Origin of the sequence: Paenibacillus sp. OSY-SE (genome assembly GCF_000283315.1) — a bacterium.
Taxonomy (GTDB): Bacteria; Bacillota; Bacilli; order Paenibacillales; family Paenibacillaceae; genus Paenibacillus_B; species Paenibacillus_B profundus.
Genome location: NZ_ALKF01000170.1, coordinates 1 through 57,671 on the forward strand (window position 1 = coordinate 1; position 57,671 = coordinate 57,671).

General features: G+C 46.0%; 50 protein-coding genes, 1 pseudogene, 1 riboswitch and 1 other annotated feature (1 of these 53 running past the window's edge). Of the genes and pseudogenes, 40 read left to right on the forward strand and 11 right to left on the reverse strand.

Translation table 11 applies throughout. The features are described from left to right. Window positions 1–143: 143 nt before the first annotated feature. Window positions 144–920 carry a Cof-type HAD-IIB family hydrolase gene (locus A372_RS0110175; RefSeq protein WP_019420737.1) on the reverse strand — a complete coding sequence of 259 codons (777 nt, stop codon included), beginning with the start codon at window positions 918–920 and terminating at the stop codon, window positions 144–146. 200 nt (window positions 921–1,120) lie between these two features. Here A372_RS0110175 and A372_RS0110180 point away from each other — a divergent pair, with 200 nt between their 5' ends. The 17 genes from A372_RS0110180 (at window position 1,121) to A372_RS0110270 (ending at window position 20,451) form a co-directional block, all read left to right on the forward strand. Then, window positions 1,121–3,019: a hypothetical protein gene (locus A372_RS0110180; RefSeq protein WP_157259505.1), complete on the forward strand. Its 1,899-nt coding sequence runs from the start codon at window positions 1,121–1,123 to the stop codon at window positions 3,017–3,019. Between the two features lie 29 nt (window positions 3,020–3,048). Further along, on the forward strand, window positions 3,049–3,201 hold the full coding sequence (locus tag A372_RS37305; RefSeq protein ID WP_019420739.1) for a hypothetical protein: 153 nt from the start codon (window positions 3,049–3,051) through the stop codon (window positions 3,199–3,201). A 238-nt stretch (window positions 3,202–3,439) separates the two neighbouring features. Beyond that, entirely contained in the window at window positions 3,440–6,178 is a 2,739-nt protein-coding gene (locus tag A372_RS0110195; RefSeq protein ID WP_019420741.1) for a WD40 repeat domain-containing protein, read from the forward strand. A 467-nt stretch (window positions 6,179–6,645) separates the two neighbouring features. After that, window positions 6,646–7,431, forward strand: a complete 786-nt coding sequence (locus tag A372_RS0110205; RefSeq protein ID WP_019420743.1) for a MerR family transcriptional regulator — start codon at window positions 6,646–6,648, stop codon at window positions 7,429–7,431. Between the two features lie 58 nt (window positions 7,432–7,489). Then, window positions 7,490–8,245, forward strand: a complete 756-nt coding sequence (locus tag A372_RS0110210) for an SDR family NAD(P)-dependent oxidoreductase (RefSeq protein WP_019420744.1) — start codon at window positions 7,490–7,492, stop codon at window positions 8,243–8,245. A gap of 620 nt (window positions 8,246–8,865) precedes the next feature. Next, complete coding sequence (locus A372_RS33715) at window positions 8,866–9,261, forward strand: class I SAM-dependent methyltransferase (RefSeq protein ID WP_019420745.1); 396 nt, start codon at window positions 8,866–8,868, stop codon at window positions 9,259–9,261. 19 nt (window positions 9,262–9,280) lie between these two features. Beyond that, window positions 9,281–9,559 (forward strand): hypothetical protein, encoded by a 279-nt coding sequence (locus A372_RS0110220; protein ID WP_019420746.1) that lies wholly within the window; start codon window positions 9,281–9,283, stop codon window positions 9,557–9,559. Between the two features lie 104 nt (window positions 9,560–9,663). After that, window positions 9,664–10,548 (forward strand): aminoglycoside phosphotransferase family protein, encoded by an 885-nt coding sequence (locus A372_RS0110225; RefSeq protein ID WP_019420747.1) that lies wholly within the window; start codon window positions 9,664–9,666, stop codon window positions 10,546–10,548. 195 nt (window positions 10,549–10,743) lie between these two features. Further along, window positions 10,744–11,439 (forward strand): response regulator transcription factor, encoded by a 696-nt coding sequence (locus A372_RS0110230; RefSeq protein ID WP_019420748.1) that lies wholly within the window; start codon window positions 10,744–10,746, stop codon window positions 11,437–11,439. Further along, window positions 11,432–12,517, forward strand: a complete 1,086-nt coding sequence (locus tag A372_RS0110235) for a sensor histidine kinase (protein WP_019420749.1) — start codon at window positions 11,432–11,434, stop codon at window positions 12,515–12,517. The genes A372_RS0110230 and A372_RS0110235 overlap by 8 nt, the downstream gene beginning before the upstream one ends. 157 nt (window positions 12,518–12,674) lie before the next feature. Further along, on the forward strand, window positions 12,675–13,556 hold the full coding sequence (locus A372_RS0110240) for a carbohydrate ABC transporter permease (RefSeq protein ID WP_026010987.1): 882 nt from the start codon (window positions 12,675–12,677) through the stop codon (window positions 13,554–13,556). Window positions 13,557–13,573: 17 nt separating this feature from the next. Further along, window positions 13,574–14,452, forward strand: coding sequence for a carbohydrate ABC transporter permease (locus A372_RS0110245; RefSeq protein WP_019420751.1), 879 nt, complete (start codon window positions 13,574–13,576; stop codon window positions 14,450–14,452). A 69-nt stretch (window positions 14,453–14,521) separates the two neighbouring features. Beyond that, window positions 14,522–15,682 (forward strand): efflux RND transporter periplasmic adaptor subunit, encoded by a 1,161-nt coding sequence (locus tag A372_RS0110250; RefSeq protein WP_019420752.1) that lies wholly within the window; start codon window positions 14,522–14,524, stop codon window positions 15,680–15,682. 45 nt (window positions 15,683–15,727) lie between these two features. Then, a complete protein-coding gene (locus A372_RS0110255; protein ID WP_026010988.1) occupies window positions 15,728–17,065 on the forward strand; it encodes an ABC transporter substrate-binding protein in 1,338 nt (445 codons plus the stop codon). Between the two features lie 266 nt (window positions 17,066–17,331). Then, window positions 17,332–18,372 (forward strand): ABC transporter substrate-binding protein, encoded by a 1,041-nt coding sequence (locus tag A372_RS0110260; protein WP_019420754.1) that lies wholly within the window; start codon window positions 17,332–17,334, stop codon window positions 18,370–18,372. Window positions 18,373–18,412: 40 nt separating this feature from the next. Further along, a complete protein-coding gene (locus tag A372_RS0110265) occupies window positions 18,413–19,432 on the forward strand; it encodes a FecCD family ABC transporter permease (RefSeq protein WP_019420755.1) in 1,020 nt (339 codons plus the stop codon). After that, the gene (locus tag A372_RS0110270; RefSeq protein WP_019420756.1) at window positions 19,429–20,451 is read left to right on the forward strand and encodes a FecCD family ABC transporter permease; all 1,023 of its coding nucleotides are present in this window, start codon (window positions 19,429–19,431) and stop codon (window positions 20,449–20,451) included. Before A372_RS0110265 ends, A372_RS0110270 begins: the two co-directional genes overlap by 4 nt. Before the next feature lie 18 nt (window positions 20,452–20,469). On the opposite strand, the gene A372_RS0110275 is transcribed toward A372_RS0110270, so the two are convergent. Both A372_RS0110275 and lpdA read right to left on the reverse strand, forming a co-directional pair. Then, a complete protein-coding gene (locus tag A372_RS0110275; protein WP_083858825.1) occupies window positions 20,470–20,871 on the reverse strand; it encodes a substrate-binding domain-containing protein in 402 nt (133 codons plus the stop codon). 42 nt (window positions 20,872–20,913) lie between these two features. Next, window positions 20,914–22,296, reverse strand: a complete 1,383-nt coding sequence (gene lpdA, locus A372_RS0110285; protein ID WP_019420759.1) for a dihydrolipoyl dehydrogenase — start codon at window positions 22,294–22,296, stop codon at window positions 20,914–20,916. Window positions 22,297–23,115: 819 nt separating this feature from the next. On the opposite strand from lpdA, the gene A372_RS0110300 reads away from it, so the two are divergent. From A372_RS0110300 to aspS, 3 genes are all read left to right on the forward strand, one after another. Next, window positions 23,116–23,685, forward strand: a complete 570-nt coding sequence (locus A372_RS0110300; RefSeq protein WP_019420761.1) for a TetR/AcrR family transcriptional regulator — start codon at window positions 23,116–23,118, stop codon at window positions 23,683–23,685. A 370-nt stretch (window positions 23,686–24,055) separates the two neighbouring features. After that, complete coding sequence (locus A372_RS0110310; protein ID WP_019420763.1) at window positions 24,056–26,044, forward strand: AraC family transcriptional regulator; 1,989 nt, start codon at window positions 24,056–24,058, stop codon at window positions 26,042–26,044. A 110-nt stretch (window positions 26,045–26,154) separates the two neighbouring features. After that, window positions 26,155–26,375 (forward strand) — a binding site (T-box leader). Window positions 26,376–26,491: 116 nt separating this feature from the next. Further along, entirely contained in the window at window positions 26,492–27,805 is a 1,314-nt protein-coding gene (gene aspS / locus A372_RS0110315; RefSeq protein ID WP_019420764.1) for an aspartate--tRNA(Asn) ligase, read from the forward strand. A gap of 419 nt (window positions 27,806–28,224) precedes the next feature. Here aspS and A372_RS0110320 read toward each other — a convergent pair whose 3' ends face one another. From A372_RS0110320 to A372_RS36325, 7 genes and pseudogenes are all read right to left on the reverse strand, one after another. After that, entirely contained in the window at window positions 28,225–30,315 is a 2,091-nt protein-coding gene (locus A372_RS0110320) for a serine hydrolase domain-containing protein (RefSeq protein ID WP_026010993.1), read from the reverse strand. Window positions 30,316–30,614: 299 nt separating this feature from the next. Continuing rightward, a complete protein-coding gene (locus A372_RS0110325) occupies window positions 30,615–31,598 on the reverse strand; it encodes an alpha/beta fold hydrolase (RefSeq protein WP_019420766.1) in 984 nt (327 codons plus the stop codon). 321 nt (window positions 31,599–31,919) lie between these two features. After that, window positions 31,920–32,900, reverse strand: a complete 981-nt coding sequence (locus tag A372_RS0110330; RefSeq protein WP_019420767.1) for an alpha/beta fold hydrolase — start codon at window positions 32,898–32,900, stop codon at window positions 31,920–31,922. Between the two features lie 175 nt (window positions 32,901–33,075). Continuing rightward, entirely contained in the window at window positions 33,076–34,098 is a 1,023-nt protein-coding gene (locus A372_RS0110335; protein WP_019420768.1) for an alpha/beta fold hydrolase, read from the reverse strand. A 213-nt stretch (window positions 34,099–34,311) separates the two neighbouring features. Beyond that, window positions 34,312–35,679 carry a sensor histidine kinase gene (locus A372_RS0110340; protein ID WP_019420769.1) on the reverse strand — a complete coding sequence of 456 codons (1,368 nt, stop codon included), beginning with the start codon at window positions 35,677–35,679 and terminating at the stop codon, window positions 34,312–34,314. Beyond that, entirely contained in the window at window positions 35,676–36,350 is a 675-nt protein-coding gene (locus tag A372_RS0110345; RefSeq protein WP_019420770.1) for a response regulator transcription factor, read from the reverse strand. Before A372_RS0110345 ends, A372_RS0110340 begins: the two co-directional genes overlap by 4 nt. 603 nt (window positions 36,351–36,953) lie before the next feature. Beyond that, window positions 36,954–37,183, reverse strand: a pseudogene (locus A372_RS36325) (transposase); the annotation flags it as partial. 353 nt (window positions 37,184–37,536) lie between these two features. Here A372_RS36325 and A372_RS36330 point away from each other — a divergent pair. From A372_RS36330 to A372_RS0110375, 7 genes are all read left to right on the forward strand, one after another. Then, window positions 37,537–37,758: a hypothetical protein gene (locus tag A372_RS36330; protein WP_233698578.1), complete on the forward strand. Its 222-nt coding sequence runs from the start codon at window positions 37,537–37,539 to the stop codon at window positions 37,756–37,758. A 12-nt stretch (window positions 37,759–37,770) separates the two neighbouring features. Next, window positions 37,771–37,950 (forward strand): hypothetical protein, encoded by a 180-nt coding sequence (locus A372_RS37310; protein ID WP_157259506.1) that lies wholly within the window; start codon window positions 37,771–37,773, stop codon window positions 37,948–37,950. Window positions 37,951–38,062: 112 nt separating this feature from the next. Continuing rightward, a complete protein-coding gene (locus tag A372_RS0110355) occupies window positions 38,063–40,420 on the forward strand; it encodes a molybdopterin cofactor-binding domain-containing protein (RefSeq protein ID WP_019420772.1) in 2,358 nt (785 codons plus the stop codon). Then, window positions 40,407–41,240, forward strand: a complete 834-nt coding sequence (locus A372_RS0110360; protein ID WP_019420773.1) for an FAD binding domain-containing protein — start codon at window positions 40,407–40,409, stop codon at window positions 41,238–41,240. Before A372_RS0110355 ends, A372_RS0110360 begins: the two co-directional genes overlap by 14 nt. Before the next feature lie 3 nt (window positions 41,241–41,243). Next, a complete protein-coding gene (locus A372_RS0110365) occupies window positions 41,244–41,744 on the forward strand; it encodes a (2Fe-2S)-binding protein (RefSeq protein WP_019420774.1) in 501 nt (166 codons plus the stop codon). Between the two features lie 12 nt (window positions 41,745–41,756). Further along, window positions 41,757–42,806 carry an XdhC family protein gene (locus A372_RS0110370; RefSeq protein WP_019420775.1) on the forward strand — a complete coding sequence of 350 codons (1,050 nt, stop codon included), beginning with the start codon at window positions 41,757–41,759 and terminating at the stop codon, window positions 42,804–42,806. Further along, a complete protein-coding gene (locus A372_RS0110375; protein ID WP_019420776.1) occupies window positions 42,793–43,431 on the forward strand; it encodes a nucleotidyltransferase family protein in 639 nt (212 codons plus the stop codon). The genes A372_RS0110370 and A372_RS0110375 overlap by 14 nt, the downstream gene beginning before the upstream one ends. Here A372_RS0110375 and A372_RS0110380 read toward each other — a convergent pair. Beyond that, window positions 43,389–44,435 (reverse strand): FUSC family protein, encoded by a 1,047-nt coding sequence (locus A372_RS0110380; RefSeq protein WP_237728511.1) that lies wholly within the window; start codon window positions 44,433–44,435, stop codon window positions 43,389–43,391. The genes A372_RS0110375 and A372_RS0110380 overlap by 43 nt on opposite strands. A 402-nt stretch (window positions 44,436–44,837) precedes the next feature. Then, window positions 44,838–44,989: riboswitch (adenosylcobalamin (AdoCbl) riboswitch) on the forward strand. Between the two features lie 392 nt (window positions 44,990–45,381). Here A372_RS0110380 and A372_RS0110390 point away from each other — a divergent pair. From A372_RS0110390 to A372_RS0110450, 13 genes are all read left to right on the forward strand, one after another. Then, complete coding sequence (locus A372_RS0110390; RefSeq protein ID WP_019420779.1) at window positions 45,382–46,524, forward strand: 1-propanol dehydrogenase PduQ; 1,143 nt, start codon at window positions 45,382–45,384, stop codon at window positions 46,522–46,524. A 193-nt stretch (window positions 46,525–46,717) separates the two neighbouring features. Beyond that, the gene (locus A372_RS0110395) at window positions 46,718–47,074 is read left to right on the forward strand and encodes a BMC domain-containing protein (RefSeq protein WP_026010996.1); all 357 of its coding nucleotides are present in this window, start codon (window positions 46,718–46,720) and stop codon (window positions 47,072–47,074) included. A 10-nt stretch (window positions 47,075–47,084) separates the two neighbouring features. Then, on the forward strand, window positions 47,085–47,516 hold the full coding sequence (locus A372_RS0110400; RefSeq protein WP_019420781.1) for a EutP/PduV family microcompartment system protein: 432 nt from the start codon (window positions 47,085–47,087) through the stop codon (window positions 47,514–47,516). A 71-nt stretch (window positions 47,517–47,587) separates the two neighbouring features. Further along, window positions 47,588–48,160: an ANTAR domain-containing response regulator gene (locus A372_RS0110405; RefSeq protein WP_019420782.1), complete on the forward strand. Its 573-nt coding sequence runs from the start codon at window positions 47,588–47,590 to the stop codon at window positions 48,158–48,160. Further along, window positions 48,153–49,577 carry a sensor histidine kinase gene (locus tag A372_RS0110410; RefSeq protein ID WP_019420783.1) on the forward strand — a complete coding sequence of 475 codons (1,425 nt, stop codon included), beginning with the start codon at window positions 48,153–48,155 and terminating at the stop codon, window positions 49,575–49,577. Before A372_RS0110405 ends, A372_RS0110410 begins: the two co-directional genes overlap by 8 nt. 135 nt (window positions 49,578–49,712) lie before the next feature. Beyond that, window positions 49,713–51,143 carry an ethanolamine ammonia-lyase reactivating factor EutA gene (gene eutA / locus A372_RS0110415; protein ID WP_026010997.1) on the forward strand — a complete coding sequence of 477 codons (1,431 nt, stop codon included), beginning with the start codon at window positions 49,713–49,715 and terminating at the stop codon, window positions 51,141–51,143. A 332-nt stretch (window positions 51,144–51,475) separates the two neighbouring features. After that, window positions 51,476–52,840, forward strand: coding sequence for an ethanolamine ammonia-lyase subunit EutB (locus A372_RS0110420; protein ID WP_019420785.1), 1,365 nt, complete (start codon window positions 51,476–51,478; stop codon window positions 52,838–52,840). Between the two features lie 18 nt (window positions 52,841–52,858). Beyond that, on the forward strand, window positions 52,859–53,818 hold the full coding sequence (eutC, locus tag A372_RS0110425) for an ethanolamine ammonia-lyase subunit EutC (protein ID WP_019420786.1): 960 nt from the start codon (window positions 52,859–52,861) through the stop codon (window positions 53,816–53,818). A 201-nt stretch (window positions 53,819–54,019) separates the two neighbouring features. After that, window positions 54,020–54,673, forward strand: a complete 654-nt coding sequence (eutL, locus tag A372_RS0110430; protein ID WP_019420787.1) for an ethanolamine utilization microcompartment protein EutL — start codon at window positions 54,020–54,022, stop codon at window positions 54,671–54,673. An 11-nt stretch (window positions 54,674–54,684) separates the two neighbouring features. After that, window positions 54,685–55,407 (forward strand): BMC domain-containing protein, encoded by a 723-nt coding sequence (locus tag A372_RS35415; protein ID WP_083858827.1) that lies wholly within the window; start codon window positions 54,685–54,687, stop codon window positions 55,405–55,407. 27 nt (window positions 55,408–55,434) lie between these two features. Then, window positions 55,435–56,907 carry an acetaldehyde dehydrogenase (acetylating) gene (locus A372_RS33725; RefSeq protein WP_019420789.1) on the forward strand — a complete coding sequence of 491 codons (1,473 nt, stop codon included), beginning with the start codon at window positions 55,435–55,437 and terminating at the stop codon, window positions 56,905–56,907. An 85-nt stretch (window positions 56,908–56,992) separates the two neighbouring features. Beyond that, window positions 56,993–57,283, forward strand: coding sequence for a BMC domain-containing protein (locus A372_RS0110445; RefSeq protein WP_005549798.1), 291 nt, complete (start codon window positions 56,993–56,995; stop codon window positions 57,281–57,283). A gap of 164 nt (window positions 57,284–57,447) precedes the next feature. Then, window positions 57,448–57,671 carry the beginning of an ethanolamine corrinoid cobalamin adenosyltransferase gene (locus tag A372_RS0110450; protein WP_019420790.1) on the forward strand. It continues 589 nt past the right edge of the window, so the window shows 224 of its 813 coding nt (coding positions 1–224); its start codon is at window positions 57,448–57,450; the stop codon falls past the right edge of the window.

The window sequence follows — 57,671 nt, forward strand, 5'->3', positions numbered from 1 at the left end:
TGGAAATAAAGGTTGAAGCGGGTATAAAGTTGAGCACGGATAAAGCCGATAAAATCGTAGCATCTCGACGAAGAAGCAAGCATACCGCGCACAAAGGGGGTCAAACGGACAATAGCCCGCTAACCCCCTTTTGCCATATAAACTTATGAAATTAATCCAGCATGCCGAAGCCCTTGGCGGATTCCGCCCTCATCTACAGAAGAGGTGATGTAATCAGCATAAGGCAACAGTTGTGGATGAGAGTTGCCCATCGCGATTCCAAGCCCCACTTGCTGGAGCATCTCCATGTCATTGAGTCCGTCGCCAAATGCGACGGCATTCTCTGGAGTCAGGTTCAATCGTCGCAACATGGCTTCTATTCCGATGGCTTTGGAGCCGCCTTTTATCGTTACGTCCATCGCTTTTGGATGCCAGCGTATCAATCGAAGGTCGTCGAACACATGGTCATACAAATGCTCATCTTGCGCTTCGCAATGGAGGAACGCTTGATAGATATCTGTTTTACTCCAGAACTCAGGATCAAATCCAGGCTGCTCAACTCGAAGGGAATCTATAGATTCCACTACAAATGGATGAGCTTTGGAATTAGCATAAAACTGCTCATTGCCTTCAAACACAAGGGGATGATGGTTGCGACTTGCATATTCAACAAGCTTCTCTACACTGCCGCGCGGAAGAGGGCGTTGATATAGAGGTTCCCCCTTATAAACTACATAGGCTCCATTTAAGCTAACAAAAGATTCAATATGAAGCAGCTCGGCAAGCGGCTTAAAGAAGTAAGGGGCACGTCCCGTTGCGATCACAGGTTCAATCCCGTTTTCTTTAAGCTCAGCGATCGCCTCGATTGTGTCTTGCGGCACTCGTTTCTCATCATTAACCAGTGTGCCGTCGATGTCAAAAAATACAACGTTATAACTCATGTCAGGTCTCTGCTCCAATCTCTGTCTATGTCGATGCTGTATGCTTCCAGTGTAACATTGATTTGGGTCTGCAATAAATAGCTTAGTTTGAACAATGTGTACCAAAGCTCAGCTCAGTTCAGTTCGATGTAAAAACAAGCTGGGATATTTAATAGAAGCAGCAGGGGGAATACAGCGATATGAAGGTAAACCAATTATCCATGCAAGCGAATGAATTCATTCAGCAATGTGATAGAAGAACAACGATCACAGACAAAGAAATAGTAAAAGAATGGCTCAAGCAGAATGGGATTCCTGTCTTCCAGGCTTTACTGGATTTTCAGGAGAAGTATGGAGGGATTAACTATTCCTTTGGAGGAAAGCTGAACCACAGTTGCACATTAGATGTAATGAGGCATCCTGCAACGGGCTGCGGCATGCCCAAGGTCTTCAAATATAAGGACCAATATATGGTGGAATGTCTCCATTTTATCTATGAAGGCGTCCATAAAAGCGGTTATATGGACCGTGCCGGAAAATTGTATTATCTAAACTCAGAGAACCCTTATCCTTTCGTGAACAATATACAGGAATTGTTGGAGAAGCATGCGATTTATTACCGTTTATTGCAGAAGCAAAAACAATGGGTGGTGAGAGAACTTTATGAGTCCGATGTTACTGCATGGCTCTCCAATGCGGAGCAGAAACCTATCCCTCTGTTAGAGGCAAGTCAGGAAGATTCCACGTGGTGGCAAAGTCACGATGGCAAATTATTTGTATCTATTCATCGTGTTACGGGATCACGTTTTGCAGCTAAAGCGTATGCTGCGGATGCTGCTGTTTTGCAGCAGCATGGTCTTTCCAGCAATTTGTCACTCCAGGGATTCCCTTTTTCCTGCTTTTATGACCCGGAGAAAGAAACCGTTGAAATGGAGAATACGAAGGAAATCTATTGCTTCAATCAGCGATTATACAGAACCTGCAATTATTCCAGAGTTACTATTCAACAGGTGAAGGAAATCAAGGAGGTGCCTTTGTATCTATCGGGGCAAAAGGATATTCACGTCAAAAATCACGTGGAAGAGTTTTTGCTGAAGCTTCCAAATCTTGTACTCCCTATAGATGATTATGATCCTTCCCTGATTGAGTTTGCTAGGCAGAGCGGGGATGAAATGATATTAAAGCTAATCTCTTATTTAGCTGATATGAAGCATCCGGACGACAGAAATAGAAGAACACCGGCAGAACATAACCTGGATCGATTGTTATACCAAGAATATTTACGGCGTATGTCTTTAGTGGTGGAAGGGCAACCGGTAAAAGTAAACCCATTATTTTTTTACCCTTATCATGTAGCAAGAGCTCCGGAAGAGTTTGATATAGAAAATGATTATTTCGTAATAAAAAGAATGAGGCATTCCTATGTACGATCCATTAGCAAGTTGGCGTTTTTTTATATGAAGTGTGCGCAGCAAGGAAATGAAGCTGCTTCTCAAGCTTATCGCGTATATGAACCGCTGTTGCTGTTGTATTGTCTAGGAGGTTATATTCTCAAGGAGCATGGTTTTATTGAGGTGGGCGGCGGGGCATTCCATCAGCACAGTTGGCAGCTACTCATTGGCAAAGAGCCCATTGACATCTATCGGAGGGCCACTGAAGCTTGGGAACAGCGGAATTGGGAGCACGCGATAGCTCAAATTCAACGGATCAAATGGGCAGAGAAGAACGTCGCTCAGTCCCGTGTAAGCGATGAGATGTGGAATGTGGCGTTTGCTCGCATAGAACGTAAAATCGGGATCGATCCTTCCGAGTTTGCATTTCGGTCCGTTGATGAACAGCAGCTTGTATTCAAGCTTTTTGCAGCTTGCCCTGAATTACGCAGAGTACAAGGCACCCTTGCTCACTGGATTTGTGACAGCTATCTTCAATGGGCGGTATTGCTGGATCGGAAGCACCCTGTTGCGATGAAGTATCCATGCTTGTATGAACCGTTCATTGAACTGCTGCGTGATGAGAATCAGGCAGAGGCGTGGGAAGAACAGACGATGCTGTTGATTGCATTGCTGGAGCAGGAATCTATATTAAATTATGCTGATGCCTTACGGGGTAACGACCATTAAAATTCTACATAACGATTGGAGTACTGGCGATGGGATTGGACTTTCAGTTTGTTGTGGTGATGAAGGATAAAAATCGTGCTGCGTTATGGAAATACGTAGAGGAGCACGGTGAAAATAAAGATGATTATATTATTGCTCATTTCGGGATTCCGTCTCGATTCACCGCTGGTTTATTGGACTGAGCCAGACTGCGGATGCGGTTATGACCTATCTTGATTTGGAATATGAAGGAGAACGGCTCATTTATTATCGGGGTAACGAGATCAACATTGGACTCAAGGGTGGGGGACACTTGGATGTGGGTAAACAGAGGTTTCTTGAAATCATAGAGGCGTATGCTAATCGAACCGTGCATTTTGAGGGAGTTGAAAAATGAACAAGATATATGGATGAAAGTTTCGAATCATAGGAGGGGAAAGTGTGGGTCAGCGAGCGAATTTGATTCTAGTTAGAAATGGAAGTTATGAGTTGTACTATAGTCATTGGTGTGCCAATACGTTACCAAGGGATTTATTCTGGGGACCGGAAGAAACCCTTTCTTTTATTGAGGGACAGCAGCCTGCAGAGGGATGGCTTGATGACAGATGGGCAGAAGGCGGAGTAATTATGGATATGGACCATCAGGTATTACTCTGGTATGGCGGAGAGGATATCATGTATGATATTCCGCTTAGGCGGCAATTGTTTGCATTAATGCAGCCTTTATGGAGTGGTTGGGAACTAAGATGGGCCAAGGCGGGAATTGTTGATATGGCAATGTATTTACATTATCCGCTGGAGCACGTCAGATCGCTTGAATATACTACGGAATTAATATCATTAATCGAACCAGAGCCCAAAGATGGATTCATTCGAATAATTGCCAGCATCGTATTTCCAAATGGGGAATTGCGGATATTCCCGCTAAGCGGAACATTTGATGAATATTTATTAGCAGGTCCATCCTCATTTATTCAGGCTATAAGCCCGGCATCGGGGCAGCCAGAGCTTCGTGTGGCGGAATGGAGTGAGGACTTCCCGGATCAGGGATTTCATTTGGATACGAGACGTAGAAGCTTGGATATATGGTATGCAGGTGATGATTCTGACATCATTACGCATGTGAAAAAGTGCTGGCCAGACTGGACAGTCACGGATTTGGCTGATCAATATGAGGTACAAAGCGTTCTAACTGGAAACGCTGTTATTTTTTCTCCACAATCTCAAAGTAAGCTTATCAGTCAGTTACAGGAAATGCTGCTCTACTCTGCTTCAAGCAGTCCTGTAGATAGTATCAAGCTTTTTGCGGATTATCATGAAAAAGCGGGCAGGGAGGTTGAGGTAAACCCGCTGGCTTTGATTGATCATCCGCAGGGGGTGGCCTTTAACACACGCGAGGACAAATTTAAATTTGCGCTATCCCAAGCAATGCTTAATCAGGATTGTGATGAAGCTTTAAATTATAATGCAACCGGTTCATTTCATGATACAGTGAGGATATTTGCAAAATATGCTGAAAAGGATTGGCTGTCATCCTCATCACAGCAAAGCTGGCTGATGCATATGCAGGCATTTTTTCTATATATGGAAGCCCTTCTTTACATTGGACAGGTGCAGGATGTAGAAAAAACACAATTGGATTTATACAAAAAAATGCATACTGAGGGAACCAAACGTTTTGGATGTATCTATTCTTCGTCTGTGTTACTTCAGCTGGTAGAGGGAAGTTTGCTGCTATTTCAGCCTCATGGCAATACCGAACAAGTCATGCGAACATTGGGGCCATTGCGGGAACGGGAGCAATTGAAGCCCGAGCATAAGTTTAAAATAACCTATTATATGGCATTGGCTAATATTCAGGATGGTAATTTTGTGGATGCAAAAGCCAAGCTGGCAGAGGGAATGGAGACGAAGGAGCCTTTTTGGATTCGTAAATTGCAAGAACTTAACGACAGTATAGAAGAATACGAAAATCCACAGTCCGTATTATTGGAGGGTAAGAAGGGGAAGCGTCCTTTATTTGTGGAGCTGGCTCGTGGTGAGCAATGGGTCGGAGCTACCTCTTTAAGTCCAGATGGCTCTTTAACTGCTGTAATGTATATGGATGGATGGTTAAAATTGTCCAGAACTGCCGATGGGGATGAAATCGCTGCTTTTTCCGATAGTGTCTCTCTTTTTCAAGAGGAGAAGGCCACCAATATGAGTCTTGTGTTTAGTCCTGATGGTCATTTTTTGTTAGTGGGATTAGGTGTAGGCATTGTGAAAGTATATGATGTACAGAAGCTTAAGTTGCATGCAGAGCATTTGCACCCGGGACTTGATTGGGAGCAATTAGAGCGAAACGCTTATTATCATGAATATACATATGTGCAGTTTAGTGCGTCTGGAAAATATATGGTTATTGTTCCTACTGCTAAGGATTATGACCCGCAAGGGGATGACGGCTATCCAATTCCTTTGTATTACGGTACCTTTTACGTGATCGACTTCAGCACTGGAGAGGTTGTATTGGAGCATAGCTATAAAGAACGAAAAATTGGGGCTATTATGTTTAGTCCGGATGAGCGGTTGATTGCAGTTGGAATGTTTGGTAAAGAAGTCGTTGTGTGGGATATACAATGCCGGAAAACAATATTAGAACGCGATGATTTCGTCTGGCTAGGGCTTGCAGATTGTGTAGGCATGACTCAAACCTTAGCATTTACCGTGCATAGTGACAAACTGGTATATGCCTCTAAAAACGCTAAACTAACGGTGGTCGATCTCCTAGGTGAAGGCTGGAGTCATTCGGTTGCCTTTGAGCATAATTATGTTACTTGTGCTCTTTATGTGGACTCCAAAGATTACATTATTGCCGCTAAATATGCCCATTATAAACCTGTGATCATTACCAGATGGAAAATAGGTGACCCGAAGGAAGAGGTCTTGTTTATTGTCAGTCCCTATGTCGTGAAGGAATTTTCTGTGGATGAAGCTCACGATGAACTATGGGTGAGCAGCACGTCTACTGCAGAGCTTCGAAAATACAGCACTGGAGAGCTGGTTCGTAAATGGACTCCATATTCCTGGTGGTATTCCTATGGTGTGATCTATAATTCAATTTCTGTCAGCAGCCAAGCTGGTATGGTAGCAATAAGCCATCAAGAGGGGATTCGGATAGGGCGTTCGCGTAATTTTTAAGTATAAAGCGCACATCGTGTTCTAAAGTGATTTGTGATAGATCAAAAGACTTGGAGGGAACGAAATGAACGAAATGACCATTGAACAAAAAGTGCAACAGTTTATTACAGAGTTAGAAACTCGGGAGAGTATCGCAATAGAGTCTGTAAACTCTTCTGTGTAAACTCTCCAATCTATCTTCCTATTTTTTAGGACATACAGAGCCTTCCAAAGTGAACAAAAAATTGTGAGAAAATTACCTTTAGGATATCGTTATCTTAAAAGGTGATTTTTTTGTCTATACGGAAACGGCTTAATCAAATAAAGAAGAAAATCAAAGAAGGAAGAGGAACGGGAAGCGTTTCAGAATATATACGGTATCTATTCAGACGTCTCTTCAAGTGGGAGATCCACGTTTTATAAATTGAACTTAAATCCTGTAATGTATATTATAAGTTTAAATAGAATTGATAGTAGGTGATTTATCAGTGAATAATAATTTGCTTCTGATAAAAGAGTTTAGCAAGTTAACTGGCTTATCACGAAAAGCTTTGTATATTTATGATGAACATAATATTTTGAACCCTGTGTTTATTCATCCAGATAATGATTATCGATATTATGATAAGAATCAGTTACTAACTGCTAAACGAATAAATTTGTTGAAACAAGCAGGATTCACCTTAAATGACATCAGTAAAATCATTCATAGAAAGTTATCAGATGATGAAATAAATAACTTGATAGAAGAAAAGCTTCAACTGGAAATGAATAAGATAAAAGAGGCAAATCAAGCAATAAATAAATTGAAAGAGCTGAATCATGCGATTGCGATTTTAAATAATGAAGTCAATGAAGAGTATCTAGAATCATTGATCGTATATGAATATGAATTATTACCAAATGAAAATATATGTGTAGCGCTGAATAATTCAGAGGAATTGATTAATGAACTTAATGTTAAAAAAAATGAAAAAATCATCAAATATAAAATGACTGATAATAAAATTCACCCTGTTAGTATCGCCCTGCCATTAGAAAATCAGGAATTGAATCAATCGGGAGTGACAAGATATTTTGGTTTTCAAACGCAAAAGTTTTTCTGTGAAATTGATCCTTATCAAGAAGAGTCGGTATTAAAGATAAATGAAATAATGAAAAATAACGAATTAGAATTATCCGAACCATATATTTATGAACGTATATTAACCCCGGATGATTATCTGTATTCCTCCAAGCGCCTTTCGGAATTTATTTTTCCTTCTAAGTGTTAAGTAGTTGACCTTACCCTTAGGTTAACCTTTAGACTCTCTTTAAAGGAGGGGTTAACACATGAAGAACAATAATTACGCATTGGTAACAGGAGCTTCTAGAGGGATAGGAAAGGCAATCGCAATCCAACTTGCAAATGATGGGTTCAATTTATTATTACATTATAATCAAAATATTGAAAAAGCCAATCAGCTCAAAGAGGAAATTGAATCAATTGGCAGACAAGCACAGTTAATTCAGGGTGACTTCAATTCCAGTGAAGGAATTAAAGAATTTATTGAGAAAACTAAAAAATTGATAATCCAAGATAATAATGTATCACTGCATACAATCGTTCATAATGCTGGACATGCTACATCAAATGGATTTGGAGAAGTGGACTATGATGAGTTCGATCGGCTATTCAATGCAAATGTTAAAGCACCATATTTTATTACACAATCTCTAATCGGACTTTTAGAATCCAATGGCAGGATAATAAATCTATCATCAGGTGTGACACGTATCGCATTTCCTCATATGATGGTATACAGTATGACAAAAGGCGCAATTAATACAATGACATTTACACTGGCAAAGGAATTGGGTGAAAAAGGAATTACGATCAATTCCGTAATGCCTGGAATCATTGATACGGATTCAACTGCTAACTGGCTGCATACTGAAGAAGGTCAAGAAAATGCAAAGAATATGAGTGCTTTAAAAAGAGAGGGTCAACCAGAAGAAATTGCAAATGTTGTTTCGTTTTTAGCGAGTGACAAAGCGAGTTTTATTACTGGTCATAATATGGACGTAACTGGTGGAAGTCATCTGTAATGAGTTAAATGGTTTAACTAGAGACTTGATTTATTTAGAGCTTAGAATTAGGAATTTTTAGTGTAATGTGAACAGTTAAAAAAGAATACTCTATGCAGTTAGAAGATGGCTCCTGAATTCGAATTCGTCAGGGGTCATCTTTTTCAATGTCCATTGATAACGCTAGGTATTGTAAAGGTGCACATACGCTTCTATTCGTGTGCGCAGCTCCTCAAGAAGACCTGCTTCGCAACTACGTATAACAACGTATTAACGTATCGGTTCGCTAGCGCAAACCTCGGTCGTCAGATGTATTTCAGGAGGCGGTTTCATACGATACATCTGGGAACCTAACCGCGTCGCGGCCGGGCCCTTTGGATCTCTTTAGGTTCTCGGGTTCGTGAATACACGAAACGTTAGGCGACACAGCTTCTCCACAAAGGCGTCCCTCGCCCCCAGCCTCCTGGTGTTGGTTTTGCATTTCATTTTTGACGTTGGGAGTGACCGTGTATATCTTTCTTACAGTGAAGGATCGTGTTTTTTAAGTAGTAGGACGTATATTGTCATAGCGGTACGCTGTGACTAACAAATAAAATGTTGTTGGAAAATAGGGTTATTTATATGATGTGAGGTGAAAAGAAATGGGGACAATATCAGTATCTGAGCATTATGATTTGTTGATTGATGAAAATAATGATCCTGTTAATGACCCTGAGATACTGCAAAACTATATGGACAAGTGGGATGGAGACTTATTTATCGGTCAACTTAACATTAATCATAATAGTAATGCTTTGGAAATTGGAGCTGGTACAGGCAGACTGGCTCTTAAAGTATTAAAGATTGGGTGCAAAATATTCACAGGAATTGACATGTCTTCAAAAACGATCATCAGAGCAAAAGAACATTTGAGTAAATATGAAAATTGTTCGTTAATATGTGGAGATTACAATACGGCTCACACCATGTTAGGATGTTTCCTGATCATAAAGAAAGCTGTAAATATGATAAGATCAATATTGGACAGATCATGTTGATTTAAAGGAGGAAGAAGGGATGAGATGGCAAGAAGTAAGAGAACTGTTCCCCGACCAATTTGTTCTGGTTTCCATCCTTGATTATCAAGAGGAAGGCAATAAAAAGATAATAGATGAAGTAGCACCGATTCGCTCTATTTCAGACCAAGAAGCTAATAGAGAGTTTTTTCAAGCTGGGCCTGGAAATTTGGTATATCATACTTCTAATAAAGATTTTATTGTCTATATACGCAGGGATCCATTAATGAGAATGAGACGTTATTTATTTAATACAGGCTTGAAAATTATAGGACATTAACTAATAGAAGTGAAGTGGACGATTCTTACCGCACTTTTTGTATCAAGGGTTCGGGAGACATTCCAAGAACATTTTGTCATAATTAAAAATGAAAAGGATAAAAAATGATTGATATAAATACAAACTTAGTAGAAAAGCTAATTAAAGAGCAATTTCCCCAGTGGGCGAATTTACCGATAAAGCCTGTTGCCAAAAGCGGACACGACAACAGAACCTTTCATGTGGGCGATGAAATGACTGTTCGACTTCCAAGTGGTGAGGATTATGTGGCACAAGTTGAAAAGGAACTTATGTGGCTGCCCAAATTAAAGCCTTGTCTTTCTCTGCCCATATCATCACCTATTGCAAAGGGAGAGCCAAGTGTCGATTACCCATTTCCGTGGTCCGTAAACCGTTGGATTGATGGCGATACAGCAAGCCACAGCAATATTTCCGATGTAAACAAATTCGCCTGTGATTTAGCGTTGTTTCTAAAAGAGTTGCAAACGATTGATACCACAGATGCGCCGCTTGCAGGAAAACATAACTTTTATCGTGGCGGTGACTTATTTGTTTATCATGACGAAACAGAGAAAGCATTTGAAAAGCTGAAAGACGAGTTGCTCACCGATACATTAAAAGCTGTCTGGGAGCAAGGCATTCAGTCAAAATGGACATCAAAAAATGTTTGGATACACGGCGATGTTGCACCCGGTAATCTGCTTGTTAAAAACGGAGCGCTTTGCGCTGTAATTGATTTTGGAATTATGGGTGTGGGTGACCCGTCCTGTGACTATGCTATGGCGTGGACTTTCTTTGACAAGGACACCAGAAACGTATTCTTTCAAACACTCGGCACAGATAAAGGCACAATTGACAGAGCAAGAGGTTGGGCATTATGGAAAGCACTGATCACTTATCACGATGAAAATGTCGAGGTTGCCGCTAATGCAAAATATACGATTGGTGAAATTTTAGATGAAATGAATACACCTGACATCGCGTCCTGAGTGTCAGATGTAAAAGCAAAAGTTATTCAGACAAACACACGACCCGGCCTAAGATAGGAGCTATCTAAGGCCGGGTCGCGTCGCCGATCCGGGCACGTTAAGTGAAATCATAACCTGACGCTGATACTGTAACGAATCGGGAATAAATCTGATACAATCGTAGGTAATGTTAACTATATACAGGGAGTGGAAAGAATGAAGTCTATCACGATTCTGATCGCTGATGATGAGGCGGAGATTGCCGATCTGATCGAGCTGCATCTAGAAAAAGAGGGTTACCGCTGCATGAAAGTATCGGATGGGCAGGAAGCGATATCTGCGGTTAAGACGCATCCCATTGATTTGGCGATTCTAGATATTATGATGCCGAAGATGGATGGTTATGAGGTAACAAGGCAAATTCGAGAGCAGCATCATATGCCAATCATTTTTTTAAGCGCCAAAGCGACCGACCTCGATAAGATTGCAGGACTGGTCAGAGGAGCAGATGATTATGTGACCAAACCGTTCAACCCGATGGAACTGGTTGCCCGTGTAAATGCTCAGTTGAGGCGTTCCATGCAGTTCAATCAATCGGCGCCAGCGAACACACCTGTATTGGAGGCGGGCGGATTGGTCATCAATCCCGAACAGCGCACCGTATCCATTTATGGCAAGCCTATTGAACTAACTCCGAAAGAGTTTGATATTTTGTATCTGCTGGCCAGCTATCCAAAGAAAGTCTACAGCTCGGAAAATATTTTTCATCAGGTGTGGGGCGAGGCATACTATGAAGGAGGCAATACGGTCATGGTGCATATTCGTACCTTGCGCAAGAAACTTGGCGAAGACATGCATAAAAACAAACTGATCAAAACCGTCTGGGGAGTGGGATATACATTCAATGGCTAACATGATCCGAAGCTTTCGGTCTAAAATGATTCTGCTATTTGGTTTGAGCATGCTTTTTTCCGGCACGATTACGTATCTGCTCTATAAAGCTCTCCAACTCTATTATTATACGACTAGGTTCGAGAATCCATTAACTAGAGTTCGTTATTTTATGAGAGAAATTGGGGATATTAACTTCTTTTTGCTTATTTTTATTCCTCTCTCGATTTTGTTTTTCTTTCTTCTCACCAAACGGTATGCGGCTTATTTTGATCAAATTTCCAACGGAATTAATCAGCTTGCGAATGGCGACTTCAACAGTCGAATCGATATTCCATCCAAAGATGAGTTCGGGGATATTGCGAGAGACATTAATCTGGCAAGTGAAAAATTGCAGCAAGCTTTGGAGAAAGGAGATTTTGCGGAAAACAGCAAGGATCAGTTGGTCATGAATTTGGCTCATGATTTGCGTACGCCGCTGACTTCTGTGTTAGGTTATTTGGATTTTATTCTTCAGGACGATCAATTGACTGCAGAACAGATCCAACATTATACGAGTATTGCTTTTACCAAGTCTAAACGTCTAGAAAGGCTTATTGAAGAGCTGTTCGAGATCACGAGAATGAACTACGGCAGGCTTACCATAGAGAAAAAACCGATCGATCTAAGTGAGCTTCTCAACCAATTATGTGAAGAATTATTACCTATCTTTGAGAAAAACCAGCTAATGGCCAGATTGCAGGTCATTCCGCATTTGAATATATCGGGTGACGGGGAACTGCTGGCACGCGTATTCGAAAATCTGATGACTAACGCCGTTCGTTATGGAAGCGAAGGCGAGTTTATAGATATTCACGGCTATCTAGATGCAGAAGATGCAGTCATTCAAATTGTAAATTATGGGGATTGCATTCCCCCGGAAGAGCTGCCGAATGTATTCGATATGTTTTATACCGGTGATCAAGCGCGAACTCATCAAGAAGGGAGTACTGGCCTTGGCTTGTTCATTGCGAAAAATATTGTGGTGCAGCATCAAGGCACCATTTCGGTCCAAAGCAGTGTAACTCGTACGCTCTTTGAAGTCCGTTTACCGCAATAACTCTCATTCGAAGGCCTCGGTTAACGATTGTCGCCGTTCATTTAAGAAAAATTTTATATTTACCCTACTTCTTTTTTAAACAGTCTGCCCTATTCTAAAATGCATGAAGGGCAGGAGGAACCTGAGAATGAAGAAGTGGGGTTTTTGGCATGGCTTCATGATGAAGACAAAAATAAAAAGATGGTTACGCAAGGATGCAGCGGCGGCATGGATATTTCTCGCGCCGAGCGGTGCAGGATTTGCGCTGTTCTACCTGATTCCGTTTGCCGTGGGCGTGTTCTACTCTTTTATGGACCGTGCGGTAGACGGCCATTTTGTTGGATTGGATAATTACCGCGAGCTGCTGGCGAGCGATTCCTTCCGCAAGGCGGCATCCAATACGTTCTATTTCAGCGCGGTCAGTGTTCCGGTTATGCTTGCGCTGTCGCTAGGTGTGGCGATGCTGTTGAATAAAAATGTATATCTTCGAACATGGTTGCGGACGGCATATGTGCTGCCGCTTGTCGTTCCAGTCGCTTCGATTATTATGATCTGGCAGATGCTGTTCGATTGGAACGGCTCCCTGAACGCTTGGCTGAGCGGCTTCGGATTCGAACGTGTGGATTGGATGAAGACCGATGCGGCCCGAAATGTGGTGATTGTCGTTTATTTATGGAAGAACATTGGCTATAACGTGATTTTATTTTTGGCGGGACTGCAGCAAATTCCGAAGGATTATTACGAAACCGCCCAACTTGAAGGGGCCGGGCGCTTGCGGCAGTTCAGCAGCATTACGCTTGTCTACCTCACGTCCACGATGTTCTTTGTCGTCATCATGTCGATCATGAACTCGTTCAAAGTATTTCGGGAAACGTATTTGATCGCAGGCGATTATCCGCATGACAGCATATACATGCTGCAGCACTATATGAATAATATGTTCGCGTCGTTAGACATTCAGAAGCTGACTGCGGCGGCGACCTTGATGGTCGGCTGTATTCTGTTGATCGTCATGGGCTTGTTCGCGCTTGAACGCCGGTATCGGCAGTTCATGGAATAAGGGGGAGGGAAGGCCTGTTGCCAGTCGTGAAAATATTGCAAAAAAGTGGATTAACGGTCGTCACGGGCGCCATTGCGGCATTGTTATTATTCCCTATTGTGATTACATTCACAAATTCGCTCATGACAGAACAGGAAATTGGAATCAATTATGGGCCCATAGGGCAGATGTACGAAGCGGATGCAGGGAAAGCAACTCCTTTTGTGAATGTAAAATGGCTGCCGGATCAAGTGTCCTTGGAGCAGTATGGCAAGGTGTTGGTGAACAGCCCGAAATTTCTGATGATGTTTTGGAATTCGGTCTTTATGGTGGTGCCGATTATCGCAGGGCAGACCGTTGTAGCAGCGCTTGCTGCGTATGCTCTCTCCAAGCTGAATTTTCGCGGCCGTGATGCGCTGTTCCTTGTCTATCTCTTGTCGATGCTCATGCCTTTCCAAGTGACACTCGTGCCGAACTACATAATGGCCGATAAGCTGGGACTGCTGCACAGTTCGCATGCCATTATATGGCCTGGCATTTTCGCGGCTTTCGGCGTGTTCATGCTTCGCCAGTTCATGCTGCACATTCCGTATGCCTATATCGAAGCGGCTAAGATCGACGGTGCCGGTCACTTGCGGATTTTCCATACGATAATCATTCCCATGATCAAACCGGGTCTTTCCGCGCTTGTGATCCTCTTGTTCGTCGATTATTGGAACATGGTGGAGCAGCCGCTTATTTTTCTGGATGATCCGTTCAAGCAGCCGCTATCCGTTTATTTATCCAGGATTAACGAAGGCGAGCAGGGGGTTGCTTTCGCCGCATCCATACTCTACATGACTCCGATGGTGCTGCTGTTTCTGTATGCGGAAACGTATTTCATTGAAGGTATTCAACTGTCTGGCATCAAGGGGTAGCTTTGCGGTGCTGATGCTTACGATGCAAGTTTTGCTTAAGCAAAACGCTTAGGAGGAGAAAGACGGGATATGGTGTTAGAAAAAGAGTCGGTTGATCGCAGGCGCAAACGAAACATTCAAGCCGTATTCATTGTGTTTGTGGTGGTGTTAGTGTTTTTTACGTTTTTCAGCAACACGCTGCAGTCGCTGACATTGCCGAAAGTGAGAACGGAAAAGCTGGCTGCCGGAAGTCTTGTATATACGCTCGAAGGCAGCGGGATACTGCGGCCGCTCGCCGAAGCGAAACTATCGAACCCTGCCGGCTGGAAGGTTAAACAGATTCTCGTGAAAGAAGGAGAACGTGTGAAGAAGGGGCAAAAGCTAGTCATCTATGATAGCAAAACAGCCGAACGAGAATTGCAAGATGAAATAACCAATTTGGAAAAGCAGAAAATCGAGCTGCAAAATATTCAAGATCAGTTCATCCAGTCGGCTACGGAAGGGGACGAATTCAAAGTACGGAATGTAAGGCGCGATATTGAAACGCGCAAACTTGTTCTAGGGGTGCAGAACCGTAAAATTAATGAATTGAGAGACCGCCTGGCAAGCCAAAAGGAAATGACGGCTCCGTTCGATGGCATTATTACGAAATTGAATGCCGTTGAGGGGTTAACATCACCGGGAGAACCGGACGTTTTTATCTCGAATGGCAGCCTGGGTTATCAATTTGATATTTCCACGGATTCAACGCTGCTGTCCGATATCGGGATATCGATCGGAGAGAAGATAGAGGTCGAAGTGCATACGGTCCTAGAGCAACAGACCCGTATCATCGACGGCACGATTGATGAATTGGCGGATGCAGTGCCGCGTGCCGAGAGCTCATCCAGTGAAGAGGCGGGCAAGACCATAACGATCCCGCAAAAGGTTCTTCGCGTAAAGGTGGTTGATTCCGAACTGAAAGGGGGTGAGCAGGCGTTGATTACACTCGAGAAACGCTCGCGCCAAGACGGATTGATCATTTCCAATGCGGCGATTCATCAGGAGCGTGAAGGCATGTTTGTTTATAAAATGGAAGAGCAGAGGGGCCCATTAGGCAATGTCTTTGTTGCGCGTAAAGTCCGAATTCATTCCAAGGAAACGAATGACAAAGACACGATGATTCAATCGGATAGCGTCTATGAGGACGACCTGATTATTCTGGAAAGCAGTGAGCCTTTACAAGACGGAAACCGTGTTCGTCTGCAATAGGTAAGCATGTATGCGATAAAATGATAGAGGAGAGGTAATCAGATGATGAAAAAGCGGCTATGGCTTCTATTTATTTGTATGATCATGACGGCAACGACCGCATGCGGTTCTGGAGAGGGCGGGAAAATGGAAGGCAAGGAGAAAACGTTAACCAAAGAGGGGAAGATGGTCGTTACTTTGTCTCTGCAAGAACCGAACGCATTCTACCAAGCGGTAGAGAAAAAATTTGAAGATAAGTACCCGGACATCGACCTGCAAATCCAAGCTTACAAGCAAATGGGTGAAAAGTGGGAGCCGGGCGATTTTGAAAAATATAGAAAAACGACGAATACAGCACTGCTATCAGGGAAAGGCGCGGATATCATCGAAGTGGGCAGCTTGCCTATCGGCGAATACGTGAGCAAACAGCTTCTCCTGAACATGGACGATTATTTGGAACAAGCCCCCCTGTTGAATAAGAGCGATTTGCAAATGAATGCTTTGGAAGCATTCAAGTTGAATGGCGGTATGTATGCTATGCCTTCCGGGTTCTTCCTGCGAGCGTTCATAGGCGATGGGGACATTCTTGAGAACACGAGCGTTGATGATAAGAACTGGACCTGGCAGGAGTTTAAGGAGGTTTCGAAGGAACTTATGCAAAAAGCGGGGGAGAGCAGCAAGGAACCCCGCTATGCCTTAGCGAATGAACCGCCGGAAGTCATCCTTCAAGAAATGGTTGTGGATAGTTACACGGAGTTCGTTGACCGGGCGGCTCAAAAGGCAAAGTTCGATTCTCCCTTATACGTGGACATGATGCAGCAAACTAAAAAAATGTATGATGATGAAGTCATGACTTCAAAACCGGCTGAAATCGGCAAACAATTGTTCTATTCTGCTGTTTTATTCTCGCCAGCAGACTTTATCGATGTACCGCGTACATTCTTCTCGAATCCGAAGCTGCTGCACAAGCCGCATGCAGAAGGACAAACAGGCGGAATGAGGATCATCCCGACATCTCAATTCGCAATACAAGCCAAATCTCCGGTTAAAGAGGAAGCTTGGAAGTTTATTGCCTTCTTGTTATCCGAAGAAGTGCAGTCCCTGCAAGAGAGAGAAGGATTTTCACTTCTTACATCTGTGAATGAGAAGAAGCTGAACGACATTCAGGAGCAAGTTAACATTGGAACATACAAGCTTCCAAACGGGAAAGCAGCCAAGGTGCAGGATGAAGAGTTTACTCAGTTCAAACAAATCCTCCGTACGCCGTATCAGTTTGCGATGCTGGACGGTAAAGTAATTGCCATGGTAGGAGAAGAGTCGAGCTCATTCTTCAGCGGACAAAAGTCTGCAGAGGAAGTAGCGAAGCTGATCCAGAACCGGACGACAATCTATTTAAACGAATAGGAATTGATATAAAATATTGAAGCAGCCCGCTTTGCGCGCTGCTTTTTTTTTGTTGCGAACTCTGTGCAAAACTGTAAAACCTAATCGCGGTAACACTATCACAGAAGAACAACATAGCAAAAAGAACGGATTGACAAAATATAGGCAAGTTGATAAGCTGTTATCGTTGATAATAATAATCATTATCAATAATAGTTTTTATGTTGCATGGCTTCATAGGACAAGCATGCTTAGGCATTTATTCTACTTAAGAAGGGGAAGAGAAGATGGTGAGCAAAATGAAGAAGCAAGCGGGCATTATCGTATGTGCGCTGGTTGTCGTGATGATGGTTCTGGCTGGTTGCGGCAATACAAACAACAACTCGGCTTTATCTAGCGGTGAAGATAAGCAGGCCGGGACGCCTGCTGAATCGTCTGTCACTGCGACAGATGGAGCAGAGAAAGAGAAGGCAGGGCAGACAGAGGAGAAGTCCGGCACCCGAAAAGTATCGACGGTGATGGGGGAAGTGGAAGTGCCTGCTAATCCTCAGCGTGTCATTGTCAACTGGTATGTCGGGGATGTATTTGCGCTTGGTATCAAGCCTGTGGCGGTAAACGCTCGTGCTGATAAAGCGATGCCTTTTTACAAACAGTTTGAGGGGATCCCGAACACTGAAAAATGGGAATCCGAAGAAATATTGAGATACGAACCCGATTTGATCATTACTTATGATCCTAAGGATTTCGAGAATTTCTCCAAGCTGGCGCCAGTTATTGTGGTCCCTGAAGGGGACGTAAGCTCAACCGAGCGGTTATCCTTCCTCGGCGAAGCAACCGGTCATGAGGCAGAGGCCAAAGAAGCGATTGCCATTTACGAGGAGAAGCTAAAAAATGCGAAGGAAAAACTGAGCAGCGGCATTTTCAAAGACAAAACCTTCAGTATTCTCCAGGATTGGGGTCGAGAATCATACGGGGTTATGTATGAGACGGGCTCACGGGGAGGTACGTTGCTCTATGAATATCTTGGGCTGAGTAAGCCGGAAAAGCTGGAGCAATTGGTCAAGAAGTCAGGAAAAGGGCGCGATTCCCTGTCCTATGAAGTGGCTTCCCAATATTTTGGGGACTACGTTCTCTGGTTTCTGAAGGAGGGATATGAGTCCGAATATGCGAATACGGTAATCTGGGATAGTATTCCAGCTGTCAAGAATGGAAATATCATAGAAATTCCAGCAGAATATGGCGGCTTGTTCTATTATTCCGATATTGCCAGCATGACAGCGCAGTTGGATTATATCGTGGATCGATTGCTGGAACTAGAAAAGAAATAATTATGAAAATTACGGATGAACTAAGGGTGTCAATATGTTAATGGATGCAAACAAGAGCTACAAGGGAAGGCTGAAGTTCAGCTTGTTCATGTTGGCAGGTATGGTTCTGCTGGTTCTTGCAACCGCAGCATCGATTTCATTCGGCGCTGCGGACATGAGCCTTGAATTGGCATGGGGAGCCGTATTCAATTTCGATCCGGGGGTTACGGAACATCATATTATTCGTATTTTTCGGCTTCCACGCACGGTAGCGGATATTATGGTTGGCTGCAGCCTGGCTGTATGTGGAGCAGTCATGCAGGGAACTACCCGTAATCCACTGGCCGATTCCGGACTGCTCGGCATCAGTTCGGGCTCTACATTTGCGATTGCGCTGTGCATGGCCTTTTTGCCCGGGCGCACTTATGTGGAAACGATGATCTATTCCTGTATGGGTGCGGCAATCACTACGGCAATCACTTACTATTTGGCATCCGTCGGTAAGCGGGGAATGACTCCGCAACGTCTGGTGCTGGCGGGAATGTCGATCTCGATGCTGTTTGGCTCTTTCAGCTCATATATCGCCATCAAATACGAGATTGGTCAGGATTTGGCCTATTGGACGGCCGGGGGGACAGCCAACGTCGAATGGATGCAGCTGGCTTATGTTTCGCCGTTGTTCGTGATGGGGGTAATATGGGCGATCACTCTCTCCCCATCTATAACGATTCTTAACTTTGGGGAGGAGCTTGCGGGGGGGCTTGGACTCCGCGTCAATTTGATCAAAGGCTCTTCCACGGTGATTGTGTTGATATTGACGGGCCTTTCCGTTATTATTGTGGGTCCTATCGGTTTTGTCGGGCTGATTATTCCGCATATCGTGCGATTTATAATTGGTGTGGACTATCGGTTTATCATACCGGCATCGGCTTTGTATGGCGCTGTGTTTACGGTAGGCGCAGATTTGCTCGGCAGGATGATCGGCCGCCCCCACGAGACGCCGCTGGGAATTATCTTCGCGTTGGTCGGAGTTCCATACTTCCTCTATCTCGTGCGCAAACAAAGGAGGGAGTTTAGTTGACTCAACCCGTTAGTAAGCGTTCCGCATTGGTAAGGCCGATTGGGGTTATTTTGCTTTTATCTGTGCTGGTGTTCATCGTGGCGGTGATTAGCATGAATGTGGGAAGATTAAATTTGTCCCCGATCGAGGTGCTGCAAGTGATCATCGGACAGGGGACGGAGAAGCAAAATCTGATCGTATTTGACCTTCGTCTGCCACGTATCGCACTGGCGATTTTAGTGGGAATGGGCATGTCCATCTCGGGCTGTGTGATGCAAGGCCTGCTCAAAAATGATTTGGCCAGTCCGGGGACATTGGGAATCAGCTCGGGCTCCGGTTTGTTTGTACTCCTGTATATTACTGTTTTTGCGGCGAATGGGCTCTTATCGCCGCTGTTGTTGCCGCTGCTGGCCTTTGCTGGCGGAATCACCGCAGCGATGCTGATTTTTGCGCTTGCCTACAGAAAAGGAAGGGAGCTTTCGCCTACAGGTTTGATCTTAACAGGCGTGGCCATGGGGAGCGGATACGGCGCATTGTCGCTTGTGATTACGCTCGGTCTCGATCAGAAACAGTATGATTTTGCTCTGCGTTGGCAGATCGGAAATTTATGGGGGGACGACTGGAAATATATTATGGTGTTGTTCCCTTGGGTGATCGTTCTCGGTTTTTATGTTCTATATAAATCGAATACGCTGAACGCTTTAAACCTTGGCAACCAGACGGCAACCGGCCTTGGCGTCGCGCTCAAACGGGAGTTTATCGGTCTGGCGTTGGCGGCAGTCGCTTTATCATCTGGCAGCGTGGCGCTTGGCGGCAACTTTTTCTTCGTGGGATTGATTGGTCCTCACATGGCCCGCAGGTTGGTAGGCCCCAATCACAAGTTCATGATACCCACTGCCGCGCTGATAGGCGCGCTAGTTATCTTGGTGGCAGACACCTTCACCCGTACGGTCAGTGTGGGCGCGGATATTCCAACGGGAGTCATTATTACGATCTTCGTCACTCCTTATTTCCTCTACCTTCTGTCGAAATCGAATTGATCAAAATGGGGAAGATGGTCATACCCCTGTCAAGTAACGCGGATTCGCTGAGGGAACGAATCTGACAACGAGTGTGGAAAGGCCACGAACCATTTCGCCATGGGTGCAGCCTTCTTCATCACTCGTTTTTTTGTCCAATTCACTATAATCTGGGTTTTGAATCTTCTGCTGAATAACGCTTATCGTTTCTTTGGCCATCTGTTTAATATTAACTTCAATTGTAGTTAGGTTAGGCTCAGTTAGCGTTGCATAGACGTAGTTATCAAAGCCCACGATAGATATATCATTTGGGACAGAAATGTTATGTTTCTTTAGGAAGTCCATTAAATGATAGGCCGTCTCGTCACAGTCGCAGACAAAGGCTGTAGGAAGTTCACTGGGAACCCGTGACCGGAATCCGGATAATAATGAGCTGCGCATTCGGCAACCGCTGTGCCATCGTATACGAATTGACCGTTGGAATCATGATGTCTTTGCGCGATTTTTCGCAATTGCCGCCTCGGCAGCTTCCCTGACGATTTCTCCTAACGTCGGGTGTGCGTGAATTGTAAGCGCTACGTCTTCCAGAGTAGCACCCATCTCAATGGCCAGTGTCAGCTCGGCAATTAAATTGGATGCTTCCGCACCTACGATTTGAGCACCGAGGATGCGCTCCGTTTCTTTTTCCGCCACAATTTTCACGTATCCCTCACCGGCCTGCAGCGCCAAAGCTCTTCCATTGATAGAGAAAGAAGATCTTCCGGTAACGACCTCTATTGCTTGTGTTCTCGCTTCGGTTTCACTGAGACCAACACTGGCAACTTCCGGATCGGAAAATACCACAAGCGGGATTACCTTGTAATCCACCTTGGCGCGGCGCTTCATTAGCACTTCTGCCACTACCTTAGCTTCATAGGATGCTTTGTGGGCCAGCGCAGGCCCTGCTATAATATCTCCGATTGCAAAGATATGAGGAATATTCGTCCGGCACTGTTCATCTACCCGGATAAGCCCTCTCTCCGTCCGTTCAATACCTATGCGCTCAAGTCCCAAATTTCCGTCCGTATTCGGGTGGCGTCCAACCGTTACTAATACGTACTGTGCCTTGACCTGGCGTGCGTTTCCGTTTTCCTTATAGTGAACGATAACCTGATCTTGACTTTGTTCCGCTCGATCAGCCGATGCCCCAGTAACGATATCGACGTTCTTTTCTTGCAGCTTCCGAACAACCGGACGGATCAAATCCGGTTCGAACCCAGGGAGAATCTGATTCGAGCCCTCCAATATCGTCACCTTGGATCCGAATTTCGCATACGTTTGACCAAGCTCAATCCCTATATATCCCCCTCCGATAACAATGAGGCTCTCAGGCACCTGATTTAGCTCTAGCGCATCCGTAGAAGAAAGAATTCTTCCTCCAAAAGGAAAAGCTTTCAATTCGATGGGCCGAGAACCTGTAGCAATAATACAATGTTGAAACCGGATACGTGTATTCGATTCAGTGCCATGAACCAGCACTTCATGATCGTTAATAAAACTTGCTTCGCCATGGAGTGTAATAATGTATTTGCTTTTTAATAAGAAACTCACACCGTTTGACTGTTTATCAACGATAGCCTGTTTAAAGGATTGAACCGTTGCGAAGTCAACGTTTGATTCGGCTCTTATTTCAAAGCGATGCGCTTCGGCAATTAAAGCCTTTGACGGAATACACCCCACATTGGTGCACACGCCCCCGATCCGATCACGTTCAACAATGGCAACATGCAGTCCTCCATCCGCAGCACGCTTCGCAGCTGTGTAGCCACCCGGACCAGAGCCAATGATCAATACATCCACTTGTTTTACTTCGTTTTCGTCTTTCATATCGTTCACTCGCTTTCACGGTATGTTTTTAATTAGACGTAAAGTTCTGCAAAATGCTCGGCAATGATGTCTGATGCTATCTTGGAATGTATAAGCAAATGATACGGGAACATACTTGTCTTTTTCTCCTGAAATAACGGTTACGGGGCAGTCCATTTGACGCAATTTCATTGGATAGGGAGCTAACTTTTCAAGATCTCCGGATCTGTATAATTCTAAGGCAAGGCTTCTTGATGCAGGCGATACATAAATTCGGTAAAAATCAATTAATTGCTCTTGTATGATCGTAGGCATTAATGTAGTCATACGTTCTTGCCACAACTCATGATTCTCGGCTAACTGTTTTATTGTTTCTTCCCCTATTTGCGGAGTTCTAAAAGCTTATGCCAGTTCATGCCATTGATAATCAAGAGAAAACGTAAAATAGACTCCCACATCAGTGACGTCTCAGGAAATCCGTGTACGAGAAGAATGGGCGTGGCTACGGGATCTCCACCTTCAATATAAGCAACGCTCTTATCATTCATCGTAAGGAATTTTTTCTAAATCATGTTACCCTCCTTAAAGCTGACGACATCGAACAAGTATGATTGAGCATTTAATTGTGATTGAAATCAGATAGGCAATACCCATAAACTGGACACGGAGAAGGCTCCTTTGCTCCCGAAAATTTTCTGTCAATGGAGATGCATTGACACAAAGCATGCATTCTCGTAGTATTGAGGGAGACAGGTCTGTCTCATTTCCAGTATTATCATACAGACAGATCTGTACCATGTCAATGGTTTTATGAGAGAGGATTCGAATGAGGTGAATACCATGGAAAAAAAAGAAACAGCAAAAGAGCGAATTTTGCGAGCGGCGACTGATTTATTTTACCGTGAGGGCGTGAGAGCTGTCGGAATCGATCGGATTATAGAGGAATCCGGAGTGGCGAAAGCAAGCTTCTACCGAAATTTCGCAACTAAAGACGACCTGGTCGTGGCATATTTGGAACAGTTTTACCATCTGTTTATGAAACCGTTCGTCGAGGCGGGGGAACGGTATCCCGAAGCTCCCGTCGAACAGCTTCATTACTTGGTGGAATGTCTGGGCGCCAGAATGGAAAAGCCGGGTTACCGCGGATGTCCTTTCTTGAATGCGGCTGTAGAGTTTCCTGATAATAGCCACCCTAGCCATGAACCGGTAGTTATGTACCATAGGGAGATGCGCCATAATCTGTTGCAAATCGCCGAGCGAGCCGGAGCGAGAGAGCCCGAAACGCTTTCCGCTCAATTCATGATGTTATTCAATGGCGCTCTCATGTCGGCATACTTGGAGCGGGATTCATATAACCCTGACCATTTTCGCAGCGCTGCAAAGCTTTTGATCAAACAACAGATTTCATAAATAAAAAGAGTCATGAAATACCGTCGGATTGATTGATTGCAGTGTATATGATGAAAATCAAGTACTCGTTGCCTATGCAACAAGCACTTGTATGATCCTTCGTGGGGATAAGGCAAAGGGGAGGTACAGCGATTGATTTGTTGATTGCCAATGCAAAGAAGTACGGTGTTGAAGAAGCTTGTCCGGTACGATACGGACAAGCTTTATTTTTCGACAGAAAGAGTCTTGCCAGAGATTGATGGAATGAGCCTTCAACAACAATAGCGTCATCAGAGAAGAAAATTTATTATGAGAATGATTATCATTCGTGATGGTTTCTGCTAAAATCATGAATGAGAATGTTTTAGGTCAGAAGGAGTGGAATAACTCGATGACACTGAGTGATCATATATTGCTGTGGAATCATGCTTCCATCAAAGTAATGGATGTGCGTCATACGATCATGGAGCAGGGAGAAGTGTTGCAATCCTATCGATTGCCAGCAAGTGCTTTCTTATACGCAGTGCGCGGCAGCGCCCGGGTGTGGCTGGATAGGAATGCACATATGGCGAAACGATTTCATATCCTCCATGGGGGAAAGGGAATGTTCCTCGATATTGCGGTCGAGGAAAGCTTTGAGTACTATATGATTTTGTACAAGGCTACAGTCCCATTGCCTTGTCGTCAGGAAATTTTAGAATTAATGAAAAAAAACAATCCATTTCAATATCAATACGTTTTTGCGCCATGTTATCCGCTGTCCCTCTTTGATAAAATCGATCAGATGAACAACGAATGGCAGCGATCAAACGGGTTGGAAAAATTGCATGTCAAATCGTTGTTCTATCAATTCGTATATGAGCTCATGCGGCAACTGCATGTTCAGGGGATCGAACCGTTCAAGCCTGATCTGGCAATGCAGGTCATTCGCTATATTCGCGAGCGTTACAGTGAACCCATTACGCTGGAATCCTTGGCTAATGATTTGGAGTGCAGCGCCGGTTACCTGTCCAAGCTGTTCAAAGGAAAAATGAACACCAGTCCGATTCATTATCTGGGTGAGGTGCGAGTTAACAACGCGATAAAGCTGCTGCTGCAGACCGATGCAACATTGCAGGAAATAGCTGAGAGCGTGGGATATCCTGATGGACACTCGTTAAGCCGCAGCTTCAAGAGGTATAAGGGTGTATCACCCGCCCGATTCAAAACAGAATGGAAGTACGGGGACCAAGGTGAAGATTTGCCCTTACTCAGACAAAGATTTGCTATTCTCCCGAACAAGGTGAAGCGTTATAGTGATAATGACATTGAAAATCATTATCAGTATAAAGGGGAAGTGGATATATCTATGTACAGAAGTGTGAAGTTAACCGCAATGACAGTATTTTTGTGTCTGTCACTGCTGCTAGGGGCATGTTCAAGTGCGCCGAATACAAACGGAGGTTCGCAAGCGCCGGCTAAGAACGCAGAAGTTCAAGCGAATTCTGGCAATTCCAACGGAGGACAGGAAGCAGCGTCGCAAGCAAAGACGAGAATCGTATCCACTTTGAAGGGTGACGTGGAAATTCCGGCAGAGCCGCAGCGCGTGGCATCAGACCAATATATGGGACAACTGTTGAAATTGGGGATTATTCCTGTAGGTGTGAGAGAAGACATGCTGAAAGAAGCTTGGATTGAGAAAGCAGGTATTTCCAAAGATATTCTGTCCAAAATTGAAGATCTGGGCGGATTTCCGATGAATGCAGAGAAATTGGCTTATTTGGAGCCTGATTTAATTATCGGTTCAATAGAAGATAATATTGAACAATATAAAAAAATTGGGACTACCGTTTTTCTGCCTTACTGGGAAAGCTATTCTACTGCAGGTCCGATCGAAAAATTTAAAAGAATCAGCGAAATATTCGGAAAGCAAGAGGTAGCGGAGCAGTGGATCGCGGAATATGAACAGAAAGTTGATAAGGCCAGAAAACAAATCGAAGGCATCATTAAACCAGGAGAAACGATTTCTGTCGTTCAAATCGGTTCGAAAGCATTGTATGTGTTGGCCGCGAAGGGTGGAAATTATGGCAGTGCGACGATCTATCAAATGCTGAAATTACCGCCTACAGAGAAAGCGTTAAATATGACAGAAGGATTTGAGAATGTCTCTCTGGAGGTATTGCCTGAGTATCTGGGTGATCATGTATTTGTATATGTAAATTCTAAAGAAGATGCGGACCAGATTTTAAACAGTGCCATATGGAAGGGGGCTCCAGCGGTTAAGAAGGGTCAGGTTTATATGTACGGTGAGTTTGGTGATGAATTTGTGATGGAAGATCCGTACTCTCTGGAGCTTCAGCTTGAAACAATCGTTAACATTTTATTGAAAAATCGGCAGTAGCATAACTTCGGGTATCCCTAACACCTTCGTATATCTGCCTATACGCCGCTTTCTGACGGCAAACTAATATTTGACAACGTCTGAGGTGTTGTAATATGATGGGTAACAAATTCAAAGCGATGATCTGGAGAAGTAGTGTGAAGCTGGAGTCGACAGAGAGCTATCCCTTGGCTGGAAGGATGGCGGTTGCAGTCACGTGAACGACACCAGAGAGTGCCGCCTGAACGCTGATGCCAGTAGGAGCGGACGGTCTCCCGCCGTTATAGGGGAAGAGTGATCGCCATGTGCGATAATTAGGGTGGTACCGCGTGAATCAGACCTCGTCCCTTTCCGGGACGGGGTTTTTTTGTATTTCGGGAAAGGGGGTGATCGCATGGACGACGGCGACGATGATGATGACAACAATATCTTCAACTCACGGAACAATCGAATAAGGAGGATGTTACGATGTCTATTAACAAGGAACCCGAAGTCCGTGTGCTTTGCTCCACGGTCTCCCGCTGCGAAGGACAGCAAATAACGATACAAGGATGGGTGCACGGCGTGCGTCATCTGGGGCAGGTGATGTTCATGGATGTCCGCGACCGCAGCGGTATCGTTCAATGTGTGCTGGAGGGTGAGTGGCTTGACCTGTCCTTGACGATGGAGTCGGTCGTTGCCGTCCATGGCGAGGTCGTCCAAGCGGCCAAGGCGCCGAACGGCATCGAAATCCATGCGATTCGGGTGGAAGTGCTCAATCAGGCCGAGTCCCCGCTTCCGTTCGATCTGAACAAGAAGCAATTGAAGGTCAGACTGGATACGATGCTGGATCATCGCGTGCTGTCATTGAGGCATAGAAGGGCCCATTCGATTTTTACGATTCAATCCGCGCTTGCGGGCGCTTTCCGGGCTTACTTGACCCGACACGGATTCACCCAAATTTTCACGCCCAAAATCGTTGCCTCCGGTACCGAGGGCGGTTCCAATTTGTTCCCGATCCATTACTTTGAGCATACGGCCTATCTCGCCCAGTCCCCCCAGTTCTACAAGCAGATGATGGTGGGCGCAGGGTATGAGCGGGTCTTCGAGATAGGACCGGTCTACCGTGCCGAAGAGCATAATACGTCCCGTCACTTGAACGAGTATATTTCGCTTGATGCGGAGATCGGATTTATTCGTTCCGAGGAAGAGTTGATGGACCTGGAGCAAGAACTGTTGAAGCATATGTTCGATACCGTCGCGCGCCAGTGCGAAGACGAATTCAAGCTGCTCGAAGTCGAACCCCTTGTGCTGACGACGGACATTCCGCGTATGACCGTTGCCGAGGCGCATCGTATTTTGGAACGAAAATACGGGAAGCTTTCGCCCAAAGGCGATCTCGATCCCGAAGGGGAACGTCTCCTCTGCCAATACGTCGGGGAGAACAAGCAGCCGGGCTTCGTCTTCCTTACCCGCTACCCGCGGGAGATTCGTCCGTTCTATGCCATGCCGGCGGCGGATGAACCGGCCTTGACGGCATCATTCGACTTGCTGATGGGCGGTCTGGAGATTACGACCGGAGGCCAACGGATTCATGAGCTGGAGCAGCTGATCCAATCTATCCGGAGCCGGAGCCTGAACCCGGATCATTTCGGCAGCTATCTGGAGATGTTCCGGTACGGCATGCCGCCGCATGGCGGATTCGCCATCGGGCTGGAGCGTCTGACCTCGCGGCTGCTCGGCCTCGGCAATGTGCGGGAAGCTTCCGTCTTCCCGCGGGATCGCAATCGATTGACACCGTGATGCGGTCTGGAGCAAAGGGTTTCCGTTGCGGAAGCCCTTTGTCCGCTCATGCCGCCGCAGAGAACTGGCAAGGCGGCCTATCGAAGCGATATCCGGCTTTATACGTTATACCGTATAAGCTTTTATCGTAACTGTACACTTTTAATTTAAATCTTCAATTATATTGATAACGAATTCAGAGATGTTTTTTAGGGTTTGCTCAGAGAAATCATTCGCTGTAATCCCTTGCGGTTTACTGTGTAAACCTGGCAACGAGTGTGGAAGAGACCGCGAACCATTTCGCCGTGGGTAAGGTTGCTTTCATTGTTAGTTCAATCTTTGATTCATCATCTTGATGTTACGCTCTAGGGCCGCACAAAAAAAGAACTGCCACATAAGGTCAAATGACCTTAGAGACAGCCTTTTCGACAAGCCTGTATTTATTTATTCAATGAAATCTCAAATTTGGAGTCAACTTCTCCTGCAAATACGATCCTACCATTCTCCGGTAATAAGACCTGATTCTTGCCACTGATCACAGTGTGGTTCATACAAATACCTGCTTGATCATATACAGCAAAGGAGCCATTCGAAGGCATATTAACCGTCATGACCTTTCCTTTGGCAGCAGCTGGAACCGAATACCATTTAGCAAGACCATCCGCTTGGATCGTTGTCGAGGAATGTTTACCCGAATAGATTGGTTTTACAAGTTCCTCACTAGCGAATAAGCTGCCTGCTAGCGTAAAATACTCTACTCCATTCTTCTTAAAGAAGTTGATTTCCATCGTATCTCGACCAGCCATAGTAGGGATTTGCAGTTTATTGGCTGCTTTGTTTGCATCAATAATCTTATTATTTAACAAATAACCAGGTACATCCTTAATCATATTAAATTGTAAAATTGGCCCACCGTTGAAATAGGTAGTCGATGAGTATTTCTCACTTAACACATAATATTTTTTATTTTCACGCTCTTTCCATGCGGCAGTGATGTCTTGAGTTAATTCATTGGCTTCAAGCTTCTCTGCTTTATACTCTGAGAAAGCTAACTGTCCAAGGCCCGGTACGGATATATATGAGCGGGACCACAAGTAGGTGCGTCCATTTTTCTCAACGACGAATTTGTACTTTTCCGTGCCCTCCTCGTCTACAAAAGAACCATCTGCCGTATACGTATACTTCTGGGCAGGATTGTTCGGAGCTGTAATCGTGGATACAGACAATTCGCCCACAGGATTCATTTCTACCTTCATTAACGCACCTGAACCTCCACCATAAATACCTGCATGTTGGGATAATTCCTGTGGCATATCTGCCTTTATAGGTACACCATGCGTCTTCTCCGGCTTCCGTTCTTTAATATCACCTTTCTCTTGCAGCGCGCTAAGCAGCAGTTCATTTGCTATCAATTGATCTGTTGCGCTAGAGCCACCTGAAGAGAGAACAGCCGCAGCCATGTTGTATTCCGGGAGCACAACTAGCGAGGAGTGATACGAGATTGTATCTCCACCTTTCGTAATTGCCTTGATCCCATATTGGTTGAATGGAAACAAGTTTACACTATCCCATCCTAACCCGTATGATAGAGACGTATCGCCCTCTTCCGGCCACATGCCTCTTTTATACTCTTCTTGTTCCATGGCTGTTACCGATTTGGTAGAAAGAATACCTTCGACTTCTCCTGTAAAGATCTGTGAGAATTTAACCATATCTTCAGCTGTGGAGTAAATGCCTCCTGTTGCAATGATGTTATAATTCTCTTGGGGAAGTTGTCCCTCATAAGCAGGGGAATAGGTCCCGGCCAGTTTCGCTGAATCCACATGATCCTGTGGTGTTTTTGTGTTGTTCATTTCTAGAGGCACTGTAAAATACTTGTGTATAAATGCTGTAAAGCCCATGCCGCTAACTCTCTCTACCAATATTTCAGCTAACGAAAAACCAACGTTATTGTATACCGAGAACTCACCTGGAGTTGCTTTTAAGTCCTGAGTTGCCAATTCCTCCAACAATGTATCGTGTGCATAAGTATCATTATCCTCATACAATGTTGAATTTGGGCCCATGTATCCATGAAGACCGGAGGAATGATTCAGCAGCATGCGTGGTGTAATCTGATTGTAACGGTTGTCTTTCATCTTAAAGTCGGGTATATATTTTACAACGGGCACATCTAAATCTACCTTGCCCTCGTCTACAAGCTTCATAACAGCAGCCGCGAGCACCATTTTGCTCGCAGAACCTATGCCGTACACCGTATCGGAAGTAAGTGGTACATTTCCCTTTATGTCGTTTTTGCCAGCATGCCCTGAAATGACAATCTCTCCATCATCAATGAGCGCATATTGCAGGCTTGTAGTGCCGTAAGTTTCTGTTAGCAGCTTAGCTTTCTCAGCAGCTATTTTCTTAGTCGCATCAAAAGTAAGATGACTGCTGTTATTGCTAGCCATTGCAGACATTGGTGCAAGCATCGTTAGCACGAGGGTTAAAGCGACCATTGCAGTTCGTTTTCTCCCTGTTCTCATGCCCATCCTCATTTTCATTACCTCACTTTGTTTCACTCGCATCTTCTCCTGTCCTCAGCTGTTTATTGGCTGCCTTAACTGGCCGCTAAGTAAAGCTTATAGGACAAAGATGTACTGCCTATGACGGCAATATGAACGGAGTATGAACATAAAAAAATGTTAGCATGAGGAACCGATACGATCCGTTTAACGATGGGGAGTGCCATACCGCTACCATCATACATGTACAAACAGTGAAAAAAACCGTCCCCAAAGGACGGTTTTCATATCAGTTATACAAATTTACAAACTGGTGGGGGCCTTTTTCAGTGTTTTATTCCTTCCATATATGTTTTCAAGTTTTTAACGATTTCTTTTGAACGGGTATGGTGTAAATAATGTCCCCCTTCAAACCGCATCACTTTTCCATGTACAGAATTTTTTACTTGTTCTTCATGCTCGGGTACCCATCGATCCGTTACTGGATGATTCGCTTGAATAAAGAAAATAATAGGAAGATTTTTCGGGAATGATACGCCTTCAGCTGCTTTAAAATTTGATTGCATATGTTCAACTTCATTTAATAGGTTGGGATTATACATGTTTTTGTGCATAAGCATTCTCATTTGTTCTTTCGTTTTATCATCATAGGGCAGTGCAGCCAATGGGTCAGTACCCAATTTCATGGCCAATCTGGAGAGACCTGATTGTTTGAGCCATTTAACCATTTCTAATTGTGAAGATGTAACCTTCTCACTTAGTGTTGGAACACTGCTATCGATCCCGACAAATGCACTCACTTCGTCTGCATACTTGTTCACATAATCTAGTCCGTAAATACCTGCAATGGAGTGACCCATTAGAATATATCGATCAATGTTAAGACGCTGTAAAGCTTCGTGAATTTCACTAACAACATTCTCTGTGGTTCGTTCCTTTTCGGTTAGATCACTTAATCCATAACCAAAAGGCTCAACCACGACGACTTTGTAAAATGGTGACAGCTCTTCGATTAGCGGCTTAAAATCCAGTACTGGTGCCGCTGTTCCAAGACCAGGTAGGAGCACTACGGTTTCTTCGCCTGCTCCTTGAATCAAAACATTCATATTTTTCCCATCTACAGATACGTGCTGACCATAGGGCTCTATTCTTTTTAACTCCGATTGATTACATATAAGATTAACTGTATAAACAATGACTAGAAAAAGCACGATGGCTATCATTATTGCCCCGATTACTTTAAGAAAAATGCTTCGTACTTTATTTGTTCTCGTTCGATTCCTCGTTTTCATTTCCTCTGTTTGTGTCATTTGATCGTCTCCTGCCCTTATCTGTTTATTGGGCTATCCTTAAAGAGGCCCACAAATGAAAGTTTAACCAATGAAGATGTACTCCCCATGACGTCAATATGAACCGAGTATGAACAAGCAAATAAATGCCACGTCGTCATATACAATGAAGCTTGCACAGGCCTGTCGTAACCTAGAACATACAAGTGCTTAGCCAATCCAGTCCACCATGTGATAACATCTCATATGTACAAACGCACAATGAAAAACCGCCCCAAAGGACGGTTATCCATATCATTTATTAACATTTGCATAATAGTGGATGAACCTTTCTCCGAACACTTACTTTGCTTCTTTCATAAATGCTCTAACGTTTTCAGCGATTTCTTTGAATTTGGTATGGTGTAAATAATGGGATCCATCCATGGTTATTACTTTTCCCTGTACCGAGTCTTTGACCTGCCCTTCATGCAAAGGTATCCATTCTTTTATCCCTTCATTATTCGCTTGTACAAAGAGAAGAAGTGGAAGGTCTTTAGGGAATGTTAAGTCATGAGCACCTTTAAAATTAGAAGAAATATGGCCCATCTCATTCAAGATAGTGTCATTATTCATGCTTTTATACGAAATCATTTTCATTTGCTCTACGGTTTTATCATCAAATGCTAATGAAGCATAGGGGTCAGCACCTAGTTTCATCATCATTCTTAAGAGACCTGATTTCTTGAGCAACTCTAACTTTTTGATTGGTAATTTGACATCCATACCCGGTTGTGTTGGAACACTGCTGTCGATTCCTACAAATGCGGTAATCTCGTTTCGATATTTGCTCACATAATCAATTCCGTAAATGCCTGCAATGGAGTGGCCCATGAGCATGTATCTGTTAATATTAAGCTGCTGTAAAGCTTCATGAACTTCACCTACGATATTCTCCGTGGTCCGCTCTTTTTCAGTTCCATCACTTAATCCATAACCGAAAGGCTCAACCGCGACAACTTTGTAAAATGGAGACAACTCATCGATGAGCAGCTTGAAATCAAGTGCTGGTGTAGCTGTTCCAAAACCAGGCAGGAGCACGATCGTTTCTTCGCCTTTTCCTTGAATGAGCACATTCATATTTTTCCCGTCTACAGATACATGCTGACCATAGGGCTCTATTTGTTTTTTCTCCGAATTCGTACTTATCACATTCATGATATAAACAATCCCTAGAAAAAGAACAATAACGATAACGATTGCTGCTATGATTTTAAGTAAAATGCTTCGCACTTTCTTAAATTTCGTTCCATTCCCCGTTTTCTTTTCCTCTGTTTGTGTCACTCTCATCTACTCCTGTCCTGATCTGTTTGTTCAGTTACCTTAACGGTGCGACTAATGAAAGTTTAACCAACAAAGATATACTCCTCATGACGACAATATGAACTGAATATGAACTATCAAAAAAATGCTACGACTTGACATGCAAGTTACAAAAAATCTTCATTTTAAAAATCATCTACTTGTCTTTTTTTACTTCTTCCATAAACGTTCTAAAATTTTCAGCGATTTCTTTTGATTTGGTATGGTGTAAATAATGTGTTCCTTCAAATGTCATCACTTTTCCATGTACAGAATCTTTTACTTGCTCTTCATGTAGTGTTGACCATCCTTCAATTGATGTACTATCCGGTTGTAAAAAGAATATAACAGGAAGGTTTTTTGGGAATGTTAAATTTTCAGCCGCTTTAAAATTAGGAATCCTATTTTCTATTTCATTCACAATGGTGGGATTTCTAAAGTTTTTGAAAGAAAGTATTCTCATTTGTTCTTTCGTTTCATCATCAACGGGTAGTGCAGCAAATGGGTCAGCACTTAGTTTCATCACCAATCTGGCTAAACCTGATTTTTTGAGTAGTGTAATGATTGAAGATGGTATTGGAGATTCAACAACCTTATTACCGTATTGCCTTGGAGCACTGCTATCGATTCCGACAAATGCACTCACTTCGTGTTCATATTTGTTCACATAATCTAGTCCGTAAATGCCCGAAATGGAGTGACCCATTAGAATATATCGGTCAATGTTAAGACGCTGTAAAGCTTCATGAATTTCACTTACAATATTTTCTGTGCTTCGTTCCTTATCCGTTCCATCACTTAATCCATAACCAAAAGGCTCAACCACTACGACTTTGTAAAATGGTGATAACTCTTCTACTAGCGGCTTAAAATCAAGTGCTGGTGTTCCTGTTCCCAAACCTGGTAGCAGCACGACTGTTTCTTCGCCTTGTCCTTGAATCAAAACATTCATATTTTTCCCATCTACTGTTACAGACTGACCATAGGGTTTTATTTTTCCTTCCTCTGATTTGCTGCTGATCTTATCAACGACAAAAACAATGGCTAGAAAAACGACGATTGCTATAACTAATGCTGCTACTATTTTAAGTAAAAGGATAAGCCATTTTTTCATCTTATTAGCTGGTTTTTTGCCTGTTGTTGTGTCCAAGTTCATTTTCTCCACCTCTCGTATTTTCACTCACACCTTCTCCTATCGTTATCTCTATATTGGGCTGCCTTAACGGGTCGTTAAGGAAAGCATATACGATGAAGATGTACTCTCCATGACGACAATATGAACTGAATATGAACAAGTAAAAAATGCTGCGGCCCACATACAAGGAAGCTTGCATGTGGGCCGCAGCATGGAGAACGCGGTCTAGTCAATCCAATGGATACCCTATGAATCTAACTAATCTGTTGGTGTAGTGATTGGCAAGGTGACAATGAAGGTCGTTCCTTGATCAGGTTCACTTTCTACTCGAATGTCGCCTTGATGAAGCGATACAATCTGTTTAACGATGGCAAGTCCCATACCGCTGCCGCCATACTTACGACTGTGTGAACGATCTGCCTTAAAAAACCGTTCGAATATACGTTTCTGGTCCTCCAAGGAAATACCAATGCCCGTGTCGGATATTCGGACGGTCACATTTTTGGCATCTTGTTTGATGCTGACGTCAATAATGCCGCCATCAACTGAGAATTTGATGCTATTGCCGATTATGTTCGTCCATACCTGGTTTAATAGATCATGATCAGCTGTTAGGCGAACGGCCTTTAAATTGAGCTCGAAACGGATGCTGCGGGCAGACCATTGCGGCTGGAGCGCCACGATTACCCGTCTGATCTGTTCATCAAGGCTAAGTGTGGTCAAACGAAGCTGCTGTGACTGCGCTTCAAGCAAACTCAGCTTGAGCAGGCTGTCGCTCATCTTGGACATCCGCTTCGCCTCAGCGATGATAATATCAAGATAACGGCTTCGTTCGTGGTCTGCCAGGTCTACTTGCTTGAGCGCGAGCGCATAACCGGATATCGAGGTGAGCGGAGACTGAACCTCGTGCGACACATTCGTTACGAATTCCCTGCGCATCTGCTCCAGTTGTTGCAAATCGTGCATCATCTCTTCGAAGCTGCGAGCCAAAGTACCCAGCTCACCCGTTTGCTTAATATTCAGCTTGACGTTGAAATCTCCAGCGGCTATGCGCTTGGTCGCCTTTGTCAGCTTTTTGATCGGTCTTACCAAAAATATGGAGGCCACCAGAATTATTAAGCTTCCTGCAATCAACGAACAAGTTGCAAAGATCGATGCCCACATAGTGACAAAGGACGCGGAAGGAGGGGCGAGCATCTCCAAGAACATCGCTTTTGTTCCTAGTTCCGTTTTCAAAGGCAACCCTAAGAGGATCTTAGCAATACCATTCGGATTGTCTTGAACAACGCCTCCATCTAATACTTTCTTTAATTGCTCCTTCGTCACATTGGTAAGTTTGTGTCCGTTAGGTTTTCCGTAAGACTGGAACTGGCCCGTTGCTTCGTAAATCCGAATATGATAGGAATCGAGCATCTTCATTTCACTTACGAACGAGTCCGCTTCACTTAACGGAAGAGTCTTGTAAATCCGGACAATGTCTTGGCCAAAGTTACGAATGTTGATTTGTGCGTTTTCGTTTAATTTTCCTTCAAAAATCAAAGTTGATACAAAAAAAGAAATGATCGTGCCCGCGATAACGGACACTAAAAATGTCAGGACAACACGTATATATAAGGATCTGATCATTCGTAAACCTCAAGCCGGTACCCAAGCCCACGCACCGTCTCGATACGAAAATCAGATGTAGTTGCGAACCGTTCGCGCAAGCGTTTAATATGTACGTCTACCGTTCGATCATCTCCGGCGTAATCGATCCCCCAAATCTGATCGATCAACTGCTCGCGTGTATAGACTTGTCCAGGTGTTCCAGCAAGCTTGTACAGCAATTCGAACTCCTTGAGCGGCAGCGTAAGCGACTCCGTCCCTCTCAGCACCTTATAGGTCTGTCGATCAAGCGTGACGTTGCCGAACTGGATCGTCTGCGTGGAGCCAATCCGGTATCGTTTCAGTAATGCCCGAACACGAACCGTCAACTCCAAGGGATCGAATGGTTTCGTCAAATAATCATCGGTCCCCAGTTCAAAACCTTTCACTTTCTCCCATGTTTCGCCTCTCGCAGTCAGCATAAGTAACGGAAGATCAGGATTGGCTCTACGGAGCTCCTTGCATAACGTCCAACCATCCATAATCGGCATCATAATATCGAGCACGACAAGATCAATATGCGTCGAGGCATAGACGGTCAGCGCTTCCTTGCCGTCTGCGGCTTCGGCTGTTGCAAATCCGTCGTTGCGTAGAAACAAACAGACGAGTTCGCGAATGTTCGCATCGTCATCAGCAACCAGTATAGTAGGCATCTGTTCCCTCTTTTCCCTGTTTTCCATCCCATACAGTAGTAACCATTATACTATAAATGGATTGAAACACAGAATAACGTGGATAGATAGAACAGAAAAAGACTACATGCCATAAACAAAAATAGATCCCAAGATTTTCGTAGGCTTTCGCAAGGTGAATGTGCGGGTGCCGCCCGTTTTGCGTACACTTTGGGACGAATTTTACTTTTCTTGGCTCCTGTCCGACTCCGGCATATCGCAACGAAGCGGTGCACCCGCATGGAAGCTTTATTTAAGAATGCCCCCGGCCATATTTCAGTGTGTTTCTCCGTGGTACAAATGAGCGAGTTAGCAGCAAAAGATGCTCTCCTTGCGATTTGCAGCCTCGCCTGCAATTTGCCGTGCCAGTTGCATTACGACCCCGTAACGATAGCTCATTTATTATCCGGAACAGGCGCCCCTAGCCGGACGACAGCTACTTAAGGCCCTGGCCGCCGAGTGGGCTGTTTCAGTTGTTCCTGCTGTTCGTCGCTCAAACGAAAAGGTGCGCCCGGTGAATGGTTCATTTGCAGTCCGGGAAGTCCGCTTTGATCGTAAGCCTTGATATATGCGGAAAGCGGACAACTAAAGAAGCATTTCTCCCCAATTTAGAACACGGCTTGTCCATATGCGGACCATGTCCATAGTGACCAGATAGAGCATCTTAAGCAGCGCTTCGCCGTTTGGAAAAACACTCTTTCCCTTTGTTGCTTTGCGAAACTGACGATGATAACTCTCGATGATGTGAGTGGTGTTAGACGAGCTTACGGATCTCCGAGGGGATACTTGAAAAAGTTCGCTAGTTCATCCCAATTCTTAGGCCGCATCTCCTGAAGCATTTCTGCAAATAACTCTTTTCATGCGTTTTAAGCATCCATCCATAGCTGTGACTAAAATATTCTCCTTGATGAACTCCCGCAGTTGATGTTCCGTCCTAAGTCCCATGTGTTCTCCCAACCTTTATAAAACCATTGATTATAGCTATTAACACTAAGTAGTTGGTATATGGATTATAACTTATTGCTGATACGTAGAAGCATCCTTTAACCAGCTAAGAGGCGTCTGATGGGAAATTGGGATATGTGGAGAACTTGAGATCTCATCATGTAACAATAGTTGGGCGTTTGCCATACAGTATTATTGACTATATATGAAAATCAGTAAGGGAGTGTTTATTTTGTCAAATACAGCTTTTTATCGCGATATGCATACGTCTTACGATCCTAATCAACTCGCTGGTCAATATTTTGTACGGGCGGAGCATTTCGAACGTATGAAAATGGCTAACGCGAACAATCCAGTATTGTTTTTCCACTATGCCGAACAAGAGTATTATCACAAAGCCCTTGCTCACCGATATCAAGGGATAGCTCATGCCGCGGAGAGATAGCAATTCATTTAAGTGAAAACGAAAATAAAAATGGGCAGCGGAAATGATATTCCACAGCCCATTTTTGCTGCTGAAGAAGGATGGCTTGACCTTCACCCCAACAATCCCAACTCCTCATATACCTTTATCGCAATGAACCGTTCTGCACCAAATGATGGTCACGTTGAAATTGCTTTACAACATATAATTTAGATAATACGGACAAAAAATCATGTATATATATAGGCTATGGAGAACTTTAGTAAATAAATATTCGAATAGCCTCTTGGAATTTGACCCTTGTCCACCCTGACTATGCAAAGCGTTGCAGGGCTATTTGAAAAAGGAGGGGGCCAAGATCGGCCGATCGGTTGGAAAAAGCGTTCCCAGAAAGGAAACATGGGAGAAAGTCACAGGGTCAACCAAATATATTAATGATATCTCGAGACCGGATCTTTTACATGCCAAAATAGCTATCAGCCCCCATGCTCACGCCAACATAAAATCAATTGATTCGTCGAACGCCATGAAAATACCGGGTGTAAAAGCGGTCATTACAGGACAACATTACCCGATTTTGACCGGATCACCACTGACAGACCGGCCACCAATCGCAATTGACAAAGTGAGATATTATGGCGAGCCCGTCGCCCTTGTTGTCGCGGAACAAGAATATATTGCAGAGATGGCGGCTCTCCAAATTAAAGTGGATTATGAGCTTTTACGGGTTGTCCTTTCTCCAAGTGAAGCTTTTCAGAAAGATGCTCCGCTTATTCATGAGCATCTTGCCGCGTACAAGCGGAACGAAGAGGTATACCCAGAGCCGGGAACTAACATCGCGAACCGAACAAAAATACGCAAGGGGAATATGGAGGAAGGATGGAGGAATAGCGATTATACCATTGAAGTCCAGGTCACATTACCGCAATCGGATCACGCTGCGATGGAAATGCGATGCTGTATGGCAGAGATTTTACCTGGCGGAAAAGTGATCATCCATTCCGCTTCACAATCACCCTATATTATCCGAAGGGCAATCAGCCAGTCGTTTCATATTCCGCTTCACAAAGTCATCGTTCACACGCCTCTGGTCGGAGGAAGCTTTGGTGGAAAAGCCGCGATTCAGATGGAATTTCTTGCTTTTTTGGCTTCAAGCGCGGTTGGCGGGAGAGCTGTAAAATTGGTTAACTCCAGGGAGCTGGACATGATCTCTTCTCCAGTCCATATTGGATTGGATGCCAGAATCAAACTTGGCTGTACCCATGAAGGGAGAATTATGGCCGCCGAAATTCTGTATCTGTATGATGGCGGAGCTTATTCGGATCGAGGTGCGGTCATGAGCCGAGCGGGAGCCGTTGATTGCACGGGGCCTTATCGCATCGATAACGTTCATTGCGACTCATTATGCATGTATACCAATCACCCCTATTCCACTTCATTTCGAGGATTCGGCCATCCGGAACTGACATTCGCCATGGAAAGAGCGATGGATTTATTGGCGGATCGAGTGGATATGGATCCTTTGGAATTTCGTTTTTATAATGCGATAGGACCAGGGGATACGTCCCCGACACAAACCTTGATGGATAGAAGTAATGTGGGCGATTTACCCATGTGCATTGCAAAATTGAAAACATTAATCCATTGGGACGACCGCCCCCTACTTGAAATCGATGGCGATCTCATCAAGGCGAAAGGGGTGTGCTGTTTCTGGAAAAATTCGAATACGCCAACAGATGCCGGAGCAGGAGCTGTTATTCTATATAATCCCGACGGAAGCGTGAATCTGCTTTGCGGTGCAGTAGAAATCGGCCAGGGAACGAGGACGGCGCTTACTCAACTGTTGGCGGAACGGTTGCGTATGGATGACCGGATGATACATATTTCTACGGAAGTAAATACTGAAACCGATCCCCATCATTGGAAAACGGTGGCGAGCCGCAGTACATTTCTAGTTGGCAATGCGATTCTGCATGCGGCTGACGATGCCATCGTACAGTTAAAAAACATAGCTTCAATTGTGCTGCAATGCTTGCCGACTGACTTGGATGTCGGAGGGGGCAAGGTTTTCCGTAAAGATCGCTCCGATATTGGGATAGAAATTGAAAAAATCGCCAACGGATACAAATTCCCAAATGGGAATACGATCGGTGGTCAAGTAATCGGACGCGGGAGCTATACGATGCGTAATTTAACATCATTGGATCCAGAAACAGGTAAAGGAAATCCCGGTCCAGAGTGGACGGTAGGCGCACAGGCGGTAGAAGTGGAATTAAATACAAGAGAATACACATATAAAATCGTAAAAGCGGCATCGGTCATCGATGCCGGCAAGGTGATCAATCCGGAATTCGCCCGCAGCCAAATCACGGGCGGTATGAGTATGGGCTTAAGTTTTGCTAGCCGGGAGGCTTTTCTATTCAATGATAAAGGTGCCATAATAAATCCGCAATTGCGTACCTATAAATTGATTCGTTATGGAGAACAGCCGGAGTACTTCGTTGATTTCGTCGAGACGCCTCATTTGGAAGCGCCTTACGGGTTGCGCGGAATCGGTGAGCATGGCTTGATTGGCATGCCCGCGGCATTGGCGAATAGCCTGACCCTCGCCGCTGGAGTAGAGCTTAATCATTTGCCTCTGACGCCCGAGATGATCTGGAGGACGATCCATGATTCCGTTTAATTTTGAATACTACAAACCTTCTTCCGTTCAGATGGCTGTGGAATTGTTTCAGTCTCTGCACAAACAAGGGAAGAAACCGATGTATTACTCCGGAGGGACGGAAATCATCACATGGGCTCGAGCAAACTCCATTCAACCGGGAGCTGTTATCGATTTGAAGTTCATTCCGGAGTGCAACGTCATAGAAATGCAGAAGGATAAATTGGTTATCGGAGCTTGCGTCACGTTATCGGTGTTATCCGCGGCGAATCCATTCCCGCTGCTCACTGAAACAGCACAGGGAGCAGCCGACCAAACAGCCCGGAATAAAATCACGCTCGGGGGAAACATTTGCGGCAAAATTTATTACAGGGAGGCCGTGCTTCCGCTTTTGTTGGCAAACAGCCGTATGGTTATAGCAGGAATACAAGGGATAAGAGAGACTTCTATCCACAATGTTTTCCTGCAACAATTGAGATTGGAGAATGGAGAATTTCTTGTACAAATCCTAACAGACCGCGGTTATTTATCGTTGCCGTTCGTTCATTACAAAAAACGGCAGATTGGCAATGTCGGCTACCCTCTTGTGACAGTAGCTGCTATTAAGAAAGATAAACAGATTCACACAGCATACAGCGGCGTTTGCTCATTCCCTTTTCGATCCCTTGTAATGGAACAGGCGTTGAACGACTCCTCGATACCGTTGGCGGCAAGAATTGAACAGGCGATCGGCAAACTTCCTGCTCCATTACTAGATAATGCGGAAGGATCCGCCTCTTTTCGGAAATTTGTGCTTAAACAAACGATGGCTGACGCGGTTCAGATATTGGAAAGAAGGTGAAGCATGTCATCCTGCGATACCACTATTTATCCAGTTGAATTCCAAGTTAACGGTGAGAAGCGAACAATTCGAGTAAGGGCTGCTGATATACTGTTATATACAATTCGAGACAAACTTGGACTCACGGGGAGTAAATCCGGTTGCGATAACGGAGACTGCGGCACGTGTACGATATTGGTAGACAGCCTTCCTATGAAATCGTGCCTTATGCTCACCGTGGAAGCCGATGGAAAGAAAATTACAACGATCGAGGGTTTGATGAACTCACCGGTACAGCATGCCTTTGTACAACATCAGGCATTTCAATGCGGTTACTGTACCCCGGGCTTTATTGTGAACTGTCAGGGCTTGCGGAATGTTCATCCGCATGCGAATGAGGACACAATTAGGGTATGGCTGGAATCCAACATTTGCAGGTGTATGTCCTATGAAGAAATTCACAATGCGGTGAAGGACGTCTTTATGAAGAAAGAGGATGGGGAAGCATTTTCCTCTAGGAGTTGAGGAGGGGCGAGCTTGGAAGAAATTCATCGCATTTTGGAAACCATTCAACGTACCAGCCTAAGGAGCGTGCTTGCGACGATTACCCATGTGGAAGGGAGCGCTTACCGTAAAGAAGGGGCCTGCGTGCTGTTTCTTGAAGATGGTTCACAATTAGGGATGCTAAGCGCTGGCTGCCTGGAGGCTGATCTTTCGGCCTGCGTGCCGGATATTCTGGAGACAGGCGTTTCTCGCAGCTTCGTGTTCGACATGCAGTCATCGGATCCGCTGTCCTGGGGGGAAGAACTAGGGTGCGGCGGTGTTGTTCATGTCACGATGGAACCGGTAAATGATGAGCTTGCGGATCATTTATGTACATTGAAGAATTATTTGGATCATGGAACCGAGGTCATACTCATTAAAAGCTTCGGCTCGGATGGGTCTGTGATCGATTATGGTTTCTTGACTAGAGATCGGCACCTATTCGGGGAGTGGAGGGGAGAATTTCCACAGGTATTATTGGATTGGACGTCGTCGGAGGAGTCGTGGAGGAGCGGAATGAAGTTTGTCTCATCCATGCAATCGGATGTTTTCGTTCATACCTATTATCCCAGACCGCGTCTTATGATATTTGGTGCGGGACCGGACGCCAGACCACTTGCCGCATTTGCAGCGATCATCGGTTTTTCTGTCACCGTCTCCGATTGGAGACCCGCCTTTTGCAATCGACGTTATTTTCCGGATGCTGAATCTATTTTATTGGGGTTTCCAGAGGAAACGATAGGGATGATTCATTTTTCGCCTTACGATTATGCAATTGTAATGAGTCATAATTTTAGGAGGGATCAGCAGCTGGTTCGACTTCTTTCTGAGCGGCAGCTTTGTTACCTTGGCATTCTGGGATCGAAAAATAGAACGGAACGCCTGCTAAAAGGCGGGCCGGTTCCGATGGAAGTTCATTCTCCCGTGGGACTTGCGATTGGTGCAGAGGGGCCCGAGGAAATCGCAGTGAGCATTCTCGCAGAAATAATATATACGTATAGAAAAAATAGAACACAAGAAGTTGTTGTCAATGAGCCGGAATAATATCGTTGGCATCTATTTAGCGGCAGGCCAAAGTACCCGAATGGGTTCGGATAAACTTAGACTTCCGTTGGGTCCTATGAATTTGGGGAATTATGCGTTGGCTGCGGCTTTGAGATCCAGATTGGATTATGTTTGGGTAATAGTAAATGACGTTGCGGCAGCTTGGATGGATCACACATTTTACCGGGATCCGATCAAACGGAAATGGTCCGTTATTCACTGCCCTGAATCTCGTTTGGGGCAAGCGCACTCTCTGCGGTGCGGTGTACAGGCTGCACTTGCCATGGAAGCGACAGCCTTGATGATAGTACTGGCGGATCAACCTTTAATTACAAATGAGATGATCAATGAACTGCTTTTATGTTTTCAAACGCATCAGATGAACGGCAACATTGGTTTCGCGGCCTCGAGGTATGATGGTTTAGCAAGACCGCCGGTTATTTTTGCTCATCGAATGTTTCCGGATCTCCTGCGATTGCAGTGCGATCAGGGAGCCAGACATCTTATTCGAAAGGAAAAATCGGGAATTTGCATCGATTTCGCAAACCCGGACTTGTTCATGGATGTGGATACTGCTGAAGATTACAGGGCTTTATTGGAAAAATCCATATTTTGGAAATCTTGAATGACTTGTTCGGCGTTCATATATAACGCAAGCGGGTACTGATAGTTCTCCATATGGGCAGGCGCTTTTATTTGCAGGGCTGAGCCATTGGAAGCCAAGCTGAATGAGGCTGGGTCATCCAATACACTTTTCCAGTCCTTTACAAACCCCGCTAACGTATTCAAATGAACGGCCCAAATCCGTTGATCCTCTTTCGCAAAATTGCCGCTTTCGGACCATTTCGCAAGAACTCGTATCATGTCGGCAGAATTGGCATAGCCAGACCGAAGTTGATGCATTTTCTGGTTTAATTTTTTTAAGATATCGCGTTTTTTGCGGCCTAGCGGATTGTAACGCACACTTTGCTCCGCTTTATCCAACTCGGTTGTCGCTTGATGAAGTTCCCGGAATAAGGTTTGCAATTCTGTTTGCAATGTTTGGGCTTCACTCGAGGAGCAGCCCTCTTTTACCCAAAGTGCGATGTTTATAAAATGATTGGATAGATGGTCCGTGAAATGGATCATCTTTTTTTTGGCTTTGTTAACGGAATCGGGGGGGAATATCAGCATATGGATCAGTAGGGCAATGACAGCGCCGATAACGGTATCACGTATCCGATCAAGGGAATAGCTGGGCATCTTGCTTTGAAAGTACATTACCAATAAAATGCTGAGAGCAACTTGGATCATTATAGCATGATCCAACTTCAGCCACGTTACGATTAGAGCCCCTACAAAAAGGAGGAAGCCTATGCTCCAGCCGTTTAAACCAACATAGGGCGCTATTGATGCAGTGAAAAGAACGCCGGCAATTGTCCCCATGATGCGCTGCCATGCAAATTGTATGGACTTGTCAACTGTTAATTGGATGGACAAAATGACCGTCAGAGGAGCCAAGTAAGGATGTTTAGATCCGGCCCACTCCGCGAGCTCCCATGACAGTGCTGCAGCTAATGGGATTTTCCATACAGCCCCTTTATATTTGATAAAATCCATCATTTTATTAACCATTTTAGTAAGCCCCATCTTCATCTTATTCCTTATCAATTGTTCGTTCCCTTGTGTTGTCTCTACCGCGTCGGAGTTGGGAAGGCCCCTTCCTCGTAGTATGTCAATTACGATTTCCATTTATTACGAAGGCGGTCATGAAATGCCTAAGCCCTTATTTCACCCATGAGAATGAACACAGGTTTACTTACACTAATTGTTCATCTGTGGTGGTATTACGGTCATAGGGGAATTTGTATAAAATGAAGGAAGTCCCGCATCAGCAGAGTAGAGGTATCTCGAAAGATGCTCTACCACCGTCATACTGGCATTTACGTTATATGTGTCAAACATGGAAAACTGTTGAAATTCATATCTTACATATTGCCAACGCGATTGTTTATGCTATAATAATGTCGAATGGACGCCCATTCACGTCATACACAATAGAAAAAGTTATAGGCAATGGAAGTTTGGTGCAAATCCAACGCGGTCCCGCCACTGTGATAGATCGAATGCTCGGTCTTAAGTCAGGTCGTTTGCCTAGTAACTTTGTCTGACCAGTCATTTCGAGGCGAAAGTGGCTGGTTTACAAGTCTAGTGACGTTTACCGCCTCGCTAGGCTTTTTTTCCGTTGCAAGAGGGCTGCCGACGCTGCTGTCGGCAAGGCCGGGTGGTCGCCGCCGAACACGTACAATGAGGTATGGCTAAGCAAACGGGAGGTTCTTCAATGCCGAAGAACAGATGCACAGTGAGGTGCATGTCCCTTTTTTTTTCACCATCTGCCGCTCACGTGCGGATAACGGCTGCCAAGATCCGGTTGACGAGTATCCGGATAACGGTGTAAAGTGGTGGTAGACAATTGAATGATTGCGAGTTGCACAATGGCGTGCACCATATATCATAAGCAAAGAGGCTTTTAAAGGAATCCGTTCTTTTAAAGGTCTCTTTTTTTGTTGCCAATTACTCCTTGGAGGTGCCTTACATGGACAAAATTTCTATGAAAACCGACATCTATATGGGACAAGGCGCGCTGGATCGCCTGACGGAATGGCGGAATAAGCGGATCTTCATCGTCACAGACCCGTTCATGGTCAAGTCGGGGATGATTAACATGCTGTTTGAACGGCTGCATGAAAGCAACGAACAATACATTTTCAGCAATATTGTTCCCGATCCTCCGGTCGAAGTCGTGACAGAGGGCGTGGAAGCGCTCGGAGCGTTCCAGGCCGATCTTATGATTGCGATTGGCGGCGGTTCCGCGATCGATGCGGCCAAGGCGATGAAGATTTTCGCTCAGAAAATCTTGGACCAGCGCGATATGCCGTTCGTGGCGATTCCGACAACGAGCGGAACGGGCTCGGAAGTCACGTCGTTCTCCGTCATCAGCGACAAGAAGAAGAACATCAAATACCCGCTGGTGTCCGATGACATGCTGCCACAAGAAGCCATCTTGGACCCAGAATTAGTCAAGAGCGTGCCGGACTTCATTACCGCCGATACGGGAATGGACGTGCTGACCCACGCGATCGAAGCGTATGTATCCACCAAAGCGAACGATATTTCCGATGCTTTGGCAGAGAAGGCGATCAAGCTGGTTTTTGCGTATTTGCCAAGAGCCTACAAGGACGGGAACGACCTTGAGGCGCGCGAGAAAATGCATAATGCCTCTTGCCTGGCGGGTATGGCGTTCAATATTGCGTCGCTCGGGCTTAACCATGGCATCGCGCATGTGGCCGGAGCCAAATTCAAGATTGCGCACGGACGCATGAATTCGCTGCTATTGCCGTATGTGATTGAATTCAATGCCGATTACAAGCCGGGTTACGGCAAAGAGGAGAGCAATGCGGCGGCAGCCAGATACGCCGAAATCTCCAAGAGCTTGGGGTTGCCGGCTTCCAATGCGAAGAGCGGCGTTCGCAGTCTGGTGCAGGCGATCAAGCAGCTGCAGAAGCAATTGCGCATGCCGCAGACGCTGCGGGACTGCAACGTGGAACTAGGCACGGTGAAAGAGATGAGCGCGGCGATTGCCGAGGGTGCGCTGCAAGACGGATGCACGGCCACGAATCCGCGTGTTCCTGCCGCATCCGACGTCGTTGAAATTTTGAACAAAATGTTTCAATCTTGAATAGCAATTAAATTCCAGCCGTAATGATATTGACAACGTTTGCAGGTTAAAATATAGTAAAAGTAACACAAAGGCGTGTTGCATACAAATAAAAGCGAAGAGGCTTCTTAAAAATTCCGTGTGAACTTTTTAAGGGGTCTTTATGTTTTTTTACAGCTATTTCACGGTTTTTTACATGAGATGGGATGAGGGTATGGACCAACAACACAACGAAAAACAACGCGTCATTCAGGAGTACGTACCTGGGAAACAGGTCACGCTGGCTCATATTATCGCGAATCCCAACCCGGATATTTACAAGAAGCTGGGCTTGGGAACCGAGGCGAAGGATGCCATCGGCATTATGACTATTACGCCAAGCGAAGCCTCCATTATTGCGGCGGACATCGCGACCAAGGCGGCTGGCGTGCAGATCGGCTTCGTCGATCGCTTCAGCGGGTCGCTCGTTATTACGGGCGATGTATCCTCCGTGGATTCCGCCGTGAGTGAAGTGCTGCTTGGCTTGCAGAACATTCTCGGCTTCTCGGGTGCGAAGATTACGAGAACGTAGGGGAAGCGACATGAAGAAAATCATATTTGCCGGAAGCACCGGCTCGGGCAAGACCACGCTGTGCCAACGGCTGCACGGTCAGGAGATTGCCTACAAGAAGACGCAAGCCGTGGAGACTTTCGAGCAAGCGATCGATACGCCGGGGGAATGCATCGAGAATCGTTATTTGTACAAGATGCTGCTTGTCTCCAGCGTCGATGCGGATGTCATCGGGCTTGTGCAAGATTGCACGAAGGAAGAAAGCTATTTTCCGCCGGCCTTTGCGACGGTATTCGCCAAGCCGGTGATTGGAATTGTGACCAAGGTGGAGCTGGCCCGGGCGGATGAGGATATCGCGCAAGCGAGAGCTTATCTGCAAGCGGCGGGCGTAGAGCATATTTTCGAGGTTTCAACCATGGAGAACGTGGGAGTGGAAGCGCTTCGGGCTTATTTGGAGGCGTAGGCGACTTTATCATTCGATAGAGGATTCGCAAGATACAAGCAAATATCGGTAGACAATGAGGTGCATGACACATGAATGGAAAAATTGTAATAGTCGACGACGAACCTATTACAAGAATGGATATTCGTGAGATGCTTGAAGAGGCGGACTACAATGTAGTAGGCGAAGCTTCCGATGGCTTTGAGGCCATCGAGTTATGTAAGAAGCATCTGCCCGACCTGGTCATCATGGATGTTCAAATGCCAATTTTGGATGGGTTGAAGGCGGGTAAACGAATCATTTCAGAGCAGCTGGCCAGCGGGGTTATTCTCTTGACCGCATTCAGCGACAAACAGACGATTGAAAAAGCATCCTCTATCGGTGCGCTTGCTTATCTGGTGAAACCGCTCGACGAAAAGTCGTTCATTCCGATGGTGGAAGTGACCATTGCCAAAGGCAAGGAAATACGCAAGCTGGAGCAGAATCTATCGAAGCTGTCCCAGAAGATGGAAGAGCGGAAAGCGGTCGAAAAGGCGAAAGGGATTTTGATGAAGGAAAACGGCTGCACCGAAGAGGAAGCCTATCAAACCCTACGCAAACTTAGCATGGATCGACGGTGTCCGATGATAGAAATCGCAACAACCATCGTCATTTCCTATGATTGATTTCAAAGAACAGATTGTGCGGTTGTGCAATCGGCATACGGGACTGGCGGACGCGGATATCGTGCGGCTGACCGAGATAGCCGAGTCATTCGAAATGTCCGAGGTGCCGGATGATGTGTTCATCGACGTTCTGTCCAGCGTGGCGAATGAGGCGATTGTGGTGTACCACCGCCGTCCGGGTAACGGCAAATCGCTGTACCGGCGTCCGGTTGCGGGCGAGAAGGCGCTGCGCGAGAACGAACCAGGCGTCTTGAGAACGTTGGAAACCGGAATTATGTCACAGGGACTCGTTGCCAATACGCAGGAAAATCATCTGGTCAGGCAAACGGTATATCCGATCAAAAATCATGAGGGCGTCATTGCGGTCGTCATCTATGAAAAAGATGTGAGCGACAATATTCAAGCCCACTTCAATGTGACGGGGACGCAATACGAAGATGGTGAAATGTCTTCGATGTTGACCGCCATGCTGCGGTTCAAGGACTCGATCATCAATCAGTTGGAGGATGCCGTTCTCGTGTTCAACAAGTACGGATTTTTGAAGCTGAAAAATAAGAAGGCAGACGCGTACTATCGTCAGCTTGGTTATTTGGAGGATATTCAGGGCTTGCATTATGACAATCTGTCGCTGGATCAGACGGTCTTCTCCGACGTGATGAAGGAGCACTCCACGTCCCCTTCCTGTCCACTGACGACAGATGTGAAGGTGGCCGGTCGCTATTATCAGGTGAAACGTCTGTTTATTGCGGAGCGGGATCTTTGCATAGGCGTCATCTTGCACGATGTGACGGAAATCAAGGACAAGGAAGCGGAGATTGTCTCCAAATCGGTGGCCATTCGCGAGATTCACCACCGGGTGAAAAACAATTTGCAGACCGTGGCGTCTCTGCTCCGTATTCAGGCGCGGCAATGTGAAAGCCCGGAAGCCAAAAAATGCTTGAACGAAAGTGTCAGCCGGGTGCTGGCTATCGCGGCGACCCACGAACTGTTGTCCACGGAGATCGAAGCGCAGGTGGATCTGCTTGACGTCATTCGGCTCATCGCTTCGAATATTCAACGCTGCTTTGTCGATTGCAAAAATGTCAATATCGAAATAGCGGCTACACAGAGCATCTGCTTGGACAGCGATCGCACCGTCGCGATTGCGCTGATTGTAAGCGAGCTGCTGCATAATAGCTATGAGCATGCTTTTGGAGATTGCACGGACGGCACGATTACGGTGAATGCGCAGCTGGAAGGCGGATTGGTCACCGTGGAAGTGGCGGATGACGGAGTCGGATTTTCCGTTGAAGACGGTTCGCACAAAAGCTTGGGATTGTCCATCGTCCGCAGCTATGTGAAGGACAAGCTGAAAGGCAAGCTTGCCATTGCGTCCAGTTGTGATGGCACGACCGTTGCGTTTACCTTCAAAAAATAAATAATCGGGCTACAAAGATGTAGTTCTGTAAGCAATGAGGCTTAAGGTTAACAATTCCCGCCAATCGGGGGGGGGATATAACTTTAAGCCTTTTTGCGTGCATATATGTGGTATCAAGCGATGGGGGTGAAAGAAGTGAACGAGCAATTGCTAAGCGTTGGCATTGATATGGGAACCTCGACGACCCAACTCGTGCTGTCGAAGCTGCATATTCAGAACCTGGCATCGTCCTTTTCGGTGCCCCGCCTGGTCATTACGGACAAAGAAGTAGTTTACAGGAGCGATATCTGCTTTACGCCCGTGCTTACGGACAACCGGATTGATGCAGGGCAAATCCAGACGTTCGTGCAGGAGCAGTACCGGAAAGCCGGCATCCGTAAAGAAGAGATCCAGACTGGAGCCGTCATTATTACAGGCGAGACGGCCCGCAAGGAAAACGCCAATGAAGTGCTGCTGTCGTTAAGCGGATTTGCCGGAGACTTCGTGGTCGCTACCGCAGGCCCGGATCTGGAAAGCATCATTGCCGCCAAAGGCGCGGGCGCCCATACGTACTCCAAAGAGCATTCCACTTCCATCGTCAATATCGACATTGGCGGCGGCACCAGCAATCTGGCGCTGTTCGCCGATGGCGAGCTGCTGGATACGGGATGTCTGGACATCGGAGGCCGTCTGATCAAAGTCGACCGGGGGACGCACGAGATTACCTATATCGCGCCGAAGATCAAGCAGCTCGCGGAGCGAAGAGGATTTCAACTGGCCCTTGGGCAGCAGGCAACGCCAGCCGATCTGGAGCCGATCATCGGGGAGATGGTGAAGCTGCTCGAAGAAAGCGTCGGCCTCCGGCCGCCAGGCGATTTCTACGATACCATTGTCACGAACAAAGGATTGAAGCTGGATCGGACCATTCCGTGCATATCCTTCTCCGGAGGGGTGGCCGACTACATTTACCAAGAAGCGGCGGGCGATGTGTTCCAGTATGGAGATATCGGGATATTGCTGGGAAGAGCGATTGCCGCCTCCTCGTTGACGCAGCGGATGACGGTGGCGCGATCAGCCGAGACCATCCGGGCCACTGTCGTGGGGGCCGGTTCCCATACGACCGAGATCAGCGGAAGCACGATCACCTATACGGAAGAGAGCTTTCCGATCAAAAACATTCCGATTCTGAAGCTCGCAGCGGCGGATGAATCGGGGAGCGACGAGGTGCTAGCGCGGGCCATCGCCGACAAATTGAATTGGTTCAAACTGAACAATGATTTGCAGCGGGTCGCGATCGCATTGGAAGGGAAGAAGAGTCCTAGCTTCCAAGAGGTACAGAAATATGCCCAAGGGTTGTACAAAGGGATGTCGGAGCTGCTGGAGCGAGAGTATCCGCTTATCGTGATTGTCCATCACGATATGGCGAAGGTGCTGGGACAGACGCTATATGCCTTGCTTGGCTACAAGAAGGATGTCGTCTGCATCGACAGCGTGCAAGTCGACAACGGCGACTATATCGACATCGGCAAGCCGATTGCGGAAGGCAAGGTATTGCCCGTCGTCATTAAAACGCTCGTGTTTAACTAATTAAAGGTTGTTCAAAAAGTCCGCTTTTGATCACGAAGTGATTCAGGAAGCAACTCGGCATCGAATCTTGCGTTCACTCTTGAAAAGCGTATGCTTTCGAAGCATGTTTCCTTCGGAAACATTTTAGCTGCTCATGTAGTTTTGCCTACACTGCGCTGCTCTTTACAAGTTTTGCAACGCAAAACTCGCTACGGAAGCATAAGCCCTTCGAGTTCCCGCAACCTTCTCGGTGCTGAAAACCGACCTTTTTGAACATGAACTAAAATATTGAACATGCACTAATAAAGGTTGTTCATGAACAAATCGAGTTGCATTTGGAAGGAGGAGCTTTTGTGATTTTAAAAACTAAGCTGTTTGGCCGAGTTTATCAATTCAGCAGCCTAATGGAAGTCATGGCAAAAGCAAACGAGGAAAAATCAGGGGATATGCTGGCCGGACTGGGGGCTACTTCGTCGGAAGAACGCGTGGCGGCCAAAGTGGTACTGTCCCAAATCAAAATGTCAGACTTGCGCGACAATCCGGCGGTTCCCTATGAGGTGGATGAGGTTACCCGCATTATTCAGGATGGGGTAAATGAGCGCATCTACAGTGAGATTCAGAACTGGACGGTTGAGGAGCTGCGGGAGTGGATCTTGAACGAGAACACAACCGAAGCCGACATCAAGCGCGTGTCCCGCGGTCTGACAGCCGAAATGATTGCTGCGGTTGCCAAGATCATGTCCAACCTTGACCTGATGTACGGGGCGAAGAAGATTCGCATTACGGCTACTGCCAACACGACGATCGGCCGTCCGGGCACTTTGTCAGCACGTTTGCAGCCGAATCACCCAACCGATGATCCAGATGGCATTATGGCTTCCCTTATGGAAGGCTTGACCTTCGGTATCGGGGACGCCGTACTTGGTCTCAATCCGGTTGATGATTCCGTAGAAAGCGTAACGCGCGTTCTAAAGCGGTTCGAGGAGTTCCGCCAAAAGTGGGAAATTCCAACGCAAACTTGCGTACTGGCCCATGTTACGACTCAAATGGAAGCCGTTAAACGCGGCGCTCCGACAGGACTCATCTTTCAATCGATCGCAGGTTCGGAAAAAGGCAATGCAGCGTTCGGCTTCAATGCCGCCACGATTGAGGAAGCGCAGCAGCTCGTGCTGCGGCACGGACAGGTGGCAGGCCCGGATGTGATGTATTTCGAAACAGGCCAAGGCTCGGAGTTGTCTTCCGAAGCCCATCACGGGATCGACCAAGTGACGATGGAAGCGCGCTGTTACGGCTTTGCGAAGAAATACAACCCGTTCCTCGTCAATACCGTTGTTGGATTCATTGGTCCAGAGTATTTGTACGATGCGAAGCAAGTGGTTCGCGCCGGCCTAGAAGATCACTTCATGGGCAAGTTAACGGGCATTTCCATGGGATGCGACGCCTGCTACACGAACCATATGAAGGCCGATCAGAACGACTTGGAAAATCTGGCGGTTCTGCTATCTGTGGCAGGCTGCAACTTCTTCATGGGCATCCCGCACGGCGACGATGTCATGCTGAACTATCAGACTACCGGTTATCACGAAACCGCGACGCTGCGTGAATTGTTGGGCCTGCGTCCGATTCGGGAGTTCGAACAATGGATGGAGAAGATGGGCTTCATTGAAAATGGCAAGCTGACCAAAAAAGCCGGGGACGCATCTGTGTTTCTCAAGTAGGGGAAGGAGGAAACTCTCATGAACGAAAAAGATCTGAAATCGATGATTGAATCGATTTTGAACGAGATGGTAGGAAACAAGGCGGAGCAAGAAACAGTAGCAGCGAAGCCTGCGCAAACTGAGGCAACTGAGGCGCCTGTCGTGCAAGCTGAGGAGCCGAACGTAGGTGGGCTTGTACAGGCAAGCATGCCAGTGGAAGAGCAAGCGGACGATGGTGAATGTCTGGATGATATTACGGAGATCGACCTTCGCAAGCTGCTGCTCGTTCCCGATCCAGAGGATCGTGAAGGGTATATGAAAATGAAGGAGAAAACACCGGCCCGCCTTGGCGTGTGGCGTGCAGGTCCGCGGTACAAGACGATTACATCGCTGCGATTCCGTGCTGACCATGCTGCTGCTCAGGATGCCGTGTTCTCCTACGTGTCCGAGGAGTTCGTGAAGGAAATGAACCTTGTACCGATTGCAACGATGTGCCGGGACAAGGACGAATACATTACGCGCCCGGACTTGGGACGTCAATTCTCCAAGGAGACAATCGAGTACATCAAGCAGCATACGACCAAGCAGGCCAAAGTACAGATTATGGTTGGGGACGGCTTAAGCTCGGCTGCGATTGAAGCGAATCTGCGCGATATCGTTCCAGCCATTGCGCAAGGTCTCAAGATGTATGGCTTTGAAGTAGGCAATATATTGTTCGTCAAGCATTGCCGCGTTCCATCGATGGACGTGATTGGCGATGTGACAGAGGCAGATGTAGTTTGTCTTTTGGTCGGCGAGCGTCCAGGACTTGTAACGGCAGAATCCATGAGTGCCTACATCGCTTATAAACCGACTGTAGGTATGCCTGAGGCGAGACGTACCGTTATCTCCAACATTCACTCAGGCGGTACGCCTGCCGTAGAAGCAGGCGCGCATATTGCTGAGCTGATCAAGACGATGATTGATCGCAAAGCATCGGGGATTGATTTGAAACTATAGAGGTTGTTCAAAAAGTCGTCTTTTGATCACGAAGCAGGACTGAAAGTCGATTCGACATCGAATGTTGCGTTCACCTTCGAAGTCTGGTGCTCATGTAGGTTTTGCCTACACTCCGCTCCTCCTTCATGTTCTCACAACATTCTCGGTGCTGAAAACCCGACTTTTTGAACACGCAATTATAGCAATCTCAAGGAGGCTCGTATGAGAAACGAACCGATTCATGCAAAGGTGTTGGGCATAAAAATCATTTCCAACGTAAGCCAGGATATGGCAAGCAAGCTGGAGCTGATGCCGCACCATAAAAGCTTGGGGATCATTACTGCTGACATTGACGATGTAACTTATGCAGCAATGGATGAAGCGACGAAAGCATCTGCCGTGGATGTCGTATATGCAAGAAGCATGTATGCCGGATCGGCCAATGCTTCGACGAAGCTGGCGGGCGAGGTCATCGGGATTCTGGCTGGGCCAAGTCCGGAGGAAGTTCGCAGCGGCTTGAACGCCGTCGTTGATTTCATCGAAAGCGGCGCTCATTTCGTTAGCGCCAATGAGGATAACAGCATTACTTATTTCGCCCACTGTGTATCCCGCACAGGTACGTACTTGTCCCAGACTGCGGGCATCAAGGAAGGGGAAGCGTTGGCTTATCTAATCGCTCCTCCACTCGAAGCGATGTATGCACTTGATGCAGCGCTGAAGGCTGCGGATGTCACGATTGCCGCTTTCTTCGGCCCACCTTCCGAGACCAACTTCGGTGGTGCATTGCTAACGGGAAGTCAATCGGCCTGCAAAGCAGCATGTGATGCGTTTGCGGACGCTGTCCAATTCGTCGCAGATAATCCGACGAGTTATTAAGGTAGCAGCCCATGAGACATAGCGCGTTAGGGTTGGTGGAAGTTAGAGGGTATTTGGGCGCAGTCGCCGTGGCGGATGCCGCATTGAAGGCGGCGAGCGTTACCTGCATCGGCGTAGAGATCATCAATGGCGGATTGGTTACAGTCAAGCTTGATGGTGATGTCGGAGCCGTGCAAGCTGCCGTTGAAGCGGGAGCGGAAATGGCTACGCAATTGGATGTACTGGTAACTCGTCATGTGATTGCAAGAATGCATGAAGAGACGGCAGCCTTGGTGGCGAGTCCAGTTGACACAGACGGAAGTCAGGGTCAGTTGGAGGAGTGCGCAGCCAGAAGTCAGGAGCAGCAGGAAGTTACTGCGAAGGTCACTGAAAGGGCCTCTAAGGAAGTCACTGAAAAAGTCTCTAAAGAAATCTTAGTCTCTGTCGAGGATATCGCAGAGCGCGCGGTTGGCATCGAAGTAGTTGCAGCGTCCGCTGTTACGGAATCGGCTGCATCTGGATCAATCTCGAATGCTGAGGTAAAAAAAGCAGCTGCGGCAACCAAGGAAGTCGACGAAGTCAAGCCGACCTCCGGCCAGACGGGTACCGTCCCTGCCGCAGTCACAACGGCAGCAACAGCTGAGAAGACGACCAGTGTTCAGAAAAACCAGGGCAATGACAACAATTCGCGTGTGAAGCCAGTGCCTGCACCGGCAGCGAAGCGAAGCAAGAAGACGAAAAAAGCAAGCTCGTAAAAAACGTAGTAGAGAGAAGGAATATTGATGGAAACATTGGATAAAGACCTAAGATCCATTCAAGAAGTCCGTGATCTGATCAAGAAGGCCAAAGAGGCGCAAGTCACGCTGGCCGCGATGACGCAGGAGCAGATCGACGCAATCGTAAAAGCGGTCGCCGATGCCGGATATGAACACCGCGAGAAGCTCGCGAAGATGGCCAATGAGGAAACAGGCTTTGGCCGTTGGCAGGACAAGATCGTCAAGAATGCATTTGCTTCAAAGCAAGTGTATGAGTCGGTCAAGGATATGAAGACGGTCGGCGTTCTGAACGAGGATAAAGTGCACAAAGTGATGGAAGTCGCAGTGCCTGTCGGCGTCATTGCGGGCCTGATTCCTTCCACGAACCCAACATCGACGGTTATCTATAAAGCGCTCATTGCGCTTAAGGCTGGGAACAGTATTGTATTCTCCCCGCATCCAAATGCGCTTAAGAGTATTTTGGAAACGGTGAAGGTCATTAGTGAAGCAGCTGTGCAAGCAGGATGTCCAGAGGGTGCCATTGGCGTCATGACGGTTCCGACGATTCAAGGAACGGATCAATTGATGAAGCACAACGATGTTGCCTTGATTCTCGCTACCGGCGGAACGGCGATGGTCAAAGCCGCTTATTCATCCGGTACGCCAGCGATCGGCGTTGGTCCGGGCAACGGCCCTGCCTTTATCGAGAAGAGCGCGAATATTCCGCTTGCAGTCAAGCGCATTATGGATTCCAAGACGTTCGACAACGGCACGATTTGCGCATCAGAACAGTCCGTCGTGGTTGAAGCGTGCAGCAAGGATGCGGTTGTAGCTGAATTCAAGAAGCAGGGAGCGTATTTCCTCTCCGCAGAGGAGTCTGCACAGCTTGGCAAATTCATTATGCGGGCCAATGGCACGATGAACCCGCAAATCGTTGGCCGCAGCGTGGAGCATATCGCGAAGCTAGCGAACCTGGACATTCCAGCGGGTACGCGCGTGCTGATTGCGGAAGAAACACGTGTCGGCCCAAAAGTTCCGTATTCACGCGAGAAGCTGGCTCCGATTCTGGCTTTCTACACAGAAGACAGCTGGGAAGCGGCATGCGAGCGCTGCATCGAGATTCTGAATGGAGAGGGTGCCGGCCATACAATGGTCATTCACTCCGAAAATGAAGAGATCGTCCGCCAGTTCGCTTTGAAAAAACCTGTATCCCGCTTGTTGGTCAATACGCCGGGTACACTTGGCGGCATCGGCGCAACGACAGCAATCGCACCGGCGCTTACGCTGGGATGCGGCGCGGTTGGCGGAAGCTCGACATCCGACAACATCAGCCCACTCAATTTGCTCAATATTCGCAGAGTCGCATATGGACTAAGAGAAATGGAAGACTTAGTGGAGCAGGAGCAGCCAGCAGCGCAAGATAAATTGGCAAGCATCGATCTTGGAGACAAAGAACAGTTGATCGGCATGATCGTAGCTCGTATTCTCGAAAAAATGTAAGTTCGTAGTTTCATAGTCTCACAACCAACGTGTACTCAAACATTTATCATAAACAAATTAACTAATTACTAGGAGGAATTTTATCATGGCAAACGCAAACGCATTGGGAATGGTGGAAACAAAAGGTTTGGTAGGTGCAATCGAAGCAGCAGACGCAATGGTGAAAGCAGCTAACGTTACATTGATCGGTAAAGAGCAAATCGGTGCAGGCCTCGTAACCGTTATGGTTCGCGGCGACGTTGGCGCTGTTAAAGCAGCTACAGATGCAGGTGCAGCAGCAGCAGAGCGAGTTGGCGAATTGTTGTCCGTACATGTGATTCCAAGACCACATTCGGAAGTAGACGCAATCTTGCCTAAGACAAAAACAGTAGAATAATTACGGATTCCGAACAAGCCTAACGATTAGGACGGAAGAAGGGTGCGGGCTCAGGCCCGCATCCCACTTCCCGACTATCGCGATTTACCTTGGCCGCAGCGGGCAGTATGATCGCACAACGAGAAGTAGTTGAACACGCATTCGTACTAGAAGGATGTGAGAACATGGCTGTGATTACGGAAAGCGAACTACGCAAGCATTTTCGAAATCAGAATTTGAAGGATGTTGCCGTTTATGAGACGGCAGCAGGGACGATTCTGACGCCATCGGCCAAGAGCTTTTTGACCGATCATCAGATTGAGCTTCGATATGTGAAAGCTCCTGAACCTGGGGCAGATGTAGATACGGTGGAAACACCGGCGCCTAAGAAGGAAGTCAAGCTTCAAAT

Bases quoted from the DNA above. Each gene is read 5' to 3' on its own strand.
- A372_RS0110235 (WP_019420749.1), top strand. From the start codon at position 11,432: ATGGCTAACATGATCCGAAGCTTTCGGTCTAAAATGATTCTGCTATTT.
- A372_RS0110390 (WP_019420779.1), top strand. From the start codon at position 45,382: ATGGACAAAATTTCTATGAAAACCGACATCTATATGGGACAAGGCGCG.
- eutC (WP_019420786.1), top strand. From the start codon at position 52,859: ATGAACGAAAAAGATCTGAAATCGATGATTGAATCGATTTTGAACGAG.
- A372_RS0110300 (WP_019420761.1), top strand. From the start codon at position 23,116: ATGGAAAAAAAAGAAACAGCAAAAGAGCGAATTTTGCGAGCGGCGACT.
- A372_RS0110325 (WP_019420766.1), bottom strand. From the start codon at position 31,598: ATGACACAAACAGAGGAAATGAAAACGAGGAATCGAACGAGAACAAAT.
- A372_RS0110345 (WP_019420770.1), bottom strand. From the start codon at position 36,350: ATGCCTACTATACTGGTTGCTGATGACGATGCGAACATTCGCGAACTC.
- A372_RS0110240 (WP_026010987.1), top strand. From the start codon at position 12,675: ATGATGAAGACAAAAATAAAAAGATGGTTACGCAAGGATGCAGCGGCG.
- eutL (WP_019420787.1), top strand. From the start codon at position 54,020: ATGAGAAACGAACCGATTCATGCAAAGGTGTTGGGCATAAAAATCATT.
- A372_RS0110445 (WP_005549798.1), top strand. From the start codon at position 56,993: ATGGCAAACGCAAACGCATTGGGAATGGTGGAAACAAAAGGTTTGGTA.
- A372_RS33715 (WP_019420745.1), top strand. From the start codon at position 8,866: ATGGGGACAATATCAGTATCTGAGCATTATGATTTGTTGATTGATGAA.
- A372_RS0110260 (WP_019420754.1), top strand. From the start codon at position 17,332: ATGGTGAGCAAAATGAAGAAGCAAGCGGGCATTATCGTATGTGCGCTG.
- A372_RS0110225 (WP_019420747.1), top strand. From the start codon at position 9,664: ATGATTGATATAAATACAAACTTAGTAGAAAAGCTAATTAAAGAGCAA.
- A372_RS37305 (WP_019420739.1), top strand. From the start codon at position 3,049: ATGGGATTGGACTTTCAGTTTGTTGTGGTGATGAAGGATAAAAATCGT.
- A372_RS0110255 (WP_026010988.1), top strand. From the start codon at position 15,728: ATGAAAAAGCGGCTATGGCTTCTATTTATTTGTATGATCATGACGGCA.
- A372_RS0110310 (WP_019420763.1), top strand. From the start codon at position 24,056: ATGACACTGAGTGATCATATATTGCTGTGGAATCATGCTTCCATCAAA.
- A372_RS0110340 (WP_019420769.1), bottom strand. From the start codon at position 35,679: ATGATCAGATCCTTATATATACGTGTTGTCCTGACATTTTTAGTGTCC.
- A372_RS35415 (WP_083858827.1), top strand. From the start codon at position 54,685: ATGAGACATAGCGCGTTAGGGTTGGTGGAAGTTAGAGGGTATTTGGGC.
- A372_RS33725 (WP_019420789.1), top strand. From the start codon at position 55,435: ATGGAAACATTGGATAAAGACCTAAGATCCATTCAAGAAGTCCGTGAT.
- A372_RS0110220 (WP_019420746.1), top strand. From the start codon at position 9,281: ATGAGATGGCAAGAAGTAAGAGAACTGTTCCCCGACCAATTTGTTCTG.
- A372_RS0110250 (WP_019420752.1), top strand. From the start codon at position 14,522: ATGGTGTTAGAAAAAGAGTCGGTTGATCGCAGGCGCAAACGAAACATT.
- A372_RS0110210 (WP_019420744.1), top strand. From the start codon at position 7,490: ATGAAGAACAATAATTACGCATTGGTAACAGGAGCTTCTAGAGGGATA.
- A372_RS0110180 (WP_157259505.1), top strand. From the start codon at position 1,121: ATGCAAGCGAATGAATTCATTCAGCAATGTGATAGAAGAACAACGATC.
- aspS (WP_019420764.1), top strand. From the start codon at position 26,492: ATGTCTATTAACAAGGAACCCGAAGTCCGTGTGCTTTGCTCCACGGTC.
- A372_RS0110410 (WP_019420783.1), top strand. From the start codon at position 48,153: ATGATTGATTTCAAAGAACAGATTGTGCGGTTGTGCAATCGGCATACG.
- A372_RS0110375 (WP_019420776.1), top strand. From the start codon at position 42,793: ATGAGCCGGAATAATATCGTTGGCATCTATTTAGCGGCAGGCCAAAGT.
- A372_RS0110405 (WP_019420782.1), top strand. From the start codon at position 47,588: ATGAATGGAAAAATTGTAATAGTCGACGACGAACCTATTACAAGAATG.
- A372_RS0110275 (WP_083858825.1), bottom strand. From the start codon at position 20,871: ATGCGCAGCTCATTATTATCCGGATTCCGGTCACGGGTTCCCAGTGAA.
- A372_RS0110395 (WP_026010996.1), top strand. From the start codon at position 46,718: ATGGACCAACAACACAACGAAAAACAACGCGTCATTCAGGAGTACGTA.
- A372_RS0110380 (WP_237728511.1), bottom strand. From the start codon at position 44,435: ATGGGGCTTACTAAAATGGTTAATAAAATGATGGATTTTATCAAATAT.
- lpdA (WP_019420759.1), bottom strand. From the start codon at position 22,296: ATGAAAGACGAAAACGAAGTAAAACAAGTGGATGTATTGATCATTGGC.
- A372_RS0110230 (WP_019420748.1), top strand. From the start codon at position 10,744: ATGAAGTCTATCACGATTCTGATCGCTGATGATGAGGCGGAGATTGCC.
- A372_RS0110320 (WP_026010993.1), bottom strand. From the start codon at position 30,315: ATGGGCATGAGAACAGGGAGAAAACGAACTGCAATGGTCGCTTTAACC.
- A372_RS0110400 (WP_019420781.1), top strand. From the start codon at position 47,085: ATGAAGAAAATCATATTTGCCGGAAGCACCGGCTCGGGCAAGACCACG.
- A372_RS0110365 (WP_019420774.1), top strand. From the start codon at position 41,244: ATGTCATCCTGCGATACCACTATTTATCCAGTTGAATTCCAAGTTAAC.
- A372_RS0110265 (WP_019420755.1), top strand. From the start codon at position 18,413: ATGGATGCAAACAAGAGCTACAAGGGAAGGCTGAAGTTCAGCTTGTTC.
- A372_RS0110175 (WP_019420737.1), bottom strand. From the start codon at position 920: ATGAGTTATAACGTTGTATTTTTTGACATCGACGGCACACTGGTTAAT.
- A372_RS0110360 (WP_019420773.1), top strand. From the start codon at position 40,407: ATGATTCCGTTTAATTTTGAATACTACAAACCTTCTTCCGTTCAGATG.